General features: G+C 39.8%; 56 protein-coding genes and 1 tRNA gene (1 of these 57 running past the window's edge). 31 read left to right on the forward strand and 26 right to left on the reverse strand.

The genetic code is table 11. The features are described from left to right. From JWG41_RS07435 to JWG41_RS07450, 4 genes are all read right to left on the reverse strand, one after another. A partial coding sequence (locus JWG41_RS07435) for a serine hydrolase domain-containing protein (protein WP_205269300.1) occupies positions 1–497 on the reverse strand: 497 nt, incomplete at its 3' end. A gap of 15 nt (positions 498–512) precedes the next feature. Further along, positions 513–2,162: a 2,3-bisphosphoglycerate-independent phosphoglycerate mutase gene (gene gpmI / locus JWG41_RS07440; protein WP_205269301.1), complete on the reverse strand. Its 1,650-nt coding sequence runs from the start codon at positions 2,160–2,162 to the stop codon at positions 513–515. Positions 2,163–2,197: 35 nt separating this feature from the next. Beyond that, positions 2,198–3,490, reverse strand: coding sequence for a hypothetical protein (locus JWG41_RS07445; protein WP_232373851.1), 1,293 nt, complete (start codon positions 3,488–3,490; stop codon positions 2,198–2,200). Between the two features lie 119 nt (positions 3,491–3,609). Continuing rightward, complete coding sequence (locus JWG41_RS07450; protein ID WP_205269302.1) at positions 3,610–5,679, reverse strand: TonB-dependent receptor; 2,070 nt, start codon at positions 5,677–5,679, stop codon at positions 3,610–3,612. A gap of 83 nt (positions 5,680–5,762) precedes the next feature. On the opposite strand from JWG41_RS07450, the gene JWG41_RS07455 reads away from it, so the two are divergent. Beyond that, a complete protein-coding gene (locus tag JWG41_RS07455; protein WP_205269303.1) occupies positions 5,763–6,764 on the forward strand; it encodes an adenosine kinase in 1,002 nt (333 codons plus the stop codon). Between the two features lie 9 nt (positions 6,765–6,773). Here JWG41_RS07455 and JWG41_RS07460 read toward each other — a convergent pair whose 3' ends face one another. Next, positions 6,774–7,166 (reverse strand): response regulator, encoded by a 393-nt coding sequence (locus JWG41_RS07460; RefSeq protein WP_205269304.1) that lies wholly within the window; start codon positions 7,164–7,166, stop codon positions 6,774–6,776. Continuing rightward, a complete protein-coding gene (locus JWG41_RS07465; RefSeq protein ID WP_205269305.1) occupies positions 7,163–8,677 on the reverse strand; it encodes a PAS domain-containing sensor histidine kinase in 1,515 nt (504 codons plus the stop codon). The genes JWG41_RS07460 and JWG41_RS07465 overlap by 4 nt, the downstream gene beginning before the upstream one ends. A 32-nt stretch (positions 8,678–8,709) precedes the next feature. Here JWG41_RS07465 and JWG41_RS07470 point away from each other — a divergent pair, with 32 nt between their 5' ends. Genes JWG41_RS07470 through pheS form a run of 7 tightly spaced genes read left to right on the forward strand, consistent with a single transcriptional unit; the run spans position 8,710 to position 16,341 of the window. After that, complete coding sequence (locus tag JWG41_RS07470; RefSeq protein WP_205269306.1) at positions 8,710–9,639, forward strand: ABC transporter ATP-binding protein; 930 nt, start codon at positions 8,710–8,712, stop codon at positions 9,637–9,639. Further along, complete coding sequence (locus JWG41_RS07475; RefSeq protein WP_205269307.1) at positions 9,636–10,367, forward strand: ABC transporter permease; 732 nt, start codon at positions 9,636–9,638, stop codon at positions 10,365–10,367. The genes JWG41_RS07470 and JWG41_RS07475 overlap by 4 nt, the downstream gene beginning before the upstream one ends. 3 nt (positions 10,368–10,370) lie before the next feature. Beyond that, positions 10,371–12,242: a motility-associated ABC transporter substrate-binding family protein gene (locus tag JWG41_RS07480; RefSeq protein ID WP_205269308.1), complete on the forward strand. Its 1,872-nt coding sequence runs from the start codon at positions 10,371–10,373 to the stop codon at positions 12,240–12,242. Continuing rightward, positions 12,239–13,312 carry a hypothetical protein gene (locus JWG41_RS07485; protein WP_205269309.1) on the forward strand — a complete coding sequence of 358 codons (1,074 nt, stop codon included), beginning with the start codon at positions 12,239–12,241 and terminating at the stop codon, positions 13,310–13,312. The genes JWG41_RS07480 and JWG41_RS07485 overlap by 4 nt, the downstream gene beginning before the upstream one ends. Position 13,313: 1 nt before the next feature. Beyond that, positions 13,314–13,928 (forward strand): hypothetical protein, encoded by a 615-nt coding sequence (locus tag JWG41_RS07490; protein ID WP_205269310.1) that lies wholly within the window; start codon positions 13,314–13,316, stop codon positions 13,926–13,928. Then, complete coding sequence (locus tag JWG41_RS07495; protein WP_205269311.1) at positions 13,925–15,319, forward strand: UDP-N-acetylmuramate--L-alanine ligase; 1,395 nt, start codon at positions 13,925–13,927, stop codon at positions 15,317–15,319. The genes JWG41_RS07490 and JWG41_RS07495 overlap by 4 nt, the downstream gene beginning before the upstream one ends. Continuing rightward, a complete protein-coding gene (gene pheS / locus JWG41_RS07500; protein WP_205269312.1) occupies positions 15,316–16,341 on the forward strand; it encodes a phenylalanine--tRNA ligase subunit alpha in 1,026 nt (341 codons plus the stop codon). Before JWG41_RS07495 ends, pheS begins: the two co-directional genes overlap by 4 nt. Here the strand turns inward: pheS and JWG41_RS07505 are convergent. From JWG41_RS07505 to JWG41_RS07520, 4 genes are read right to left on the reverse strand one after another with little or no spacing between them, the layout of a single operon-like run. Further along, on the reverse strand, positions 16,338–17,867 hold the full coding sequence (locus JWG41_RS07505) for a thiolase C-terminal domain-containing protein (protein ID WP_205269313.1): 1,530 nt from the start codon (positions 17,865–17,867) through the stop codon (positions 16,338–16,340). The two genes, pheS and JWG41_RS07505, sit on opposite strands and share 4 nt — an antisense overlap. A 14-nt stretch (positions 17,868–17,881) precedes the next feature. Continuing rightward, the gene (locus tag JWG41_RS07510; protein ID WP_205269314.1) at positions 17,882–18,676 is read right to left on the reverse strand and encodes a hypothetical protein; all 795 of its coding nucleotides are present in this window, start codon (positions 18,674–18,676) and stop codon (positions 17,882–17,884) included. Continuing rightward, positions 18,673–19,833, reverse strand: a complete 1,161-nt coding sequence (locus JWG41_RS07515; protein WP_205269315.1) for an LIC_10450 family protein — start codon at positions 19,831–19,833, stop codon at positions 18,673–18,675. The genes JWG41_RS07510 and JWG41_RS07515 overlap by 4 nt, the downstream gene beginning before the upstream one ends. Next, positions 19,830–20,114 (reverse strand): hypothetical protein, encoded by a 285-nt coding sequence (locus JWG41_RS07520; protein WP_205269316.1) that lies wholly within the window; start codon positions 20,112–20,114, stop codon positions 19,830–19,832. The genes JWG41_RS07515 and JWG41_RS07520 overlap by 4 nt, the downstream gene beginning before the upstream one ends. A gap of 122 nt (positions 20,115–20,236) precedes the next feature. Between JWG41_RS07520 and rpsT the strand changes: the two genes are divergently transcribed. The 8 genes from rpsT (at position 20,237) to JWG41_RS07560 (ending at position 27,936) form a co-directional block, all read left to right on the forward strand. Further along, positions 20,237–20,512 (forward strand): 30S ribosomal protein S20, encoded by a 276-nt coding sequence (gene rpsT, locus JWG41_RS07525; protein WP_205269317.1) that lies wholly within the window; start codon positions 20,237–20,239, stop codon positions 20,510–20,512. Positions 20,513–20,615: 103 nt separating this feature from the next. Further along, positions 20,616–20,688 (forward strand) — tRNA-Val (locus JWG41_RS07530). A 105-nt stretch (positions 20,689–20,793) separates the two neighbouring features. Continuing rightward, positions 20,794–22,170, forward strand: a complete 1,377-nt coding sequence (gene glmM, locus JWG41_RS07535) for a phosphoglucosamine mutase (protein WP_408611746.1) — start codon at positions 20,794–20,796, stop codon at positions 22,168–22,170. Further along, positions 22,155–23,990, forward strand: a complete 1,836-nt coding sequence (gene glmS, locus JWG41_RS07540; protein WP_205269318.1) for a glutamine--fructose-6-phosphate transaminase (isomerizing) — start codon at positions 22,155–22,157, stop codon at positions 23,988–23,990. Before glmM ends, glmS begins: the two co-directional genes overlap by 16 nt. A 3-nt stretch (positions 23,991–23,993) precedes the next feature. Then, entirely contained in the window at positions 23,994–25,025 is a 1,032-nt protein-coding gene (locus tag JWG41_RS07545) for a GlmU family protein (RefSeq protein ID WP_205269319.1), read from the forward strand. Positions 25,026–25,027: 2 nt separating this feature from the next. Continuing rightward, entirely contained in the window at positions 25,028–25,933 is a 906-nt protein-coding gene (locus JWG41_RS07550) for an alpha/beta fold hydrolase (protein WP_205269320.1), read from the forward strand. Between the two features lies 1 nt (position 25,934). After that, positions 25,935–27,536: a carboxyl transferase domain-containing protein gene (locus tag JWG41_RS07555; protein ID WP_205269321.1), complete on the forward strand. Its 1,602-nt coding sequence runs from the start codon at positions 25,935–25,937 to the stop codon at positions 27,534–27,536. Positions 27,537–27,579: 43 nt separating this feature from the next. Beyond that, positions 27,580–27,936, forward strand: a complete 357-nt coding sequence (locus JWG41_RS07560) for an STAS domain-containing protein (RefSeq protein ID WP_205269322.1) — start codon at positions 27,580–27,582, stop codon at positions 27,934–27,936. A 78-nt stretch (positions 27,937–28,014) separates the two neighbouring features. On the opposite strand, the gene JWG41_RS07565 is transcribed toward JWG41_RS07560, so the two are convergent. After that, entirely contained in the window at positions 28,015–28,572 is a 558-nt protein-coding gene (locus JWG41_RS07565; protein ID WP_205269323.1) for a DJ-1 family glyoxalase III, read from the reverse strand. A 123-nt stretch (positions 28,573–28,695) separates the two neighbouring features. Here JWG41_RS07565 and JWG41_RS07570 point away from each other — a divergent pair, with 123 nt between their 5' ends. From JWG41_RS07570 to JWG41_RS07580, 3 genes are read left to right on the forward strand one after another with little or no spacing between them, the layout of a single operon-like run. Further along, complete coding sequence (locus tag JWG41_RS07570; RefSeq protein WP_205269324.1) at positions 28,696–29,844, forward strand: trypsin-like peptidase domain-containing protein; 1,149 nt, start codon at positions 28,696–28,698, stop codon at positions 29,842–29,844. A gap of 1 nt (position 29,845) precedes the next feature. After that, positions 29,846–30,871: a Holliday junction branch migration DNA helicase RuvB gene (ruvB, locus tag JWG41_RS07575; RefSeq protein ID WP_205269325.1), complete on the forward strand. Its 1,026-nt coding sequence runs from the start codon at positions 29,846–29,848 to the stop codon at positions 30,869–30,871. Then, positions 30,852–31,769: an energy transducer TonB gene (locus JWG41_RS07580; RefSeq protein WP_205269326.1), complete on the forward strand. Its 918-nt coding sequence runs from the start codon at positions 30,852–30,854 to the stop codon at positions 31,767–31,769. Before ruvB ends, JWG41_RS07580 begins: the two co-directional genes overlap by 20 nt. Before the next feature lie 3 nt (positions 31,770–31,772). Here JWG41_RS07580 and JWG41_RS07585 read toward each other — a convergent pair whose 3' ends face one another. From JWG41_RS07585 to JWG41_RS07605, 5 genes are all read right to left on the reverse strand, one after another. Then, complete coding sequence (locus JWG41_RS07585; RefSeq protein ID WP_205269327.1) at positions 31,773–32,084, reverse strand: hypothetical protein; 312 nt, start codon at positions 32,082–32,084, stop codon at positions 31,773–31,775. A gap of 4 nt (positions 32,085–32,088) precedes the next feature. Further along, a complete protein-coding gene (locus tag JWG41_RS07590) occupies positions 32,089–33,270 on the reverse strand; it encodes a serine hydrolase domain-containing protein (protein WP_205269328.1) in 1,182 nt (393 codons plus the stop codon). Between the two features lie 73 nt (positions 33,271–33,343). After that, positions 33,344–33,757, reverse strand: coding sequence for a SufE family protein (locus JWG41_RS07595; RefSeq protein ID WP_205269329.1), 414 nt, complete (start codon positions 33,755–33,757; stop codon positions 33,344–33,346). Continuing rightward, complete coding sequence (locus tag JWG41_RS07600) at positions 33,750–34,172, reverse strand: hypothetical protein (RefSeq protein WP_205269330.1); 423 nt, start codon at positions 34,170–34,172, stop codon at positions 33,750–33,752. Before JWG41_RS07600 ends, JWG41_RS07595 begins: the two co-directional genes overlap by 8 nt. Beyond that, positions 34,169–35,098 carry a hypothetical protein gene (locus JWG41_RS07605; protein WP_205269484.1) on the reverse strand — a complete coding sequence of 310 codons (930 nt, stop codon included), beginning with the start codon at positions 35,096–35,098 and terminating at the stop codon, positions 34,169–34,171. Before JWG41_RS07605 ends, JWG41_RS07600 begins: the two co-directional genes overlap by 4 nt. A gap of 157 nt (positions 35,099–35,255) precedes the next feature. Here JWG41_RS07605 and JWG41_RS07610 point away from each other — a divergent pair, with 157 nt between their 5' ends. The 7 genes from JWG41_RS07610 to JWG41_RS07640 are packed head-to-tail and all read left to right on the forward strand — an operon-like array spanning position 35,256 to position 41,516. Beyond that, entirely contained in the window at positions 35,256–35,435 is a 180-nt protein-coding gene (locus tag JWG41_RS07610) for a hypothetical protein (RefSeq protein ID WP_108959948.1), read from the forward strand. 1 nt (position 35,436) lies between these two features. After that, positions 35,437–35,964, forward strand: coding sequence for a tetratricopeptide repeat protein (locus JWG41_RS07615; protein ID WP_205269331.1), 528 nt, complete (start codon positions 35,437–35,439; stop codon positions 35,962–35,964). Continuing rightward, positions 35,965–36,579, forward strand: a complete 615-nt coding sequence (locus JWG41_RS07620; protein WP_205269332.1) for an RsmD family RNA methyltransferase — start codon at positions 35,965–35,967, stop codon at positions 36,577–36,579. After that, complete coding sequence (gene pbpC / locus JWG41_RS07625) at positions 36,557–38,671, forward strand: penicillin-binding protein 1C (protein WP_205269333.1); 2,115 nt, start codon at positions 36,557–36,559, stop codon at positions 38,669–38,671. Before JWG41_RS07620 ends, pbpC begins: the two co-directional genes overlap by 23 nt. Before the next feature lie 6 nt (positions 38,672–38,677). After that, complete coding sequence (locus tag JWG41_RS07630) at positions 38,678–39,103, forward strand: acyl-CoA thioesterase (protein WP_205269334.1); 426 nt, start codon at positions 38,678–38,680, stop codon at positions 39,101–39,103. Beyond that, on the forward strand, positions 39,100–40,383 hold the full coding sequence (locus JWG41_RS07635) for a PP2C family protein-serine/threonine phosphatase (protein WP_205269335.1): 1,284 nt from the start codon (positions 39,100–39,102) through the stop codon (positions 40,381–40,383). Before JWG41_RS07630 ends, JWG41_RS07635 begins: the two co-directional genes overlap by 4 nt. After that, a complete protein-coding gene (locus JWG41_RS07640; protein ID WP_205269336.1) occupies positions 40,380–41,516 on the forward strand; it encodes an LptF/LptG family permease in 1,137 nt (378 codons plus the stop codon). Before JWG41_RS07635 ends, JWG41_RS07640 begins: the two co-directional genes overlap by 4 nt. Before the next feature lie 149 nt (positions 41,517–41,665). Here the strand turns inward: JWG41_RS07640 and JWG41_RS07645 are convergent, their stop codons facing one another. Together JWG41_RS07645 and JWG41_RS07650 are read right to left on the reverse strand one after the other, a co-directional pair. Continuing rightward, the gene (locus JWG41_RS07645) at positions 41,666–43,111 is read right to left on the reverse strand and encodes an FAD-binding oxidoreductase (RefSeq protein ID WP_205269337.1); all 1,446 of its coding nucleotides are present in this window, start codon (positions 43,109–43,111) and stop codon (positions 41,666–41,668) included. Between the two features lies 1 nt (position 43,112). Then, a complete protein-coding gene (locus JWG41_RS07650; RefSeq protein ID WP_205269338.1) occupies positions 43,113–43,865 on the reverse strand; it encodes an SDR family NAD(P)-dependent oxidoreductase in 753 nt (250 codons plus the stop codon). Positions 43,866–43,916: 51 nt separating this feature from the next. On the opposite strand from JWG41_RS07650, the gene JWG41_RS07655 reads away from it, so the two are divergent. From JWG41_RS07655 to JWG41_RS07665, 3 genes are read left to right on the forward strand one after another with little or no spacing between them, the layout of a single operon-like run. Further along, positions 43,917–44,417: an NYN domain-containing protein gene (locus tag JWG41_RS07655; protein WP_332461286.1), complete on the forward strand. Its 501-nt coding sequence runs from the start codon at positions 43,917–43,919 to the stop codon at positions 44,415–44,417. A 1-nt stretch (position 44,418) separates the two neighbouring features. Next, complete coding sequence (locus JWG41_RS07660) at positions 44,419–45,897, forward strand: MBOAT family O-acyltransferase (RefSeq protein ID WP_205269340.1); 1,479 nt, start codon at positions 44,419–44,421, stop codon at positions 45,895–45,897. An 8-nt stretch (positions 45,898–45,905) separates the two neighbouring features. Further along, a complete protein-coding gene (locus tag JWG41_RS07665) occupies positions 45,906–47,003 on the forward strand; it encodes a DUF1574 domain-containing protein (RefSeq protein WP_205269341.1) in 1,098 nt (365 codons plus the stop codon). Here JWG41_RS07665 and JWG41_RS07670 read toward each other — a convergent pair. The 8 genes from JWG41_RS07670 to JWG41_RS07705 all read right to left on the reverse strand — a co-directional run bounded on the left by JWG41_RS07670 (position 46,976) and on the right by JWG41_RS07705 (position 56,094). Then, positions 46,976–47,572 (reverse strand): hypothetical protein, encoded by a 597-nt coding sequence (locus JWG41_RS07670; protein WP_232373855.1) that lies wholly within the window; start codon positions 47,570–47,572, stop codon positions 46,976–46,978. The two genes, JWG41_RS07665 and JWG41_RS07670, sit on opposite strands and share 28 nt — an antisense overlap. Before the next feature lie 52 nt (positions 47,573–47,624). Next, a complete protein-coding gene (locus JWG41_RS07675; RefSeq protein WP_205269342.1) occupies positions 47,625–48,692 on the reverse strand; it encodes a hypothetical protein in 1,068 nt (355 codons plus the stop codon). After that, the gene (locus JWG41_RS07680; protein WP_205269343.1) at positions 48,689–50,581 is read right to left on the reverse strand and encodes a FecR domain-containing protein; all 1,893 of its coding nucleotides are present in this window, start codon (positions 50,579–50,581) and stop codon (positions 48,689–48,691) included. The genes JWG41_RS07675 and JWG41_RS07680 overlap by 4 nt, the downstream gene beginning before the upstream one ends. Next, positions 50,578–52,428 carry an adenylate/guanylate cyclase domain-containing protein gene (locus JWG41_RS07685; RefSeq protein WP_205269344.1) on the reverse strand — a complete coding sequence of 617 codons (1,851 nt, stop codon included), beginning with the start codon at positions 52,426–52,428 and terminating at the stop codon, positions 50,578–50,580. Before JWG41_RS07685 ends, JWG41_RS07680 begins: the two co-directional genes overlap by 4 nt. A gap of 78 nt (positions 52,429–52,506) precedes the next feature. After that, on the reverse strand, positions 52,507–53,805 hold the full coding sequence (locus JWG41_RS07690; RefSeq protein ID WP_205269345.1) for an LIC11270 family surface protein: 1,299 nt from the start codon (positions 53,803–53,805) through the stop codon (positions 52,507–52,509). Between the two features lies 1 nt (position 53,806). Further along, the gene (locus JWG41_RS07695) at positions 53,807–54,445 is read right to left on the reverse strand and encodes a hypothetical protein (protein ID WP_205269346.1); all 639 of its coding nucleotides are present in this window, start codon (positions 54,443–54,445) and stop codon (positions 53,807–53,809) included. Further along, entirely contained in the window at positions 54,417–55,211 is a 795-nt protein-coding gene (gene truA / locus JWG41_RS07700) for a tRNA pseudouridine(38-40) synthase TruA (protein ID WP_205269347.1), read from the reverse strand. Before truA ends, JWG41_RS07695 begins: the two co-directional genes overlap by 29 nt. Before the next feature lie 4 nt (positions 55,212–55,215). Beyond that, entirely contained in the window at positions 55,216–56,094 is an 879-nt protein-coding gene (locus JWG41_RS07705) for a DUF2225 domain-containing protein (protein WP_205269348.1), read from the reverse strand. A gap of 136 nt (positions 56,095–56,230) precedes the next feature. Between JWG41_RS07705 and JWG41_RS07710 the strand changes: the two genes are divergently transcribed. Together JWG41_RS07710 and JWG41_RS07715 are read left to right on the forward strand one after the other, a co-directional pair. Continuing rightward, entirely contained in the window at positions 56,231–57,349 is a 1,119-nt protein-coding gene (locus JWG41_RS07710) for an LIC11274 family protein (protein WP_205269349.1), read from the forward strand. Positions 57,350–57,524: 175 nt separating this feature from the next. Further along, on the forward strand, positions 57,525–57,671 hold the 5' end (the start) of the coding sequence (locus tag JWG41_RS07715; protein WP_232373871.1) for a lysophospholipid acyltransferase family protein. The gene runs 579 nt beyond the window's last position; the window shows 147 of its 726 coding nt (coding positions 1–147); its start codon is at positions 57,525–57,527; its stop codon lies off the right edge, out of view.

Genomic DNA, 57,671 nt, shown 5'->3' on the forward strand with positions numbered 1-57,671 from the left:
AAGGCAGGTTTTAGTTTGGATTCTAAAAACAGTCGTTTGATATCATCACGTTTTAAATGAGATTTTTCAGTATCAAAGTTTGGTAGAAACTCAATGACTTTAGGTAGTCCTGATGTATGCCGTAGTAGGTGACCGATCGTAACTTTGGAATAGGGAAACCATTTTAAATGTTTTGATACTGGATCTATTAAAGATATTTTTTTTTCTTCTTCTAGTATATGAATCGCAAAGGAAGTAAAAGTTTTGGTAGATTCACCTAACGGAAAATTGTGTTTTTTGTAAAGTTGGGATCGTTTTCTTTTTTTACCAACATAGATGGTTTCTCGAAAAAGGATGTTGTCATCTTGTGAGATAAGGACAACACCTTGAAAACCTTCTTGTTTGATTTTTCTTCGGATCTTTTCTTTGGTTTCTTCTGAAAAAGAACCGATTCCGGGTTCCGTGCAGCTGGCGAAACAGAAACTGAAAAGAACCCCAATGAGTATCGGAAAACGCATAGTTTTTTTAAAGTCTTAGCCTCTTTGGATTAGACTTGGATGGTATCCAACAGGTGCCTCAAATCCTAAAAGATCCATCATCGTTGCTGCAACATTAGCAAGGCCTTTCTCTTCTATGTTTTGATTGAGTTTGATTTTTCCTTTCGGATCATAAAGAACAAATTGGACAGGGTTCAGTGTATGACTTGTTTTCGGAACAGGTTTTCCATCTTTGGATGTCTCTGCCGTTCCTTTTTTTGTAAGTTGGTACATCTCGTCTGCATTTCCGTGATCGGCGGTAATACATAAAACAGTTCCAGTTTCATCACAGATTTTTTTGACTCTCTCTAAACATACATCCAGATACTCCAATCCACGGACGGTAGCATCCATATTTCCCGTATGTCCCACCATATCTCCGTTAGCGTAATTGACTCGCAAGAAAGGAAACTTGTGAGAAGTTAATGCAAGCACTAGATTGTCTGTAATTTCTTTTGCTTTCATTTCTGGTTTTTGGTCAAAGGGAATGATATCTGATTTTACTTCTTCGTATGTTTCCAGAGTTTGATTGAAATATCCAGAGCGGTTCCCATTCCAAAAAAAAGTTACATGTCCGTATTTTTGGGTTTCCGAGAGAGCATACTGAGCGACACCTTCATTGGCAAAGTATTCACCCATGGTTCGATCGATAGTGGGTGGAGCAACTAAGTATTGTTTGGGGATGAATAGGTCTCCATCGTATTGCATCATTCCTGCAAATTCAACTTTGGGAAATCGTTTTCTGTTGAAGTTGGTTAAAGAATCTTCTGTAAAGGCTCTTGAGATTTCTATGGAGCGGTCCCCACGAAAATTAAAAAACACGACTGCATCATTGTCTTCTACTTTACCAACGGGTTTCCCATGATCACCGATCACAAATCCTGGTAGATACTGATCAATGACCGATGGGTTTTCTTTTCGGAAAGTTTCAATGGCTTCTTTTGCCGATGGAAAGATGCGACCTTCTCCTTCGACATGGTGGTTCCAACCTCTTTCCACCATAGACCAATCAGCATCATAACGATCCATAGTGAGTTCCATTCGGCCACCACCGGAGGCAATAAGAATGTCGATTCCTTGTTTTCGATAGGAATCCAAATACTCTTCAAAAGGATTTAAATAGTCTAACGCTGATTTTTCGGGAACATCCCTTCCATCTAGAAGGATATGGAGTCGTATCTTTTTAATGTCTTCTTTGATGGCATTGTCTATCATTGCCTTGAGATGATCGATATGGCTATGAACATTTCCATCAGAGAACAATCCAAGAAAATGAAATGTAGATTGGTGGGACTTACAATTGGAAATAAACTTCTTCCAAATGGGACCTGCAAACAAACTACCATTCTCAATCGATTGGGATACTAACTTGGCTCCTTGATCAAAAATCCTTCCGGAACCCAGAACATTATGACCTACTTCCGAATTTCCCATATCATCATCACTAGGCATTCCAACTGCAGTTCCATGTGCTTTTAATAAAACGGTGGGATGAGTTTTCCAAAGTCCCTTTAAGACAGGCATTTGGGCCTTGGCAACGGCGTTTCCGTTTTCATATCCTTTTTCTGTAAACCCAACTCCATCTAAGACGATGAGTAAAACTTGTTTGGTGAGTGAACCATTTGGATTTTTTTTAAGAGTTAACATAAATTAGATTCCCCTGTCTTTTTCCACTTTGAGATTTATTGAAGATTTTGCAACTGGAAGATATCGAAAGGTGTTAGTTCGACGGAACTGGGTATGGGATTGAGAAGGACGTTCCCCAAATTAGAATCATACACATAAATTCCTGGCCTTGTGAAATCCGTAGACCCAACCAAGAGTTTCCCTTCACTGGTTAAAAGTAAACCCGAGAGACTAATCCCAACATTACCTGGAATTTGTAAGAGAATTCCCAGTCGTTCGCCGGTTCGTGGACGAAAGGCTTGGACTGTTTTGGTAAATCCTGAATCAAGGACTGCTGCAAATCCCAATTCTTCATTTTTGATTTGAAAGGCGAGGATGTCCCCCCCTGCAGTTTCCTCTGCAAAGAGACGATTGGGATGGAATTGACGAGTGCTCAAACGAAAAGCAATGATTCCCGCATCGATTTGTGAAATGAAACCAACTCGCCCCACACATGAGAACACCAAATAAGGTTCCCCAAACAAATTTACTTTTTGGATTTTGGAACTTGGATTTCTGTAAGGAAGAGTATAAACAGTTCTAATTTGGTTTAGATCCATATCTATCTCTACAAGATAAGAATCAGAGTTAGGTGGTAAATATCCCGATACATCATTTCGATCCAATCGTTGTAACAATATAAATAAACTAGATCCATCCTGAACCATATAAGAAGATTCTACAGAACTATCCGGAATTCCAGAAGTTGAATACGTTTCTCTAAGCGAAGTAAAAGAAACTCCTCCCAATTTTGTTCCATTCGCTCTAGAATAAATGGCCAATTCATCGGAATTATAAAGACTCACAAAATATTTGTCATTCCAAACGGAAATGTCTTGAGGATTTTTTCCTTGTCCAACACTAAACTCTTGTTCGGTGAGAAATCCTAGTTGAGGGTTTAATACTTGAATGCTATCGCGATTCAATCGATTGACGATGAACACTCTATCGTTAGTATACCTTCCCACCGCATCGGAATGGATTGGAATTGAAGTAGGGAAAGTGGTAAACGAGTTTGGTTCAAAAGTTTTGAACCGTCCACCACTTGCAAAATCGGAAGTGACAACACCTACAGAAGTGGGAGATGCCGATAAAAATAAAAACTGAAACAGGCTCGGTTTCTCAATTTCCAATTGAGCACATTGCAAATGGAAACCAATAGAAAGTATGGTGAATGCATAAACGAAATAGGAATGGTTTGGTTTGTGGGAAGTTTGAGGGTAGTTCCTGGCGGGTAATAAACGTAACGCGTATATTGCCCGAAGGGGTTTGTAAGCGTAGGTCGTATATCTTACTGCGAATAACCGCATTGCGTATATTACCCGAAGGGGTTGATAAACGTAGGTCGTATATCTTACTGCGAATAACCGTATTGCGTATATAGTCCCCTGATCCCAGGAAGCGATGGATTCAATTTTTTTTCTGTTCATTAGAACCTATAACTCCCTGTAAAATAGTAACTGCGGCCGGGTAGTGGATATCCTACTAAATCTTCCACTCGTTTATCTGATAGATTACGAACTTCAAATCCTAAAATCAATTCGTTTCCTGTTTCTAAATTTTTATAAGGTATGTATTGGATATAAAGGTTCCAAAACTGTCTAGCGGGCAAATAACCTAAATATTCATTGGTTCGGTCTCTGAAATTGGCGCCAATGTATTGGTATTCCAATCCAATTTCTCCAAAATCTTTGAAGAAGGCAAGTAAGGCACTGCCCTGGCTTTTGGAGCGCAAGGGAAGGTATTTGCCATTTAACGCCGGTGATTCGGAGTAGTTTTTTGCATCTTGGTATGTATAGTTAAAATTAAATTTAACTCCTTTATTCCAAATCACATTGTGGCTTGTTTCTAAACCGCGAATGAGGGCTTGGTCAACGTTTTCAGGCCTCAGTGTGAATTGGGAATTTGGCAAAAACAAAATCATATCATAAATTCGTTTTTGAAAAATGGAAATATCTGATTGTATTTTCCAGTTGGTAAATGGTTTTGCGTGTAGATAAAATCCAAAATCGCCGTTTCTACTTTGTTCTGGTCTTAACTTGGTATTTCCGACAATACTTCCACGTTCACCAAATAACTCTAAAAAGGTGGGGATTCGAAAGTCTTTGCTAATATTCGCAAGGGATCCAAACTCCAAATTTTCTTTTTTGATCCAAACAATTTTAATCCCAAAACTGGGATTAGTGAATGCGTGTTTTACATAAAAAACATCACTGAGTGGATCCAGTAGTTGGTTGCGAACACTGGATTCATCTTTACCAAACCTGTCTGTATATCGTTCCCATCGAATCTGAGGGACTAGAAAAAGTCGGTTGGAAAAAAGTCTAATTTCATCTTGGAAGGTGGCAGTTAAAGTGTCCCGACGTTTTTTTGGTTCTTTCCTTTCGGTTTCATGGTTATAACGTTTTTCATATCTAGTAAAAAACTCTTGTTCCGTTTGAAAGGAAGTTCGAATCACTTGATTGTATTCTAGTAAATATAAAGTCGGTGTTAGTTGGAATCCATATTGGTTTGTTTTGGTAAATGAGTTAGGAGTTCCATAACTAAATTCAGATTTTGGATCGAAAAAATCATCTTTGGAAAAATTTCCGTAAGTTTTTGTTTCGAGTGTGAGGTTCTGCAATAGAAATTCATTTGTTTCTGTTGTGATGGCAGAAGAGAGTTTACTAAACACACGTTCGACGGCAACGGTCTGTCTGTTTCCTGGACCGGGTAACCCTTGTTTTCTATGAATGTAATCGTTTAGTAAATTGACTTTGGTTTTTCCGAATTCTAATGAGATGTTTCCAGTGAATCCTGTTTTTCTAAATTGAGCATTCCTTCGAGTATCAATCGTATCGTCGTAAGTATTAAATAAAACAGTTCCTTTGTTGTTGAGATAACTAAAGTTTTGATCCGAAGTTTCTTGGAGTGCCTGCACAAAATACGAACCACCAGCAAATTGGTCCATATGGGTAACACTAGCTTTGGCAGTTTTAAAACTTCCGCCCATCAAATTGATTCGAGTGACAGGTTTATCAATTTTTGATTTGGAAACTAAATTGATAGAACCTCCAATCGAAGATCCAGAAAATCCAGCAGGGGTCCCCGATTTATAAATTTCAATTTTTTCTAAATTATCAAAGGGTAGGTCGGCTAAATTGATTTCGCCACCCATAGAGTTATTGATGGGAACACCATTCCAATAGATTTTTGTTTGGTTGGGATTGGTTCCTCGCAAAGAAAGTGTGGAATAAGAACCAAGGCCTCCGTATTGCCTGACCCGAACACCCGCTTCTCGGTTCAATACATCAGGCAAACTCATGTAACGTGTGTTTGTTTGCGTTAGATCAATTTCTTTTTGGAATCCAGTTGGGTTTTTTGCAAAATTAGAATTTTTTGACTGGTTATTTACACCTGCTCGAATCTCTACTTCCTTTATTTCTTTGTTTTGTGCGAGTAAACTAAGAGGGCCAAAACTGAGACAAATGAGAATCGATAATTTAAAATTAGAAAGCATGGAGGCCGTATTTTCTCGGTACCTACCAAACTGAAACATGAAAATTGAGTGTCAATTCCCTAAAGGAAAAAAGCATTGTCCCCATGAAGCATTACGACGTATTCGGCGTAGGGAACGCCCTGGTAGATATTATTGCCTTTATTGATCCCAATTTTTTACAAAAACAAAATATCACCAAGGGTGTGATGACTCTTGTGGATGAATCCAGACAAGGTCAAATTCTTGCCGATTTACACGATGAAAAGAAAGAACTTCGCTCTGGTGGAAGTGCTGCGAACACTATGATCGCAATTGCAAACTCTGGTGGAACATGTTGTTATACGGGAAAAGTCACTCACGATACCTATGGTGAGTTTTATAAAAAGGACATGGAAGACGCAGGTGTTTTGTTTGAAACCACTCCTGATGCAAACGGTCACACTGGCACTTGTGTTGTGTTAACCACTCCCGATGCGGAAAGAACCATGCTTACCAACCTTGCTATTTCCACTTCCCTTGGCCCAAATGATATCGATGTCGAAAACTTAAAAAAAAGCAAATTTGTTTATGTGGAAGGTTATTTGTGGGATGGAGATTCTACAAAAAAAGCAAGCGAACTCACAATGAAAATTGCTAAGGAAAACAATGTAAAGGTTTCCTTTACTTATAGTGATCCTTTTTGTGTAAATCGTTCCCGAGATGAATTTATCCATCTAACAAAAGAATATGTAGATGTTGTTTTTTGTAACACAGAAGAAGGTTTAGCTCTCAGTGGAGCAAAAACTCCAGAAGACGCTGTAGAATTTATATCCAAACTTTGTCCTTTAGTGTTTATGACTGCAGGAAAAGAGGGTGCATACGTAGCTGAAAACGGAGTTGTTACTTTAGTTCCTGGTTTTCCTGTAAAACCAATTGATACAACAGGAGCGGGTGATGCCTTTGCTGCTGGAGTATTGTATGGACTGACCCAAGGTTACTCTGCACAAAAATCAGCACGTTGGGGTAACTATGTTGCTTCTCGTATTGTTTGTGAAGTAGGTCCTCGTTTGTCTGTTCGCCTAATGGGAAGACAAGACGAAATTTTAGACGGGTTCAAAGACAAATAACAACGACTGCTATTTTTTCGAATCTTCCCAAAGGGTTTGGATTTTATCAGCAATCTCCAGAGGGGCAAAGGGTTTTTCAATCACACCGATGCCTCCTCTTTTTTGGTATTCCAGAATTTCATTTTTTAAAACACGAGATGTCATAAAGGCAACAGGAATCGCTTTGGTTTCTGGAAAAATTTTTAATTCTTCGATCAGTTCCATTCCATTCATACCAGGCATCAGTACATCTAATAAGATCAAGTCGGGTTGTAAAATGATGGCTTTTTGTAATCCTTCCGGACCGGTTTTTGCAAAACTTACCTGGTAGGGTGAGTTGAATTCCAAAGCAATTCGTAGTATCTCCACTATATCTTCTTCGTCTTCAACGATTAACACATGTTTTAAGGTAGGTTCTGTCATTGGTTGTACCCAGAAGGAACGGCTCCAGGTTTGATTATGGGAAATTCAATGGTAAAAACAGTTCCTTTGTCATCAGAAGTAAAAAATATTTTACCTTTCATTGCTTCAACAAAACCTTTTGTGATCGATAATCCAAGTCCTGATCCACCGACTAGTTTATCTTTTGGTGGTGCCCCTTGCGCAAACCGATGAAACAATCTAGGCGCAAAATTGGGATCAATTCCTGGACCATTGTCTTTAATCAAAATTTGTGCATGATTGTCTTTCGGAACTACAGTAATATACACTTCTGAAAATTTAGGTGTGTATTTCACTGCATTGGAAATAAGATTGGTGATACAATGATTTAGTCGGTCTTCATCCACATAGACTGAGGTGGATGGAAAGTTTTGATCATAGTTTAATAAAACATGGTATTGTTCGGCAAAAGTTCTCATTCCATCTACAGAACTTTGTAAGATTTCTTCTAACCGATAGGTTCGAAATTTGAAATTAATATTCCCTGAATCTAAAGCTTCGATGTCGAGTAGGTCTGTGACAAACCGAACGAGTCTTTGTGTATTTTTTCTGCAGATATTGAGTAGAGATTTAGTTTGGTTGGAGAGCTCCCCTGCAACACCTGCAAGCAGTAAGTCAATTGATCCTTTAATGGAAGTGAGTGGAGTTCGTAATTCGTGACTCACCAAACTGATGAATTCATTTTTTAGGGCTTCAGCCTTTTTACGTTCGGTGATATTACGAACGATTGCGAGTATTTCTTCCTCGCCAGTTTTAGTGAACCGAGCTTCAAAGTATTTTTCGCCATCGTAATCTTCGATGGAATATTCGTAAGTTTTTGTTCCACCAATTTCTAATACTTGTTCTAAGAGGGATTCAATTTCAGAAAGTTTTTTTGTAGGAAATAGATTTTCGATTCTTGTGAGTCGAATCTCCCTTTCTTCCTGAAGGGAATCCCAACCTTTAAAATCGGGAAATTCCTTGTGGTCAATCACGGATCCATCTTTATGAATTCCGTACAGTTTGTCCGGTAGAGAACTTAAGATAGCTTTGTTTTTAATAAGGACTTGGCTGTAATTGTCCTTCGCATTTTTTTCGGATGTAACTTCGGTTGCAATGACAATAGTGAAATTTTCCTGAGGGAAAACCTGTGTATCAAACCATCCTTTGGATTCCAAAAAGAATTCACCATACCGGAATGTTTCCTTATTTTTGATGGCTTGTGTTAATTTTTTACCAAATTCGGTAACATCTAGGTTCGGGAACAAATTCCAAATGCTCCGCCCGACCATTTCGCTTGCTGATTTTTCTACCATCGCTTCCGCGGCAGAATTCACATAGGTGTAAATATCATCCTTGTCCAAGATAAAGACGGCATCCGAGCGGGTTTCCAATATTTTGTGCAGGTATTGTGGTACAAATTTGTGCCAATTCTGTTGCAGAAGTTGCTTTGCATCAAAAAAGCTGTCTTCATCCTTGAAAAAGCTTTTGATTTTTTCCAGAAATTCATTCATAGGTGCAGGTATACTAAAACTAAACCAGAGTTATGATTCAAGTCAGCAATTTATCAAAATTTTACGGCGAAAAACGAGCCATTTCAGGGCTCAATTTTAAATTAGAAAAAGGCGAAATAGTCGGTCTTTTGGGGCTTAACGGCGCCGGGAAAACCACTACCATTCGAATCCTCACTGGGTATTTGATTCCGAGTGCGGGGGATGCATCCATTGATGGAAAGTCCATCTTTGACTTTCCTTTGGAAGCCAAACAGAAAATAGGTTATCTTCCCGAAACTCCTCCTCTCTACGAGGACATGACAATCACAGAGTATCTTACTTTTGTGGGTCGGATCAAAAAAATTGAGGACAAAAAACTTGGTTCTGAGATCGAAAAGGTAATTTCTAAAACAAACCTTGCGGCTGTTAAAGATAAGTTGATTGGAACTTTATCTCTTGGGTTTCGCAAACGAGTGGGAATTGCACAGGCAATCCTTGGAGATCCGGAGATTGTCATTATGGATGAACCCATATCAGGCCTTGATCCCAAACAAATTGTCGAAATTCGAAATTTAATTCGTAGTTTGGCGGGGGATCATACCGTTCTCATTTCCAGTCATATCCTTACTGAGATCTATAAAACCTGTGATAAGTTTTTATTTTTACACAAAGGAAGTCTCAAACAGGAACTTTCTTTGTCTCGTTTAGAAGAAGAAATGAATCGACTTGCCGGATGGGAAGTAGGTCTTTCTGGAAAGGGTGTCGACGAACTTCATACCTTCGTGAAATCAGTGATTGGCGATGGCGATAGTGTGGCTGAACTCGGGGTCAATAAAGAAGAAATTCAATTTTTGGTGAAAACGATTCATCCTAAACAATTTAAAGAATCTTTATTTTCTAAAGCTTTGGCTTCTGGAATTCAAATTGAATCTTTAAAAAAACAAGAAGTGTCTTTAGAACAGATTTTTATGGAGAGAATATGAACTGGCAAACGGCTGTTTGGATCTATAAAAAAGAATTACGATTATTTTTTGGAACTTATATGGGTCCCTTGGTTCTTGGGGGAACAGCATTTCTCAATGCACTTTTCGTAATGATTTTAAATTTTAACGGGACTGCAAATTATGAAATTGCAACCTATATCACTTTCATTTCTTTTATGACAACAATTCTCATTGCAATGGTGATCATTTCTATGGGATCGATTGTGGAAGAAAGAAACAAAGGAACTTTGGAATTACTTTTTACTTCCCCCATTACCGATTTGGAGATTGTATTTGGTAAATTTCTATTTGGTGTCACCGTTTGTGGGATCATCACCATCTTTATCAATGGATTGTTTCCTTTACTTCTTTATTCTTTTTGGAAGGCTCCGTTTTATATGGTGGCTTCTGGAAGTGTAGGCGTATTTTTGTTAGGTGTATTTACTTTTACAATTGGGATGTTTGGATCCAGTCTTGGTAAAAACCAAATGATCTCTCTTTTGATATCGGTTCTTATCATTTTGACACTTTGGGTGGTTGGATATTTTTCCCACTTATTCCAGGCGACAACAAGAAAGGTTCTCTTTCACTTACATATATTTTCACACTTTGCTGCCTTTGCAAAGGGTGTGGTTCCATTGACTGGAATTGTGTTTTTCCTAAGCGGAACATTTTTGTTCTTATATCTTACCGTAAAGGTCTTGGAATCCAGGAGATGGAGGGGATAGACCATGTTTTTAACAGCAGATCGAGTTTTACCATTTATTAGTTTACTTTCACTTTTCGCCTATTTCCTGTTTGATGGAATGGTCGTAGATCCCAAAAAAAGAATTCTCTTTTTTGGAGTGATCTTTTTATTTTTAGCATCAGATACCATCGTTCGTGCCTTTTCCAAAGGATTGCGAAAGGAAGATCAGAACCGTTACATTGCCGCCGGTTTTGGAATTGGAGCCTTTTTATTATCGGTGTTACGTGATTTCTTAGATTTGAAACCGGTAGCTGGATTCAACGAAGAAGTCAGTGCGATCCCAAAAGTTCGAGAATTCCTATTACTTTGTGTGGTTTTATTATCCATCGTATTTTTACTCCAAATCATTTTACTGGAGATTGGAAAATCTTCTTTGGAAGCACAGAGTAACTTAGCAAAATCCAAAAGTTCTCTATTACAAAATGCTGTTTTAGGATTTTTGTTTGTTCTGCCGATTTTAGTGGCAGTTAATTATTTTGCGATCAAACGAAACTATAACTTTGATTTGAGTAGCCAGGGTAAATTTTCCCTTTCGCAAATTTCAAGAAACCTAATCAAACCAATTGCAAAAGATGTCACCATCACTGCGTTTTACCCGCGTCCTCTTGAAGCGGATGGACCAGCCAACGGTGATAAACTAGCAGCCTTTGCACTCACACGAGTTCGTCCCGATATTGAAATCCTTTTGGATCAAATCAAAGCAGAAAATTCACATATAACTGTCCAGTTCATCAATGCAGATGTGGAAGTGGATTTACTCAAAGAATTTGGACAGGTTTCGAATGGAACCATCTTTGTTCGTTCCCAAAAACAATCTTTATTGGCGTCCGGAACTCCTTTTGCGGAAGAAAGAGTCATTGCTAAAGAAACAAAAGATTTGGAAGATCTAGAACGTAAGTTAGTGGGTGCACTACTCAATGTTACGACCGAACAGAAAAAAGTTTATTTTACCGTTTCTAATGGTGAAAGATATGGAATGTCTTTTAAAGCCCTGCCAAACGAACAAGTGAACCGATTTGTTTCTTCTTTACAGTTTCTCAATTTTAAAGTAGCGGAGCTCGGATTTGGTCAAGGTTGGCCATCAAAATTGCCAGAAGATGCCGAAATGCTTGTGGTTCTTGGACCGACCGTTCCTTTCTCTAAAGAAGCCAAAGAAGAACTTCGCAAATTTGTTTTAGAGAAAAATGGAAAACTTCTCATCACTATGGAACCGAAGGGAAATGAAGACTTTTCTTGGTTACTTGCCTCCGCTGGCCTTAAATACAAAACTTCGCAGTTAATCGAAAGAGAAGAAAAACCAGGGTTTATTGTGGCAAAACGATTCCCTGATCATAGACTTACCGATTTACTGCAGAAAAAAGATATGGGGATTTTGTTTCCTTATAGTGGTTATTTAGAAACGGATGCCACCATTCCATCTCCTTATGCATTTAAATCGGAAACTTTACTGGAGTCTGGGTTTGAAGCCTATACCGATGAAAATGGGAATGGGAAATTGGATTCCAATGAAAAGAAAGAAAGTAAAATCCTCTCCATTGTGCTCACACCTACCTCTCTCACCAATGAAAAATCAGGAAAAATCATTTTACATTCAGGAACATCTTGGGTGACAGATCAGTTCATTCCGTACGCGATGAACTCTCAGTTCTCTACCGTGTCCATTACTGGTTTGTTCCAAGATGTAGCGGTTGCAGAAATTCCCTTAAAAAAAGAAGAACTTGATACCATTTCTCTCTCCGACAATCAAAAGTTAGTTGCTTGGGTGATTGGAGTGTTTTTGTTCCCGGGATTCATTCTGGCTGTTGGATCCTACTTTGTATATTCTAGAAGAAAGAGTTCCATGATTGAAGTATGAAACAGAGAATTAGTTTAGTTGTTTTAGCTTTTGTTGGTCTGTTTGCCCTTTTCTATTGGATGGAAGACCATCCTGAAAATATTTCAGAAACGAATTATTGGAAAGAAGATTGGAAGTCCATCCAATACATCCCACCCAAAGCCGATTGGTGTGGGACTTTGGAGCCAAAGTTTGCAGAAGAGACTATGGTTTTTCGCAAATTTTCTCGCGGTTGGAACCAAACACCATTGTACACGGTGACTTCTACAAAAAATGGAAAACTCGTTTCTTATGAAGCCAATTACAATGTAAAAAATAGTTTTTCGGAACTGAGTGTTCTCAAAACAAAATTGATCGAAAAGGCAACAGAAGACATCCAAACGACCTATTGTTTAGGGGAGAGTTCTCCTTCGTTAAGTTTGTCGGAAGAGAATGCTCCTACGATTGAATTTTCAAAAGACAAACAATTGTTTTTCGGTAAAAAAATTGGCTCGGATGAAGGTCGTGTCTCTGTTTTGGTTCATGACGAAGTCATTGCTCCGTATAACTATTTGATTGAAAAATTCCGCACTCCTGCCACCAGCTTTCGCGAGAAGATGTATGTAACCTTTAGCAATGGTTATCTGAAAGAACTTTCCTTTTCTGGCCAAGTGATTACGGTAAAGGCAGAAAACCGAGCCAAAAAGAACCAATACAATGTCTATGTGAATGATTGGAGTCGCACCACGGGAGAACGGATTGTTTTGCCACCGGATGTGGGAAACCAATGGGAATCCGTTACCAAAGGTTTGAAGGTAGAATTCTATTCTGATGAAGAGGGTGCGCCTAAGTTTCCGGAAGATTCTCTCACACAAAACCCGGAAGCCGTTTTGGATCTGGTCCAATCGGAAGGAATCAAATACCGCCTTTCTTTTTATTCGTTATGGGAATCTGATTCGGGAAAATGGAGGCCGGTGCGCCGCGAACTCCTTCCCTATTTTTCAGAGACTGTCACTTGGATCAAAGAAGAATCCTTCCAAAATCTGGTGAATGCTGTCATGAAAGTGAAAAATGCTTCCCGGTACGAGCGTCCCAACCAGAAAATCCAATAAGGTGCAAAAAGTTTCTACAGTCGCATCTCGGATGGAAATGATCCGAGATTTATTCTATTCTCCCATGTCCGCCTTCGAATCCTATTATCACAAAACGGATTTGGGAGGACGTGATTTATGGTTGGCTCATCTCCAACTCATCCTTCTCGCACCGATTGCCAAATTTTTTGGTAACCTTTTGCAAATCCTTTTGTTCAAAGTCTCCACAGTCGATGAAGAGACTAGACTTACCTACACACAAGGGATGGGGACTTTATTCTTTTTTTATATAGGATGTTATGTGCTTGTTCGGCTTGTGGATAGTTTTCGGATGTATCACCAGATGCGTGACCGAACCAAAGATTGGGAAGGTCCCGAACCTCATGTATTTATGATTTCTTTTTTGCCGTTTACAGCGACGGCAATCTTTTGGATTTTCCCAGCGCCAATCCCCTTGTTTGCGTTAGGTATTGGGTTTCTTTATTCCTTACATTTAGCGTATTATTATTTATCTCATAGAAGAGAATGGACCTCCTTTGATTTTTTGTTTTTCCTGATGAAGGTAGTTTTGTTTTTTTTAGTCCTTATTTCTGTTCCTTTATTTCTCTACAACCTGGTTAGGACGGTACTCTTTTGAAAATCTTTATGGTCGGCATTGGTGGGATTGCTATGGGCAATTTGGCTTATATGCTCAAACAACAAGGTCATGATGTATCTGGTTCGGATCAAAATCTTTATCCGCCGATGTCTGATAAATTGGTAGAGTGGGGCCTTTCACCTAAATCTGGTTATCGTAAAGAAAATGTAAAAGGATCTGATTTAGTTATCATTGGAAATGCGATCTCTCGCGGAAATCCTGAAGTAGAAGAAGTTCTGAATACCGGAATGGAATACATGAGTATGGCCCAAGCGATTGGAACCTTTTTTCTAAAAGGGAAAAAACCCATTGTGATCTCAGGTACTCACGGAAAAACCACTACCACTTTTTTGACCCATTGGATTTTGGAATCCATCGGATTGAAGCCGGGCCTCTTTGTGGGCGGGATTCGTAAAGATGGATATCCCGGATTTGCGATGGGAGAAGGGGATTATTTTGTCATCGAAGGGGATGAATATGATTCTGCTTTCTTTGATAAAAGTTCCAAGTTTTTACACTACAGACCCTACTACTTGGCGATGAATGCTCTCGACTTTGACCATGCTGATATTTTTGCAGACTTAAATGCAATTAAAACCATGTTCAAACGCCTGTTAAATTTAGTTCCAGGTCGCGGTAAGGTTTTTTATTGGAAGGGTTCCAAAAACCTCGTAGAGATTACCAAAGAATACAAACATGCACCTGTAGAATCTTTTGATTTAGGTGATAAAAACTCCATTTTTAAATACGAAAAAGGTGTTTTGTCTGAAATCAGAACTAAAGCCAAATTAAAACCATCTCTCATTGGTTCACATAACTATCGCAATGTGGAAGTCGCGGTGCGTATTTGTTTGGAGATTGCTCCTCAAAAAAGAAAAGAAATATTGGAAGCGGTTGTTTCCTTTCCTGGGGTCAAACGTAGACAAGAAAATCTTTTTGTTTCCAACATGAGTTTGCTTGTAGAGGACTTTGCTCACCATCCTGTGGCTATCCAAGAAACCATCAAAGCCCACAAGGAAGCTTATCCCGGATATAAAATCATTTCTCTCTTTGAACCAAGAAGTGCCACTTCTCATAGAAATGTATTCCAAGATGATTTTGCTAAATGTTTTAAAGGAAGTGATGTGAGTATTGTTACCGAAGTCTACCAAGTAGACAAGGTAAACAAATCCCTTCGCCTGAATGTCAAAAAGCTGGTGAAAGATATCGCAAACAATACAAAGAAAGAAGCTTTGTATGCACAAGATCCCAAAGAAATTCCTACTCTCTTAAAAAAGATTCTACCAAAATTCCAAAAAGATAAAGTCATCATCCTTGCCATGTCGAATGGTGCCTTTGGTGGAATTTATCCTGAATTAAAATCATTAATCCAATTGCGAGAAACTGTATGAGCCTATCCCAAGAAATCGAATCTTTAGTTAAAGAGGCCGAGTCTGTTTTAACTTCTGCAACTTCAGAACAAGAATTGGATTCTTTCAAAAATCAGTTCCTCGGTAAAAAAGGAAAACTCACTTCTGTTTTAAAAGGCCTGGCTTCCCTTTCTGTCGAAGAGAAAAAAACAGTCGGAAAACAAGCGAACGAAGCACAAAGTAAACTCGAGAGTTTTGTGGAAACAAAACGTTCTTCTTTAAAAGAAAGTTTTTATGAAAACGAACTTGGCCAAGAATTTTTTGATAGTTTGCGCCCGCTTGCTTCTAAAGAAAGAGGGAGCCTTCATCCCATTTCTCAAATTCAATACGAAATCGAAGATATCTTTACTTCCATGGGATTTTCAGTCATGGATGGACCGGAAGTAGAAACCGATGAAAACAATTTCGGTGCTCTAAACTTTACCGAAGACCATCCAGCCCGTGATATGCAAGATACCTTTTACACAGAAGACGGAAACTTACTCAGAACTCATACTTCCGCCATTCAGGTTCGTGCCCTTCGCAAACTAAAACCTCCGTTTCGTATCATTGCACCTGGTCGTGTGTTTCGTTATGAAGAAGTGGACGCCTCCCATGAAAATACTTTCTACCAAGTAGAAGGGATGGTGGTGGGTGAAAATATTTCTGTGGCTCATTTGATTTATACTATGGAAACACTTCTTTCTCGTGTGTTTCGTAAAGAAATCAAAACAAGATTACGTCCAGGTTACTTTCCTTTTGTGGAGCCTGGTTTTGAACTCGATATCAATTGTTTGGTTTGTAGTGGGGATGGTTGCAGTGTATGCAAACATTCTGGTTGGTTGGAACTTTTGCCATGCGGACTCGTACATCCGAACGTTCTCGAATCGGCAGGACTTGATTCTAAAAAATGGACTGGGTTTGCCTTTGGTCTAGGCCTTGACCGGCTTGTCATGATGCGCTACGGAATTCATGACATCCGTTATTTCCAATCGGGGAATCTTAGATTTTTAAAGCAGTTTTAACCTAGTAAAACTGCTTGGATCTTTCCGTCTTTCTCTTGGAACTCCACTTTTGATTTTCCAAGATCCAGTCCTTCTTTCGATACAATCTCTGATCCATCTTTTGCAAAAAGATTGGTAAGAACCATCTCTCCATTTTCCTTTCTCGAACAGACAATGAGATACGGAGGTTTTTTCTCACCCCCCGGATTGAAGTAGATGGTGCTTGCGGTAAGGATAGTGGCTTTTTCTCCCGCTTTGGGATTTGGAACATTCACTTCCAATGGTTTTAAAGCCAAGGGTTCTCGTGCACTTAATTCAGATTTGTCTTTGGCAAAAAGAACAACAGTGTTGATACTATCAATCCCACCGTTTCCTCCCAGTAAACTTACCTTAGGTGGACTTGCGAGTCTTTCAGGAATGGGATCCACAGCAAGACCATATTGGCTTGCGATATCAATGAGTCCTGTGGCACCAGAAAGGGCCATGGCTGCTTGGTAGTTCAAAATTCCTCCCCCTAAATTGATCGGAATCTCTTTGGTGCCATTGGAGATTTTACCTTTGCGAAGGGATGTGGCTGTATCTTTTGGGGAGACTCCAAAATACAATCCTGCTTCATGGATGATCATTCCTGTAAAACAATCATAAATCCAAGCGTATTCAATATCAGATCGTTTGAGGCCGGAGGAGGCCACGGCTCTTTCACAAGCAAGGGCTGCCGGGCTTTTTAAATCTTTCTTTTGGATGAAGTATTCTGCATGAGCACTGTGCCCTGAACCCACCAAATACACATGTGGAGATTCTTTTTTAATGATTTTATTATCGATTAACTTCTGTTTCATGAATTCAGAAGTGACGAGAGTGGCAAATCCATGATCGGTAACAATCGCAATCATCGGTGTGCTATACACACCAGACAATGGTTTCTTTAACTGTTTTTCATTGATTGGTTTTTGGTATTGAAAGGCACGGGGATTGGTTTCCGCCAAACTTCGAAAGTGTTTAGTGATTTCTTCTAAATCTTCACTGGTCACTTCTGTATCAAACATCATTCTTTCACATAACAAAGAATAAAGTCCAATCAGTGTGGCCCCATAAGGCATTTCCCATTCTTTATGGCATACTGTGGCTGTGAGTCTTTTTAAGTCTGATACTTGTTTGAATACTGATTTGGGAACATCGGCCGCCGCCACAAGAACCACAGCATAGGGGTTGGCTTTCACAATCGTATGTGCTTGCCCGATGGTACCACCCACACTCGCTCCACCTAAATCTACTGTATGACAAGCGAGGCCACCAAATCCTAAATCGTTTGCATCTTTGACAGTGAATCCATACCCTTCGCGACCGAGAGACTGGGCTTCAATGGAAACAAAATCGGTGAGATAAGGGGCGATCTTAGAACGATCCGTTCCGAGAAATCCAAAAAGTTTGTCTACGGAACGGAAAAGTAGGGAATGATATTTTTCTAAAGGAGAAAGGTTTTTATAAACTTCCGAATCAAATTCCGATTCGATGGTGTCACTGACACCGAGTAAAATTGGGTCCATTCACCAAAGTAGAATTAACCTTCCATATTCATCAACGCATTCATTCGAAAATCTTGTATGATTTGTTTGCAGCGTTCAGTAATTCGAGTGAGGCTTTCTCCAAATTTTTTACCGTTAAAGGCATTAAACGCATTCGGATAGTCCTTATCATTGACTTGGACAATCATATCAGGATTGATTCTGTTTTTACTGACCAAATCTTGGACAGCCACAGTAATATTTCGTAAGGCAATACATCCATCTTTCAAAAGGTTTTGGGAGGCTTTCTCAATCACAATATTGTTACCATTGGCATCGAGTAAGGTTTTGATAAACTCTTGCATCTTCATCGAAGGAAGACCACGTCTTGTCATTCCAATTCGTTCCACCTGCAAAACAGCATCTTGTAAAAAAGAATACTCAGGGGTTCCTTTGAAGATATAAATAAGTACAGGAAGTTCTATTTCCGTAAAATCCAACATAGCACCGTAGAAATACCTTGTTTCTACTTTTGCGAGTGGATGAAAATCCACCTTCTTATAATTGGCTAACTTCTCAATGGACTCATCCATAATCCGATTTAGCGTTTGTGCTTTGGCGGCTTCTTTTTTCGCAGCCAGTTCTTGGAATTTAGATTTTAATTGTTCGAGGAAGGTGACTTCTTCGGTTAGAAACTTTGTGATGTTTCCACGAAGTTTGAGAACTTGTAAATATCTTTGTTCGAATCCTGTTTGATCAAAGGCTTTGGGATTCAATTTTCCGTGTTCTTGGTATTCCGATCTGATTTTTTCTAATATTGCTTTTGTTTCTGCTTCCGACAGTTCTTTCATTTCGATTGTTTCCAGTTTTCTATATCAAGTATGGTTTTATCCAAATCTTGTGCAAAATAAAGGGATGCATTTTTGGCATCAACATACATTAACTGATTTGCATATTGTAATTGTTTGACCTGAATTTCATTTTTCAGATTCAAAATATTCAATAATTGCAAACTTTGTTTTTTGAGTTCTTTTACTATTGTATCGGAATGTCTTTGCATTTCAAACAGATGGAGTCTGTGCAATTTTTCCTTATCCGATTCAATAAATTTCATTTCTTCCCTTTTTTCTGCAGGTGCTTTCGAGATATAATAAGTAATTGGACGAGGATATGATGTCATTTCTTTATGAAGGTCGACCATTTTATCAATACCTTCAAACACGGTTGCTTCCATTTCTCTGGCAAAGTTTCCAACGATGTTTTTATTTTCCGAAGGATCCCCTGTCAGTTCAAAGATTCTGGAGGATTGTAAGTTGCGAATGATGGCAGTGATTCGTTCTTTATAAGTGGCTAATAATTTGAGAAAGTCCTCAATACTCTGGTATGCCGTTTTTTCTTCCGAGTCTGACCCTACTTGCAAGTTGGGTTCCGCCTTCTCTATTTCTTCGGCCTCTTTCGGACTCGGTAAATCCGGAGTGTTGAGAAGGCCTTCATGGGAAAGTGGTTGTTTGATTGGCTGAAGAGGTGGTGGTGTTTCTCCATCAAATATATCTAAATCCACATCTTCTCGCATTAGATTTTCTTCTGGCAGAGCGCTTTGTCTTTCTTTTTGAGTTTCCAGAGGTCTTTCCGTTGGATTCGGTTGTGTTGGGCTTTGCGTTCCCACTAACTTGCCTAAGATGGGATTTGATTTTAGACTTTCCGAGATTTGAGTTGTCGGTTGAGGGTTTGTCTGTGTGGAAGTAGGACTGATTGATGGGTTTGGATTTGCCGAAGGAATTGGAGTTTCCTTTGCTAACGCGGGAGACGGCGGAACCACTTCAAAATGGTTGCCAATTAGTTTTAAAATCTCAATTCTACGAGTTTCTTTATTAAAACGGAGAGCATAACGGTTGTTATCTTTATCAATATATCTTTGTTGGATTTGGGAAATTGATAATTTAATGGGATCAATTTCTGAAATGGAATCAATTTTTATATAGTGGTATTTTGATTTTTCAGGAGTCACAGTCGTAAAATTTCCAACAAAGCTTCTGTGAAAGCATACGAGAGTAATACGTTCGGGTCAACTTCCTTCTCCCGAGAAATCAAAGTTAAGGTAAAAAAATCGTACCGACTCAGTTCCATTCGTTGATAATGACCTGATTCTCGTTTTTCAAAGCTTCCTGGTTCCATTCCCTCTACTTTTAAGGACAATATAGCCATTTTCGTGACAAGACCTAGATCCAAATTTCTTTGTTTTAGGATTTCATAAAGTTCGGAATCGATCCAAATGAGAATGGGGAACATGGGTTTCTCCTAAGAAAATGGGTTTCCGGTCACTGGATTTGGTTCCTGTTTTTTTCTCTTTCGCCTTGACCGGCAGAGTGGTACTCAAAAGATAAGTAAAAATTCCTCGTAGGGGACATTCCTTGGCTAATTTAAAATCATCTAAAAAAGACATTCGCAGAACCGCTCGTAGAAAAGCACGAAATGGTGAGGACCGCACTGAATTGCGTACTTATGCTCGCCTTCTCATCAAAGCAATTAAATCTGGAGACAAAACAGAAGCACTCACTGTATTCTCAAAACTTGCTTCCAAATTGGACAGAGCTGCAAAAACAAAACTCATTCATAAGAAAAATGCGGATCGTAAAAAATCACGTATGGCACTTCGTATCAACTCCATCGGGGCAAAAGCCGCCTAACATTTGCTTTTAGCTAGAAGGAATGAGGCCACCAATGGTGGCCTTTTTTATTTCTAAATCTTATTTACAAAAATCTCCACTCCGGTTCACTGGTCATAACAACGGGCGATTAGCTCAGCTGGGAGAGCAGCTGCCTTACAAGCAGCGGGTCGGCAGTTCAATCCTGTCATCGCCCAAACCGTTTTTCTTTTTATCTTCACTTTTATTCCACTTCGCTGACACATTCTAAAAAGCAAAAAGATAGACTTGCAGTGGGAATCCGCGAGCCTTGATAGTATTGTATGCGATTTACGAAAGAGTATGATCTGTCCTCCCTAATGATTTCTATCTCCGGTGTTCGGGGTAAAATTGGACAAGGGTTTGGTTTAGAAGAAGCTTTGGCATTTTCAAAATCATTTGCTTTTATGATGAATGGGGGAACGGCCGTAATTGGTCGAGACTCAAGACCAAGTGGCCCGTATTTAGAATCACTTCTCACCTCTGCATTGTTAGCTTCCGGAAATTCTGTTTTAACATTAGGTCTTGTTCCTACACCGACCACTAAAGCGGTTGTGAATCTTTCCAAAGCCAATGGCGGAATTATGATCTCCGCTTCTCACAATCCTATGGATTGGAATGCATTTAAATTCATTTCGAAAAAAGGGTTTTTCTTTTCGGCAGAGGAAAACAGTAAACTTCTTTCTATCATTCAAAACGGCTCTTATCCCAAAGAACAAATTTCACCAAAAGGATATATTGATTCTGGTGAAGATTATATTGATCTCCATTTATCTTCTGTTTTGAAGCGAGTGAATGTCGCCAAAATCAAAAAGAAAAAATTCACCGTCTTTGTCGATGCCGTTGGCGGTGCTGGTTCTTATGTGGTTCCTAAGTTTTTACAGATGTTAGGTTGTAAAGTCGTTGCTCATAACTGCAATCCAGATGGAACTTTTCCAAGGCCTCCAGAACCTACGGCCGCTGCTTTGAAATCAGTAGAACCTTATTTTAAAAAATCCAAAGCTGAGATTGGTTTTGCTTTGGATCCCGATGCGGACAGACTCGTTTTATTTTCTCCGAAACGGGGTGCTGTTTCAGAAGAATACACTTTGCCATTGGCACTTACCAATGTTTTGTCTTCAGCAAAGAAAAAGTCCAAGGTTGTTGTGAATCTTTCTACATCTTTTTTAAATGAAGAGGTTGGATCTCGGTTTGGTGCAGAAGTCATTCGCAGCAAAGTGGGTGAGGCCAATGTCGTCGAAGAAATGATTAAAACCAAGGCAGTGTTTGGTGGGGAAGGAAACGGTGGTGTGATTGATCCCACCATTCCTTCTTTTGGTCGGGACACTTTGTCCGGTATCGCTCATATCCTAAACCTTATGGCAGAAACTGGTAAATCCATCGATACCCTTTTGGATGAATTGCCATCCCTTTATATGGACAAAAAGTCCTTTCCTTTGGCGAAGGGAATGTCTTTAGAAAGTCTTTATGAAAAATTTAAGTCAGAGTTTTCTCCGAAAGTGATTTCAGAGAAAGACGGACTATGGATGTATGTTTCGGATTCTTGGATCCATATACGTCCTTCCAATACAGAGCCAATCTTTCGTGTCATTACTGAAACTAAATCCAAATCTGATTTGGAAACTACCTTAAAGAGGGTACAACAATGTGTGGAATCGTAGGTTATTTAGGAAAAAGAGAGGCACTCCCTCTCATCATCAAAGGTCTCAAACGACTGGAATATCGTGGATATGACAGTGCCGGTGTAGCTTTGTTAAACGGTGGATTGGATATTGTTAAAAAGAAGGGAAAGGTCGCTGATTTAGAAAATGAAATCGGTGATCGTAAATTAGTGGCGACACTTGGGATTGGACACACTCGTTGGGCCACTCACGGGGAACCCAATGACCGCAATGCCCACCCACATACAAGTTCTGATGGAAAACTCGCAATCATCCATAATGGGATCATTGAAAACTATGGTTCTATTAAAAAAGAACTAGAGGCGAATGGTCATACATTCAAATCAGATACTGATTCAGAAGTTCTTATCCATTTAATCGAAGAAATCAAAAAACAAAATAATTGTTCTATTGAAGAAGCAGTTCGTCTCGCTTTGAATGAAGTGGTGGGTGCTTATGCCATCGTGATTCTTTCTAAAGAAAATGAAAGGATGATGATTGCAGCAAGAAAGGGTTCTCCTCTTGTGATTGGGATTGGTGAAGATGAATACTTTGTTGCTTCTGACGCAACACCTATCATTGAGTATACGAACAATGTAACTTACCTGAATGACCAAGAAATGGCCATCATCAAAGACGGAAGTCTTGTAGTCAAAAACTTGGAAAATGTAACTAAAACTCCTTTCATTCAAAAATTGGAATTGGATTTGGAAGACATCGAAAAGGGTGGTTACCCACACTTTATGTTAAAAGAAATCTTTGAACAACCAAAGTCCATTCGTGATTCTATGCGTGGTCGTTTGGTTTCCAGAGAACACCATCTATTCCTTAGTGGAATTGACCAATACCTCAATCGTTTTTTGAATGCGGATCGTTTGATCCTTGTGGGTTGCGGAACGTCTTGGCACGCAGGCCTTATTGGTGAATATCTATTTGAAGATCTCGCTCGAATTCCTACCGAAGTGGAATATGCATCCGAGTTTCGTTATCGCAATCCGATCGTCACAGAAAGAGATGTCATCATTGCTGTGTCTCAATCGGGAGAAACCGCGGACACTCTTGCTGCCATAGAACTCGCAAAGTCCAAAGGTGCTTTGATTTTTGGTGTTTGTAATGTTGTGGGTTCTTCGATTGCTCGTGCTTCTCATGCAGGAGCTTATCTCCATGCAGGTCCTGAGATTGGTGTGGCATCTACCAAAGCTTTCACATCACAAGTGAGTATCCTTACGATGATGGCTTTGTATTTAGGTCTTAAAAAAGGATCCATCTCTTTGTCGGACTACCAAACACTTCTTCTCGAATTGGATTCCATTCCCGATAAAGTGGCAAAAATTCTAACCAAAGATGATGCCATCTTAAAAATAGCAGAAAACTTCTATCGAGCATCTAACTTCCTTTATTTGGGTCGTGGGTTTAACTTCCCTGTTGCCTTGGAAGGGGCTTTGAAGTTAAAAGAAATTTCATACATCCATGCGGAAGGATATCCAGCGGCAGAAATGAAACATGGGCCAATTGCTCTGATTGATGAAGATATGCCTGTTGTGTTTATTGCCACAAAAGATGGATCTTATGAAAAAGTCATTTCTAACATCCAAGAAGTAAAAGCAAGGAAAGGAAAAGTGATCGCCATCGTCACAGAAGGGGATACAGATATAAAAGCTATGGCTGATTTTACATTTGAAATTCCAAAAACGGCAGATGCACTGGTTCCACTACTTGCCGTGATTCCTTTACAACTTTTATCCTACCATATAGCAATCCTTAGGGGATGTAATGTGGACCAACCGAGAAACTTAGCGAAATCTGTAACTGTGGAGTAAACAGTGAACCTTTTACTTGACGATTCGAATAGAAATCCGTCTCTCACGACCCTATCTAGGTTTCATTCTTTTTTTGAATGGAATCTAGGTGGGATCACATTACTCGAAAAACTAGAACGTAAATACCCAGGGGCTAAGATATTTTACAAAGGCCCGGATTCAACATTTGAAAAACTGATCTTTCATAGATACCCACATGTTTTACCGGCGACCTTGGAATCTTATGATTCTATTTTTAGTTCCGATTCGTACTTACCTTGGGAACTACTGGGAACTGTGACTTCTATCATTGAAGACACGCTCACTTTAGAAAAAGATTGGAAACGGTTTCGCCAAAAGTACAAAGCAAAACAATCGGGATTTCATATCATAGGAAAGGAAAAACACCTTTATATCCATCCACAAGCGACTGTGTATCCAGGTGTTGTTTTTGATACTACGGATGGTCCCATTCTCATTGAAGATGGTGCCAAAATTTCTTCCTTTAGTTTTTTAGAAGGCCCTCTCTTTGTCGGAAAAAATACCCAAATCGACAATGCTCGAATCACGGGAGGATGTCTCATTGGAAACCAGTGCCGGATTGGTGGGGAAGTTGAGAACTCCATCATTTTGGATTATACCAACAAACACCATGAAGGTTTCCTCGGGCATAGTTTTGTATCCACTTGGGTGAACTTAGGTGCTCTGTCGACAACCAGCGATTTAAAAAACAATTACGGAATCGTGAAACTAAAGATAGGTGATGCGACCGTGAATACAGGAACCATTAAGTTTGGATCCCTCATTGGTCCTTTTACAAAACTTGCCATTGGTGTGATGTCGAATACAGGAACCGTATTTGATATTGCCAGTAATATCGTTGAATCCAGAATCCAAGGCTATGTGCCTGCCTTCACTTGGATCAAACCAGGTGGTCGCTACCGCTTAGAAGAGTTTCTCTTTGATACAAAAAAAATCATGGCCCGTCGTGGAATGAACCTTTTTGATTTTGAAGATGAGTATTTAAGAAAATTATACGGAAGTCTTACGGAGTAAACATGACACCCAGTTTGTTAGAACATATCAACTCTGGTAAAACAGTAGAAATTGACGACTTACGTTTTTTCTATCTAGATGAAGGAAAAGGGGAAGAGATCATCCTTCTCCTTCCTGGTTTTTTAACGACATCGTATAACTATCGTAAATTGGTAAATTTACTATCCACACATTACAGAGTGATTGCCCTTGATTTTTTGGGGACTGGGTTTAGCACAAGACCCGATGGTCCCCTGTCTCACAGGCTCCAGGCCCATTACCTAGCTCCCTTTTTAGAGAAGGTAGTGGGAGATAAAAAAGTTCATGTGGTGGCATTTGATTATGCCCTTCCTATCCTTTGTTTTACTTTTAAAGAACATGCCACACAATATAAATCCTTATCCATTTTGGGTGGATTTATGAAGTTACCAAAATTTCGATTTTATTTCCCCTTACATTTCCTACGTTTGCCGCTGATTGGAGAAGTGTTTTCCTTTTTGTTTCGTCCACCACTCCTTCGTTTGTTTTTTAAATTGTTTTTAGTCAAAAAAACACACCACCTAACTTATGAATGGGAAAAGACCATGTATCATTTGTTATTTGAAGGTAAGGCTCGTAAAAACACTTTGGAGTTTGTTCGTAACGTGGATCGTTCCACTCACGCCCTTCGTGAAATCGAAGAAGGTGCCAAAAACTTTGTAGGCCTTCGTCAAATTTATTTAGGTGATGAAGACTTTCGTATTTCTCCAAACCAAACAGAATACATGAAGGAAACTCTTCGTACAAGTAGCCTTGTGATCCTTCCCTCCAAACACCTTCCTATGGAAGAATGCCCAGAAGTTGTTTATGAAAAACTCCACTACTTTGTAGATTCCTTCTCACATAAAAAAACAAAAACCTTTCATTTTAATAAACAGAACAAGGATTGATATGGAAAGAATCATCTCCAAGGCGAACCCGAATACATCCGAATTTGTTGCCAATCGTACGGCGTATTTAGAAACCATAGTCCCCATTCGTAAAACCATCGAACAAATGAAGTTAGGTGGTGGAAAGAAAGCCCTCGAAAAACATAAATCGCGAGGGAAACTTACGGCAAGGGAACGGATTGCTGAACTCATCGATGCGGGAACTGAATTTATGGAGATTTGTGGTCTGGCAGGAGAAGGTGTTTATCCTGATCCGGTTCCTTCTGCTGGAATCATCACAGGTATTGGAAAGGTGGAAGGTGTGGACTGTATGATTGTTGCCAATGATGCCACAGTCAAAGGCGGAACCTACTATCCACTCACTGTAAAAAAACATGTTCGTGCGCAAGAAGTTGCAGAAAACAATTCCCTTCCTTGTGTTTATTTAGTAGATTCCGGTGGCGCCTTTTTACCCATGCAGGACGAAGTGTTTCCTGATAAAGATCACTTCGGACGTATTTTTTTCAACCAAGCACGAATGAGTGCCAAAGGAATTTCCCAGATAGCGGTCGTTATGGGATCATGTACGGCCGGTGGTGCTTATATTCCTGCGATGTCTGATGAATCCGTCATAGTCAAAGGAAATGGAACCATCTTTCTGGGTGGGCCACCACTGGTAAAAGCAGCGACGGGTGAGATAGTCACCGGTGAAGAATTAGGTGGGGCTGATGTCCATTGCCGTGTTTCTGGAGTGACTGACCATTATGCAGAAGATGATTTTCATGCCCTTTCGATCACTCGTTCGATTGTGAAAAACCTAAATTCAAAAAAAGAAACCCTTCCCAAAGAAACAGAAGAACCCTTGTATCCTGTGGAAGAAATTTACGGAATCATTGAACGTGATTCCCGTAAATCTTATGATCCGAGAGAAATCATCGCAAGGATTGTAGATGGTTCTAGGTTTCATGAATTCAAAAGATTATATGCCACAACCATTGTGACTGGATTTGCGGAAGTGTATGGATATCCCGTGGGAATCATTGCAAACCACGGAGTTTTGTTTTCCGAGTCCGCACTGAAAGCTTCTCATTTTATCGAACTTTGTGACCAAAGAAGAATTCCACTTTTGTTCCTGCAAAACATAACAGGGTTTATGGTGGGAAAAAAATACGAAAACAATGGGATTGCTCGTGACGGAGCCAAGATGGTAAATGCGGTTTCAACAACCTCTGTTCCTAAGCTAACTATTGTTACTGGTGGTTCTTATGGTGCGGGAAATTATGGAATGTGTGGTCGTGCCTTTGCTCCAGAATTTTTATGGATGTGGCCCAATGCTCGGATCTCCGTTATGGGGGGAGAACAAGCGGCCAATGTTCTTTGGACTGTGAAAAAAGACCAAAAGGAAGCGGCGGGAGAGAAGGTCTCTGCAGACGAAGAAGCCGTTTTTAAAAAACCAATATTAGATGATTATGAAAAGAAGTCATCGGCAGTATATAGTTCGGCTCGGCTTTGGGATGATGGGATCATTGACCCTGCCGATACAAGGAAAGTTTTAGGAAGGGCCTTGTCGATTCTCAGTCAAAGGAAAGAAGAAAGAAAGCCATTCGGTGTCTTTCGAATGTAATTTTTGTCTTTTCATTTCCTTTTGGGATGCAAACTAACTACAAATGGTAATCCTCGAGAAGTCATCGAATCAAGTTGCAATCATATCCATTGAAGGCGAGGTTGATTTGTACAATGCAAAAGAATTGAAAGACATTCTGGATGACAAAATGCGCAAACACATCTATGAGATTGTTGTGAATCTAGAAAAAGTTCCTTTTATGGACAGTTCTGGGATTGGAACTTTGGTGACTGCCATGTACAAACTAAAAAAATACCATGGAAACCTAAAGGTCTGTAGTGTTCACGGATCTGTGGCAAAGGTATTCAAACTCACGGGAATGGAAAGCCACTTAGAAGTATTTGATACCGAAGAAAACGCTGTCCTCTCCCTAGTAAAAGAAAGAGAATCCGCCGAATAACTAAAGTTTTGTGTGGTATTGCCGCAGAGAATTCTTATGCCGAATTGGTCGGCCACCACCGTAAACAAATTACCGAACTTAAGTCAGTTGTAACCCAGCCTTCACCGTTTCCATCACTTCTTTTCCTTCCAATATCTCCAAAATATACAAAGCAAACTCAAAAGCAGATCCAGGACCCACACTCGTATGGACATGGTTATGCGCTACTATCCTTTGGGTTAAATACTTTCCCCCTTTTTCTTTGGCTAAATCTAAGGAAGTAGGAAATGCGGTAAAAGGATCTTCTCCTGTAATGATGTCTAAGTTTCGTAATACATTTGGGGCAGCACAGATGGCACCAATGAGTTTTTTCTCTGATTGAAAGGAGTTTAGAATTTTACTAATCTCTGGATCATTCATGAGTTGTTTACTCCCTTCGAGGCCTCCAGGAAGTAGGATGGCATCAAACTCAGTTGGTTTGATTTCAGAAAAAACTTTGTCGGCCAAGTGGAGGGTTTTTCTTGCAGCAAGGATGGGATCTTTGGTTTTTCCACCGGAGATCACTTCGACATTTCCTCTTCTCAAAACATCGATGAGGATGATGGCTTCCATTTCTTCGAAACCGGTGCAGAGTGGAATAAAAACTCGTTTTGCCATACTAAGACTAGTTTGGTTTGGAACAAAATGTTCAAGTTTTTTTGTAAAAAAACGATCTCAAGAAATGAGAACTTTCCCGGAACTTTTGGGGTCTTATACTGTAGGAGAGATGGTTAATTGTCTATGATTGATAAAAAAACGAATCCTTTACGTTACCTTGCGATTGCTTTTAGTTTTTTACTTTTGGGAACTTTTTTGTCTCCCATTCTAACTTGTGGAAATTCATCCGAAAATCCTCTGCAACTCAAAGCAGATGGTGGTGATAAATTATCCCCGGCCCAAACCCAAGCTGTGGCTTTGGAAGATGCCTTCCAAGAAGTGTTTGATAAAGTGTCTCCCAGTGTGGTTTCCATTGCCACGGAAGGGACAGTAAATGTGCCACTCCATCCATTTGAATATTTTTTTGGAAGACAAGACCCAAGAAAAAGTACACGCCAACAAAAACTTTCCGGATTAGGTTCTGGAATTTTGTTAAACGACGAAGGTTACATTATGACGAACCACCATGTGATTCAAAACATGGACAAGTTTACAGTTAAGTTGAAAGACAAAAAAGAATTCGAAGCCAAACTCATTGGTTCTGATTCCACTGCTGACATCGCCTTATTAAAAATCAGTGCACCCAAAGGAATTCTCATTCCGAGTTTGATTGGAGATTCGAGTAAGGTTCGAGTGGGAAACTGGGCCATTGCCATTGGAGCTCCTCTTGGATTAGAACAATCGTTTACTGTGGGTGTGGTTTCTGCCATCCAACGTGGTGGGCTTGATACTTCTGGTTTATCATACATTCAAACAGATGCGGCCATCAATCAAGGAAACAGTGGGGGACCTCTCCTTAACATTCGTGGAGAAGTGATTGGCATTAACCGTATGATTGTCAGTCAATCCGGAGGTTCCGAAGGAATTGGGTTTGCGATTCCTATCAATGAAGCAAGACGTGTTGCGGAAGAGATCAAAACTCACGGTAAAGTCTCAAGAGCATGGATTGGAGCTGGTGTGGATAACATCGTAGAAGAAGATATCAGACAATTCCAATTAAAAGACAATAAAGGTGCCATCGTTCGTCAAATTGTAAAAGGGTCTCCGGCCGATAAGGCAAGTTTGAAACTCAATGATATCATCATCGAAATTGATGGAAAACCGGTGCGCACTCCAGAGGAACTAGTTGGCAATGTGCTTAGTTCTCAAATTGGCAAACGGATTGAGTTAAAAATCATTCGAAATAAAAATGAAATCTTGACTTCCATCACTCCAGAGAAGAAACCCAATTGAGGTGAGTTTAAGAGAAGATTGGATCCAACCGGGCGAAGATGAACCTAGCCTTCGCCCCACAAAATTATCCGAATTCATCGGACAAAAAGAGGTTTTGGCCAATCTCTCGGTTTACGTGGAGGCGGCTCGCAAACGGAAAAGCCCCCTCGACCATGTTTTAATTTCAGGCCCTCCCGGCCTTGGCAAAACCACACTGGCCAATATCATCGCCAATGAATTGGCAGTGGCCTTCACCCCCACTTCCGCCCCGGCCATCTCTAAGGGCGCGGACTTGGTACGTTTTCTCACCCTTCTTAAAACTAACGAAGTCCTATTCATCGACGAGATCCACGGCTTTATCAAAAAACAAGAAGAGCTTTTGTATCCGGCAATGGAGAACTTCTTTGTGGACCTTGTGGTCGGCGAAGGAGTCACCGCCAATGCCCTCCAGATCCAACTTCAGCCCTTTACTCTTGTCGGTGCCACCACTCGGTCGGGGCTTGTCAGCGAACCCTTAAAGTCACGGTTTGGAATCCATCTGAAACTTGATTTTTATACAGATGGGGAAATGCAAATCATTGTGGATCGTTCAGCAAAACTTCTCGGAGTCAATCTTGGGGAAGGGGTTGCTTTTGAGATTGGAAAACGAAGCCGCAAAACTCCAAGGATTGCCAACCATCTTTTAAAACGAGTTCGTGATTTTGCTGAAGTTCGAAATGAAACATCTGTTAGTTTAGATACTTGTCGTTTTGCTTTTGACCGGATGGGTGTGGACCATTTGGGCCTCGATGTTGTGGACCGCCAAATTTTGGACATCCTCATCAATCGTTATGGTGGTGGGCCTGTCGGAATCAAACCCATTGCTGTGGTCCTCGGAGAAGAGGAACGCACCATTGAAGACACTTATGAACCTTTTTTGGTGCGAGTGGGGCTTGTGGACCGCACACCACAAGGTCGGGTGGCTACGAAAAAGGCTTACGAACATTTGGGAATTGTGTATACTGGAAATATCGGGGAAAATCGCGAAAATGGCCCAACTCTCTTTTGATTTCCGATTGCCTGAAAAGGAAGAAGGGGAACGCAGATTTTTCTTTGCCTTCACCTTCGTCATCCTCATATCCTCATTAGTTCTCGCTCATCTCATCACTCGCAATATGCTCTGGAAGATGTTGGCAGAAGAACAAGCTGCCGAGATGATGGGGCCCAAAGAACAAGAAAAAATTTACGAAGTCCTCGTCGAACAACAGTTCATCAATCCAGACAAAAAAGATGAATACAAAGCCCTCTCTAACAAAGATTCATCGGGTGGCGGTGGTCTTACAGAAAAACAAGGATTTCATACCCTCACACAGTTTCGTGAATTCATCATGGGAAGTTCTGCATCCACTCCCAGTAAAGCCCAACCTAAATCGGAACAATCCAAAGAAGAAGAAATCTTTGAAGTAGGAATTTTTAAAGCAGATCCCAAAAGTAATTCGAATTCAGAAGAAAGCTCAAACCAATCCGCAAGTGCGGGGCAGATGACAAAAATTCCTTTTAACTATAGATTCCAACAGGATTTTTTGTTTCGATGGGACGGGGCCAAGGCTTTGACAATTCCCACCAAACAACTCGCAGGTTATTATTATTTTAAGAATATGTTGAAACGAATTGAAGAATCTTTTGCTCCCCCTGGTGGTGGAAACTACGCTTATCGTGATATGGCAGGTGTTGTGGCAAGAGAAGGAATCAAAGAAGGGGAAACCAAGGTTCTGTTTATGTTAAGCGAACAAGGTCAAGTTTTGGATGTTCGTTTGGTCTCTTCCCAAGGACAAGTGGTGGTAGACCAAGCTTGTATGGATTCCATTCGAGGCCAAAACTTTGGTCCGGTTCCAGAAGAAGTGAAATCCAAAGGATTAATCTTTGGAATCAACTTCATCTTTCCCGGAATCCGTTATTATCGTTAGTTGTTAATCGGTCACTAAAGTACAACCATACTCTTTTGAGAGATATTTTGCCGTATTGGACTTCCCAAGTCCTTTCACGGTGACCGACTTGTTTTCCTTATCGAGTTTGAATTCACTGATCGGAACCCATTGGCGAGCAAAGTTATGGCATTGTTCTTCCGAAAGTTCCATCACAAAGTAACAACTACAATATTCTTTCGAATAAAAACTAGAGATAATGGATGGAAAACTAGATAGATGTTTCCAGTTCCATTGTGCCCAAAACAAAATAAATAAAAACAATAAAGAAAGGAGAACAGAGATTTTTCTTTTCATAAGGTTACCGAATTACCGACTCTTTCACTAATTTTAAAAAATCATTTTTGATGAATGCCTTTTCGCGATCATCTCCAAACCGAACAATGATGAGGTCTAGGCTTGGAATCACATACAACATTTGTCCCCAGTGTCCAAGGCCAGCAAAGGTATCTTTGGGTGCATCGGGCCAGGGTTCGTGGATTCCTCTTTCGGGAACTCCTGTATTGGCATACCAGTGGGCCGTATAATTGTCTTCCGCTAAATCTTCTGAGTAAGGAGTGGATTTGTACCCAGGAGCAGGTGTTCTTGTAAATTGCACCCAACCTTCAGGTAACAGACGTTCGCCGTTCCAAACTCCATCGTTTAAATACAAATATCCGATTTTTGCTAAGTCTTGGGCTGTCATATACAAATACGAAGATCCAATATAAGTGCCAGAACCATCTCTTTCAAAGGTTACATTGGTGATTCCCAGTGGTTTAAAAATCTTCTCGAAAGGAAGTTTGTCGTATTCTTCGGCTCCATATACTTTTTTCAAAATGGCAGAAAGAATATTGGTATCACAACTAGAATAATAGACTTGGGTTCCAGGTTCCGAACGGATAGGAAGGCCTGCACAAAAGTTTCCCATATCTTTACGACCTCTTGTGTACAACATAGCAATCACGGAAGATTTGAGTGGTCCACTTTCATATCCTTCTTCTGCCGCAAGACCTGAAGACATATTGAGAAGGTGCCTGATGGTAATTTTTTTATGGGCTTCGTCGCGACTCAGTGGTTCATAATGATAATAACCAGGATCATCTAATTTAACAAGCCCCCCTTTGACAGCGATTCCATACATGGTTTGCAAAATGCTTTTGGACACTGACCAGGTTAAATGGACTTTGTCTTCTGCGAAGTTTCTTGCATACTTTTCATAAATGAGTTTTCCATTTCTCAAGATGACGAGGGCATCGGTTCGTCTTCCTTTTCTATCTGTTTCATCACCTGTTCGGGTAAAAGCATACTCTTCTACTAACTTAAGTTTTGCGGAAGAGACACCCACTGATTCAGGAGATACAACTTTCCAGTCCGGACTAGGCCATTCCGGTTTCAACCGAGGCTTTAGTGTATCGACTTCTGGTTCTCCACCAAAGGGAGAGAGGTCTTTGCCACATTGGATACAAAAGAGTAAAAGGATGAAGATAAGGCTTTGTTTCATAGAATTCCTGATTCAGATTCGTTTCAGAATTCTATGCGAGTCTTAATCGTTTGCAAAGGAAAAAAGAAAGGGATTAAGCTTTTTCTGCGTATCCTTTTAGTTTTTGTACCATGGAGAATAATCCGTTTCTTCTTGAGATCGAAAGAAATTTTGCAAGGCCTACTTCTTCTATGAAACCAAGCGAGGCATCCGCTATATCTTTCGGAGATTGTCCCGAAAACACGCGTATGAGGATGGCGATTAGACCTTTGGTGAGGGCAGTGTCACTATCGGCATCAAACTCTAATCGTCCACCTTCTAGTTTCGGTGCGACCCAAACTCTTGATTGGCAACCGGGGACTATATATTCTTCTGTTCGTTTTTCATCGGGATAGGGGGGAAGTTCTTCACCTAACTCAATCAAATATTGAAACTTCTCTTCCCAATCAGTAAGATCGGAGAATTCTGCTATGATTTCTTTTTGGATTTCCGCAATGGACTTACTCATGTTTGGCATCCGGAGTTGGAATCTCGGCAAACTTATCTTTTTTTCTCATATAAAACTTGTTAAAGTTTGCTGTGGTAAGATTTTTTAATTCCACTCGATTTACAGTTGATACTGTGAGTTCATACAACTCGTCATTGGATTTAAAAAAATAATCCATTCGAAGTTTTTCTTCCAAAGTATATTCGACATCATTCCAAATTAATTTTTTGGATTCAAAGTCTACATACAAACATTCCGGAGGTTTGGTGAGCACATAACAAAATTCACCAGCCTTAGGAACTCCCTTGTAAAACAATCCGCAGTGGAAAAAGGAAATAGAAAAGAGAAGGAAAAGAAAACTTTTATTTACGATCGCAAAACTTGTTTTCAACTGTTTTGATGGAAATCTAGAAAGTAGGAACTTGAAACCAATCATTCTTTTTTTTCCGGTGTTAGATCTAGTTTGGTTTTGGCTCCTGGTTTTTCTACAATCATCTTCGCAATGAGGATAGGAATCTCCGGATTCTTTTTGCCAGAAGAAAGGTAAAATTCTTCCAATAGGTCAATTCCTTTCTGAGAAAGATTTTGTAAGTGAAAGATTGTGGCTTCCGTAATAATAGAAGTTTCCGTAATCCGATCGGGATTGTTGGACTTGGCTTGTCTAAGGAGAGACAAAGCTCCTACATAATCTTTTTTATAATACTTTCCAAGACCTCGTAAAAAATTCTCTTCTCTTGGTGTGAATTGAATTCCGGCATTATAATTTGGGTCTTTTGTGATTGTGATGAGTTTGTCAAGGCCTGATGCATCACCGGCTAACATGGTATTGAAGGTGAGTAACCAAATATAAACCGTTTGGAACTCTGGTGAAAGTTTAGAACGATCCAAATTTCCATATTCGCTTATGAGAACTTGAGGTCTTTTGACATGACGGTGTGTTTCCCCGAGGAATAATAAAACTTTGTTATTCTCCCAATCAGAAAATGGGGAAGAGGAGAAAGACTCGGCAGTCCTCGCATTCCAAAATATGGAATCCAAAGTAGAATCGGCAAGAACTGAGGTTCCAATGAAGTCTTGGAATTCTGAACCGAGATGTAAAATCAAACTGTCGTGATCAAAATAAATTCCAATTCTATATAAATTCCAAAATAAACTGCGCGCAATCAAATGGAAGGCAACGGGATCTGTAGGATCCTTTTCGGAATAGGTGGTGGCGATCGATTGGAAGTCTTCGATATCTTTTTCTTTCAGGTTTCCCGATTTCCAGAGTTCGATCGTTTTTTCTTTGGTTTTTTCTGCCCTGACACTTTGGTCTTTTGCAAAAAGAAAATAAATTTCTTTTCTATAGGTAAACCCTAACACGGACAGACCAAGCGCTAAAACCAATAGAAATAGCGGGGTCTTTGATTTCTTCTTTCTGTGCGGTTCGTACCGGGAGTAAATCGCCATCGTTGGTTCCCATTTTTTTTTGCCCTCCCCACTTGACACGGCTTTTTCTTTGTGATTTAGTGAGAAGGGTATGGAAGATGACTTTTTAGATGATGACGAATTCGATGCAGATAGCCTCAACGAAGACGTCGTAACGTATGCTTGTGAGGATTGTGACCACCGTTGGGAAGCCGAAGGGGAGGATGAATACCTCGATTCTTGGGAACTGATCTGCCCTATGTGCGGATCGGCGAATATCACCGAACTGTAATTTGACTTATTTTCAGTATATTTTTGGTTTTTTGATTCTACCATCGCTCCTTTGGAGCGAGACCTCCGGTTTTTCGACCCTCTACACAGAATTCAAAAAAGGAAATTACGCAACCGTATCCAAAGGCTCCCTTCAATATTTGAACACAGCCGATGGAGAAAAAGACCCTAGGATATTTTTCCTCTATGTTTCGACTGAGGAAAATTGGTCTCAACTGAAAACTAAGGTGGTTCGAGATGCTCCACCTAACTTTAGATCATCGGTTCACTACTGGAATGCTATTTATCTATTTATGGAACGATCCCTTGTCTTTGGGGAGTCCGATTTGCTCATCGAATGGGGTAAAGAATTCCAAAAGTCGGGGAAACAAAGTCCCAAATACAACGATGCCTTACTTTTGTATGGTCTTGGCCTTATGGACTTAAAAAATGAATCGGAAGCCAAAAGAATTTTTGCAGAAATAGAATCTAATTCTCCCTCCAAACACGTGTTATCCCAATTGGAAGAGATTAAATCTTCAGGTAAATAAATGAAAGGACTACGTGTATCACAAGGAAAGTGGAAAGGGAAAGAAATCCCATCCCCACCAGATGTATCGGGACATTTAAATTTTACGAATAGCCTGATGAAAAAAGCCATCTTCTCTCTTATGGATTCTCGCCTTCTTTCTTGGGGTCTCGGTTTTGATTCTGTTTTGTTTTGTGATTATTTTTCCGGCAGTGGACAGATTTCTGCCGAAGCCTATAGCCTATCTGTCAAACGACTTTTGACTTATGAGTTAGACCAAACTAGATTTAGGCAAGTCCATTCCCTTTTTCGAGGGCTTAGTAATGTTCAATTGTTTCGAAAAGATGCAACCAAACACGCATTAAAGTGGGAGATCGGCGAAGAAGAAGCTTATATCTTTTATTTGGACCCACCTTACACGTATTGGTCGGAAACTCCCACTCGAATGAAAGAAATGTTGGAACATTTGTATGACTTTTGTATCTCTACAAAAAAACCTTTCCTAATTTTATGTCAAATCCCAGAACACCAACCCATTGATAAAATTTGGGCTTCAGTTCCTCATAAACAAAGAGAGTATGGGAGCCATTCCATCATCGAAACAGGTTATGAAAATGCCGAGACCACTCTTCGGTAAACAAAACCGTTTTGATTTTAGAATCATTCGCCTTTTTATTTCTACTATTGTTATTTATTCCTTCGCTTTAGGATCCTCTCTTTGGGCTTTGCCCACCTATGAAGAAGTAAAATCAACTTACAAACCCTCCGACATTCAAGTATTGGATCGCAGTGGCGAACTTGTCCAAAGGTATAGAATCCAAAATACATACCGATCGGAAGAATGGACGGACTATCACAAACTTCCTAAATTTTTAATTGAGTCGGTGGTTCATGCAGAAGACAAACGGTTCTTTTCGCATGGGGGAGTGGATTCGAATGCTCTTGTTTCCTCCTTCCTAGGAAATCTCACGGGGTCGACCTTACGTGGTGGTTCTACCATTACCATGCAACTGGTTTCACTCTTAGATTTGGAATTACAACCGAGAGAATCCAAACGTAAAACAGTATTTCAAAAACTAAAACAAATCCAAAGAGCTGTGGAGTTGGAAGATACTTGGACGAAGGAAGAAATTTTTACCGCCTATATCAACTTGATTTATTTTAGAGGAGAGTTGAAAGGAATCAGTTCCGCAAGTAAGGGATTATTTCGAAAATCACCTGAGGCATTGACACCTAACGAAACCTATGTGCTTGCTGCTCTCATTCGTTCCCCACAAAGTTCGATTGAAAAAGTGGAAAGACGTGTTTGTTTACTAAAAATGGAAAGGGATGGGGTAGAGGACTGTACCGCCATTTCTCGTTTGGTGAGAGAATCTTTGTTTCGAAATTTAGATTATCCGCAGTATCCATCCTTTGTTCCGTTATTTACAAAAGCACTTCTGGATTTTTCAAAAGAAGATGGAAAATTAAACTCTTCGTTTCCCTCTTCCTTATCTTTAAACTTCCAGAGAAAGGTAGAAGAGATTCTCAAACGAAATGTAAAATCTCTGGCAGAAAAAAATGTCAAGGATGGAGCTGTCATTGTCATAGACAACCGCACAGGTCAGGTTCTTGTCTATGTTGCTAATATCGGGGAAGAAAGTTCTGTTGGAAAACTAGACCTCATTCGAAGCAAAAGACAAGTGGGATCCACTCTCAAACCATTTGTGTATGCACAAAACTTCCAAGAAAACAAACTAGACCCCGACTCCATTCTTTCTGATTCTCCGGTAGGGATTCCTGTTTACCAAGGCATCTATCGACCGTTAAACTATGATAAATCTTATAAAGGGAATGTGACAGTAAGACAAAGTTTGGCCTCTTCACTCAACATTCCGGCCATCCGTGCTTTGTCATTTTTAGACATCAATGAATTTGTTTCTGTACTCGAGAGGTTGGGAATCACCGGCCTTCGGTATCCTGAGTTTTACGGACCTTCCTTGGCACTAGGGACTGCAGATATGAGTTTACTAGAACTCACCAATGCCTACCGAACCCTTGCCAATGGGGGTGAGTATTCTGAACTAAGATTTCAAAATACAACAAAGGAAATCGCATCAAGAAAAGTATTCTCACCTAAAGTAAGTTATCTGGTTTCGGAAATCCTTGCGGATCGGGAAGCTCGGTCTCTTGGGTTTGGATGGGATAATTTTTTATCAACATCTTATTATACCTCGGTCAAAACAGGAACAAGCCAAGACATGAGAGACAATTGGTGTATTGGTTATTCGGAGTTTTATACAGTTGGTGTTTGGGTGGGAAATCCTACAGGGGCTCCGATGTTAGATGTTTCCGGGATTACGGGTGCGGCTCCTGTTTGGCGTGAGACAATGGATGTTTTACATGAGTCCCTAGGTTCTAAATTAAAAAAACCTGAGTTTGAAAATTCCACAGATACAGGTTATCATCTGTCTAAAGACGGTGGGGTAGAGAAAACAAAGTCGAAGAGAATTCTCACTCCTGTGAGCGGAAGTATTTTTGCATTGGATCCTGATATTCCCTTGGGACGTCAAAAAATCCTCTTTACTTTCAGTTCCTACGAGGTTTCGTATTCTTATTATTTAAACGATGAAAACATTGGTTCCGCGGGAGGGCCTTACCTCTGGGAACCGAAGAAGGGAGAATATCGTTTGCAAGTAAAAGATAGAGATGGTAAAGTTTTATCTCTTTCTTTATTTGAAGTTCGGTAACATACAATGCCAAAACCAATCAAATACAAACATAAATTCACCCAACAAGTTGTTTGGGGTGAGATGGATGCTTTCGGGCATGTAAACAATGTAACATACGTTAGATACTTCGAATCGGCGAGAGCTGATTATTTTACCAAAGAAGGATTATGGGATTCACCGGTAAAACCAGTCAAGGCTGGGCCTGTGCTCACTCATTTGGATATGGACTATCGCAAACAAGTGGTTTTCCCTGCTACTTTAGAAATTTCACTGGAAGTGGATTCTATTTCTTCTCGAGCATTTACTGTGATTTGTTCTATGTGGAATGAAAACGAGGAATGTGTTCTGACTGGGAATGCTGCTTTCGTTTGGTTCGATTTTGAATTACAAAAACCATCGGCCCTTCCAGATCATTTTAAAACAAAATTTGGACCCAACCATTTGGTATGATAAAACAATCCTTTCAAGAACGATTTAAACTTGATGATGAGGTGATGAAGATTTCCAGAATCTGCCTCGTTGTATTTTTTAGTTTTATCGGTTTTGGAATCTTTGCTCCTATTGATGAGTTAGGATTGTACGATCCCAAGTGGATTCGTATTTTACATGCATCAGTTACCTTGGGATTTTTCTTTGCCACTTATTTCTCCGATTGGGTTCGCAAACAAATCCAAAACATCATGTTGTTTTTCTTCTACACCATGAGTGCCCATTCTCTTATCCTTCTGTATTGGAACTCCCTTTACATTGGTTATCTTGTGGGAATGATTTTAGTGCTTTCTTGTATAGGTGTGAGTTTTGTGGACAGAAGGTCTCTTGTTTCTTATTTGGGAACTGTATCTTCCGCCGGAATTTTTATTGGCCTTTATACAAAAGAACCACAAGTGGATTTACCACTTTACCTTTCGGCCATCATCACACCCGCTCTTGTTTCCTATCTAACACTCAATATACGACTCAGCTCTGTGGAAAAACTTCGCATTTCAGAATCGAAACTCAAAGGGTTTCAAGATCGTATGTTAAATGAATTGGATCTGGCCAATGAAACCCAGTCCAATTTGGTAACGACGCAGTGGCCCAAAACAAAAGGTGTGCGGCTCCATTCTTTTTTTCAATCCTTTGGACAGGTGGGTGGTGATGCCATTAGTTATTTGGAACGCGAGGATGGAAAGTTAGCGCTGTTTTTTGCAGATGTTTCTGGTCATGGAATTGCATCGGCTATGGTTTCTGCCATGGCAGTTCTTGCTTTTAAAATTCATGGAAATCAAACCGAACCTTCTAATTGTTTAAAATCAATTCATACCGACTTGCAAGAGTTAGTTCCCAATAATCATATCAGTGCTTGTGTATTGTTTGTGGATACATCCACAAAAGAAATTCGATATTCCGTGGCAGGCCATCCCCCTCTTATCCGAATCGAAAAAGGTTCAGATCCTAAATTTATAGAAGGGATGGGAACTCTCATTGTGTCCTATTTAAAACCCAATCTCAAAGATTATACTCTCATTCCCAACTCAGGGGATCGAATTTTACTCTATTCGGATGGAATTTTGGAAGTTTTTGATGAGGCGGGAGAGATTTATGGAGACGAACATTTACTAACATCCATAAAAAATCATTCTGACAAAAAAGGTGAAGAATTTTTGAATGCTCTATATGAGGACTCTATGTCATTTTCGGCAAAACGAATTTCCGACGATATGAGTATGTTATTACTGGAAATTTTATGAATTTGTTGTTAACACCCTTTCTTTGGTTCAAAAAAGAGTTCATCCCCTTTCGTACTTTAGATCGTTATTTATTTTTAGATTTTTTTAAAACCTTTCTTGGTACTCTCATCATGCTTACATCCATGATTGTGATTTATAAATTCACAGACGTGATGAAGTATTTAGTTTCTTCGAAAGTAAACCAAGTGCATGTCTATTTACATGTATTGTATTCTTTGCCATCGATGGTGGATCAGGTTGTAGCTCCGGCACTTATGTTTTCCGTTTGTTTTGTCATCGGTCAATTTAGTGTGAACAAAGAACTTGTGGCCATGATGGTTGCCGGAGTTTCTTTTATCCGAATCATCACACCCATTTTATTTTTTGGAATCGCTATCTGGCTTGTTATGACTCTCTTTGGGCAAACAGTTGTGATTCCGGCCAACAAACAGGCACAGATCGAATTTAGTATTATGGCAAAGGGATCCAACCGACTGATAGATTTTGTCTATCAATTGCATATCAAAGGAAAAAAAGGTTTCTATTATGTCTATTGGATCGATGAAAAAGATAACACTGTAAAAGGTGGATTCAACTACATCGAAATCACACCAGACGGCCATCCCACTTATACTGTATCTTCACAAAAAGCAAAATTCATTCCGTCCCCTCACAGTTGGGTTTTGTATGATGCAGAAGAAGTCAGGTTCAATGAAAATCTAGAACTCGTATCTCGAATTAAATATCCAGAAAAAACCTATGATTTCCCGGAAGACTTAGCCTATTTTTCCAAACCTATTCGTAATCCAGAAGAAATGAATTTTTTTGAATTAGCAGATGAGATTCAGTCCAGGATCACCAAAGGAATTCCTTTTCGAAACGTGATCATCCAACAACATATGGCTTTTGCTATGCCACTGATGTCTTTTGTTGTGGTGACTCTGGGTGCCCTTGCTGGTGCCATCACCAAACGTTCTGCAGGTGTGGCAAGTCTTGGTCTTACGATTGCCGTTGTATTGTTATATTATATTTTGAATTCGACTGCTAAAACTTTGGCCGAAAACGGCGCCTTGCCAATTTGGATTGGTATGTGGATGACACCTGTGATTTTCACCTCAGCGGCGTATCTTTTGTACAGACGAATGAATATTTAAATTCATTCCGTATTCTGTATGATGGGTTAGAACTTTACTTTAGAAACCATACTATCAAAACTTTAGTTGGATAAAATACGAGGAGTGATCCTTCTCCTCGTTTAAAGATTGTGAAAGTTTTAATCCTTTCTTTTGAAATTGCCCGTGACTTAATTTTCGGTTAAAAACACTCGTTTGTAAAGATCGGTTTGTAAAATCCCCTTGGGATCATACTTCTTCTTCAAGGAGTAGAATCTTTTTAGATTGTCTTTAGGGAAATAGGATTCCATCACACGTTTGCGAAGAGTGGAATCTTTGGCAAAGTAGAATCTACCTTTGTGTTTTAAAACAATTTCATCCATCTCTTTACAAAGTGCCCATAGTTTATCTCTATTTCCTTTGGTAACAGGGAAGTCCATTGCCATAGAAAATCCATCCACTGCATGAGTTAATAGGAATGGATCTGGTTTGTGTTTTTTGAATACAGACAGATAATTCACGATTCCTCGTTCTTGGCAAATGGTGAAAATTTCACGGAATGCTTGTTTGGCGTTTTCTTTTGGAATGAAAACTTGGTATTGGATCATTCCACCTGGTTTGTAAACAAACTTCCAATTGGGTACATAATCCAAAAGAAAAGCATACTCCGCATGGCCTTGGTAATAGGCTTTGTTATTTACGAGAATACTTGCAATACACTTAGCAAAATTGACAAGGCGCATTCCTAAATTAAAACTAAAGGGACGCATAAGAATCCACATCCATTTTTTAGGAATCACATAAAACAAACGAGAAGGAAGGTGTTGTCTTTCGAGTAAACAGTTACCAGGAAAATCAGGATCTTCTCCTTCTTTTAAGTTTGTGGCTTTATGGATTTGGCCTCTACCCATGGATTCACCTGAGGCAAAGGCATCAATCCAACCCACTAAATAATCGGATGATTTATAATGTTCTTCGAAATAAGTAAATAGTTCATCAAAGTTTCTCACATACACTGGATCAATTTTCATTTTTCCAGAATAAATGGGTTTCATCTTGATTTGTACTGTTAGAAAACAACCTAACATTCCAAAGCCGGAAATTGCAGAATAAAATAGATCTGTATTTTTTTTAGGAGAACAAACTAAAATATCCCCTTTGGCAGTTAGGAATGTAAATTCTTTGATATGTTCGCCAATGGTTCCCACTTTGAAATTGTTTTTTCCATGAATGTTCATAGAAAGAGCACCACCAAGGGTTGGCATCATGGTTCCAGAAACTACAGGAGGCCAAAATCCATTTTCAATACCTGTTTCCCAAAGGTCTTTGATTCGCGCTCCGGATTGGACTGTCATCACTCCTGTTTTTAGATTAAAATCCAAAACCTTATTGAAGTGAGTTAAATCCAAAACAATCCCGTCTGTATTTGTGGAAGCATCTCCATAACTACATCCACCACCACGTAACGCAACTTTGGTGCCTGTTTGGTTTGCCCAAACAAAGAGTTCTTTAATCTCTTCTTCTGTTTCTGGACGAAATATAGAAGAAAGAGAAAACGAACTCATTCCCCATGCTTCGACTTTTTCCTTTTTAGGAACTTTCACATCTTGAATGGATTTAGTTTTTTTTGCGACCATGTTATATACTCAGTTTTTTAAAAATGAAATTGGGAATGTTACGAATGATAAGGCCAACGAGTGCCCAAATCCCAGGAACAAATGCTTCGTCTTTTCCACTGGCAACAATCTTAAGAATTTTATTAGCTGCTTCTTCAGCAGTGATTGCTTTTAGTAAACCTTTTTCAGGGAGTTTTAAACCTTTCGTCATTTCAGTGATGACGAATCCCGGTTTAATGGTTGTTACTTGGACATTGGATTCTGATAATCGATTGCGAAGGGCTTCAAGGTAAGTATTGAGTCCGGCTTTAGAAGTATTGTAAACGGGATTCCCTTTACGACCTCGTTCTCCTGCGATCGAAGAGATTCCTACAATTTTACCAGACTTTTGTTTTGTAAAATATGTAGCCACAGGATTTAGAAAAGCAACTGCACCCAAAAGGTTTACGTTTAACATTTCTAAGTCTTTTGTCGTATTGTACTCATTAGGAGAGATCTCAGGCATAACTCCAGAGGCAAAGTACACTTCATCCAATCCGCCGAGTAAACTCACTGCTTTCCCGAAGGTTTTCTCTGCTGTGGAAAACTTTGTCACATCAAAGACTAAAGGGAAGGCTCTTTTCTCTTTGGTTTGATTGGCTTTTTTGGCTATGGACTCTAGGGACTTTTCCCTTCTTGCCAAAAGAACCACGGAATTCCCTGCGTTCAATTCAGCTTCTGCTATGGCTTTTCCGATCCCACTCGAGGCACCGACGATGATTATTTTTTTCCCCATGTTTACGTTTTTTTGGTTTAATCGAATCTGGCAAGTGGTTTCATTAGAGTTGTGCCCGTAAATGAGAGAATCCTGATCGACGGGATGAATCTAATGTATAAATTTCCCGATTTGGCTTTTTGTTTGGGGGAATACCGCCTGCAAGATGCCCGGGACGGGTTATTGGCCCATCTAAAACGATTCTATGTTACGAATCAACATTCTAAGATTTTAGTATTTTTTGACGGGAAAAAGGATCTTACCTCGGATTGTTATTCGGAAGATTGGGATAAATTCTCGATTCATTACAGCCATGAAAAAAAAGCCGACGAACTCATCATTGGATATCTCAACTTATGTCCAGTACCTTCACAGTGTTTGGTGATCACTTCCGACAAAGAGATTGTTAGTTTTGCACGTAGGCTTCGGGCCAAAAGAATGACCTCCGAGGAGTTTTATGCAGAATGGCTCAAACGGGAATCCGAAGAGGATGAAACGGAATTTAACTACCTGAAAGAAGGATTGACACCAAGTTCGGAAACCGATTACTGGGAGAGACAATTCCTCCCTTGATATGTTGTTCAACTCAATCCCATTTTTAATCTTCTTTTCCATTGTCTACACACTCTATTGGGCCATTCCTAAAGAGGTTCGAAAGTATTTTCTGCTTATGGCAGGGATTGGTTTTTATGCCTACTTTTCTTTGGTCCTGACGGCCCACTTTCTTGTTGCCATTGGGATCAATTACCTTCTCTATCGCAAAATCAAATCCCAACCATCGAAGTTTTGGATTGGACTTACGGTAGCTCTCAACCTAATCAATTTAGGGTTTTTTAAATATATTTATTTTTTCAGTAAGGTCCTTGCTGATCTAACGGACTATCCGTTCTTTAAACAAGTTCCTGATCTCATCCACATTGCCTTACCACTGGCGATTAGTTTTTATACCTTTCAAGTGATTGCCGCCGCCGTTGATACTTATCGCGATCCATCAAAACCCGTAGTCAAAGTGGATGATTACTTTTTGTTCGTTGCTTTTTTTCCTGTGCTCATTGCGGGGCCTATCATGCGGATGTCAGACTTTTTTCCGAACTTGGACAAACTTGTTCCAAACAAAGAAAAGATGTACCGCGCATCGTATTTACTCATGTCGGGGCTTGTGAAAAAAGTTCTCGTGGCTGATCCCATGTCACTAACCATCTCACCGGTGTTTGGTTCTCCTGCGGAATACGATTCTTTTTCTTTATTCATCGCAGGGATTTGTTATTCGATTCAAGTGTATAGTGACTTTTCTGGACTAACCGATATGGCGCGTTCCATTGCTTTGTTTTTAGGTTTTGAAACACCAGAAAACTTCAAAGCTCCTTTTTTCTCCACGTCTGGACGAGAACTTTGGAAACGTTGGCATATCACACTTTCTTTTTGGCTTAGAGATTATATTTATTTTCCACTCGGTGGTTCTCGGAAAGGAGAACTCCGCACTTACTTAAACCTAATCATCATTATGACACTCGGTGGATTTTGGCATGGAGCCGATTATACTTTTATCTGTTGGGGTTTTTATTGGGGATTGATTTTGGCCGGGGAACGGTATTTTGAAGACAACTTGGGTTGGAAGTTAACTCCACAAAAAAACAAATTCTTAATCGTAATCAAAGCTCTCATCGTTTTTGTTTTATTTTCGATTTCGGGACTGATGTTTCGATCGAATAACGCAACCAATATGGTAGATCATTTTTATGGTATCTTTACTCACTTTTCCCATAGTTTAGAAGTTATGTTTGTAGGTGATTCCAATGAATGGTTGGTTTCAGCCACATCACTTTTGGGAAATGGTTCTTCTTTTCGGTTCCAACATATCGAAAACCTGGAACGTATTTTTTATACTTCGATTGCTCTATTGTTTTTTCACCATATCCAATATGTTCCTGAGTTTTGGGAACGGGTTCGTAAACACGATGTATGGCTTGTGCCAATACTTGGTGTTGTTACGATTTTCCTTCTCGCCACTCTTTCACAAGATGGTGGAGAATTTATCTACTATAAGTTTTAGGAGACATTGTGGATTTAATTCGTAACCGATATTTACTCGTCCCTTTCCTAGTTGTATTTTTAACGTTTTGTCTAGATAAACTATTACTTCTAGAGAATGTACATACTTATTTTTCAAAGTCACTTTCGGACATAAACTATATCCAAAAAGACCAATTATACGATGATTTAAAACTGTATTTATCTAATCAAGATAGAGATAAAGTCCTCGTTTACTTTGGAAACTCTCGGGCACTTTTGTTTGATAACGAATACATTCACAAAAAATACCCAGGTTGGGTGATGTTTAATTTCTCCGTACCAGGAGGAAAACCAGATTATGTATTACAATGGATGGAAAAGTTTCACAAAGACAATGTAAAACCTGATTTCTTTTTGTTTGATCACTCTGTGGAGATGTACAACTCTACTGCCACTCTAAAAGTGGATGAAACTTTGACCAATGGACTCAACGTCTCTTTTGTATTAAAACATTTTTCCTTATTTTCAACGGATGATATTTCTACACTCATCGCAAAACGAATGTTTCGTGCTTATCAATATCGTCCCAAGTTGGAAGTCATTCTCACCAGAGCCAAAAACAAAGAATCCTTTTTGTTTCCTTACCGTGAATTGCGTAATAGTCTTATGGCAAATTTAAATAGAGGAAAGGGTTCTGCCATGACACCGGGAACTCACCAATCAGTGCTCCCTCCGGAGTTATTAAAAAAATCAGCGATTGGTGATTTTCATTCCTATTTAGTTCCCTTTCAGTTTTCCGATCAGGTTTTGAGTTTTACAAACCAATCTTTGGAATTAGCAAAAGAACTTGGTGTTCCGTCTGCTGTGATTTGGGTTCGACTCTCCTTACCTTATATGGATCATATTAGAAATTTAAAAGTTTCTGTAGGTGGTGGGAAGACGGACACAGTGTATCATGATTGGTATCCAAGAATTTTAGATTACCACAAACAAAATGGTGTGCCGTTTTGGAATATGAACGATGATCCAAACTATGCCTGCAACAATTTCAGTGACGCAGGCCACATGTCACCGACATGTTATGATGAGTATACCGATTTTATTTTTAAAAACTTACTTCAGTCTTTTGTAAAAGGTGTCCGGTAGAATTCCGTTCGATTCTGAACATCATTAGGGGAAAGTTTTTCAGGATCTGTTGGATTTGGTTTGGTAGGATTTTGTGGTTGGGGTTTGGTATTGTTTTCTTTATCCACAGAGTATCCATAATAATAACCATGAACAATTTCTACCACAGTGACAGGAGTGTCTGAGTTTAGATTTTGAATTTCCACTGTGAGTTCTTCTGGTGGTGCTAATAATTCAAAGACCCACTGTGCTTCGCCTTCAATCTTTTCCTTTCTTAAGATGGTTGGATTTTCGTTTTGACCATTTCCAGAATACACAGTGAGAACCCACTCTTTCAATTTTCCATCAGTTGCCACACCGATACCAATGGATTGTGGGGAAGCCTCTCCTGCTTTTAAATCAAATCGAATGGCACCACCTTTGGAAACGGCACCATAAAGTCTTTTTTTAGAAAGAGTAGGATAGAGAGCCAAATCTTGGATTCTAGTTGTGACTTCTTTCACATTTTGGCTCAGAACGGATGGTTCGGAATGGATGGCCTGCATTGTGACAAGTACGATTCCAACCGATGCAATCAAAGAGTATCTCATTCTCTTAATAGGACAAAAAAAAGCGATTCCTTACAAGCAAAAGAAAAAGAAATTATCTCGAACAATTTCGAAATTTAGTCAATTCTTGGAGTAGTGATTGGCGTTCATCTGGGTCGAGATTACTTCGATTTTTCGATTGGAGTTCCATTCGTTCGAAGGCAGGTCGAAACCGGGGAGAACAATTCGCACTAAAGTAGTAGTAGGCACTCACTCTGTCGGATTCATTATCGCTAATCAACTTATAGAACTCAAATACAGAATGATTGTCTTCACTCGAAAAATTTAAGATAACGTATGTTTTGTGACACTCACTTAAAGTAAGGGCTGGCACCTTAGTATTTTTACAATTCGCAGCTACATCGGTTTCTAAAAATGCCAACATCTCTTCATATGTATAGTCCCGAAATGATTTCCCTTTGGGTACGGTCACTTTCGTTTTTTGGGTCAAAGGGTTATCTTTCGTTGTTGTGTTTTGGGTGACAACAGCTTGGGATTCTTGTTTGGAATCTGTGGTATGATGTTTTGGTTCTTCTACTTGAACAAAATTGGTAACCACTTTTGGTTTCTGATAAGGATTGGTGACGGTTAAATCATAAGGCCCAGATTTTGCTTCCGTTGTATCTACTTTTAAATCAATCCGTTCTGGTGATTTGACTTCCTTGCTGAGAATAGGAAGTGAATCTTCTTTTTTGGTAAGATCCACTTTGGTTGCTTCCAAAAAATGTTCCCCTTCAATGGTTACATTCGAAATTGTTTTTTCTGATTTGGATTCCGATTTGGGAAGGATGATTGGTTTTTCTTCTTCTGTCACAACCTTCGGTGGTTCGGAGATGATGACTTCTAAGTCTTTCCATGCAGACCAGACGGCTGGTTTTTTGAATAAGTTTAATGGTGCGGTTCTTACTAGATAAACACCTGACGGAAGTTCTTCGATGGAATGATAAGCCGTATCAATCTTTTTATCGATAACGATTTTACCAGATTTTTCTTTGATTTGGATTTGATACCCGCTGGCTTCGGGAATGGGTTTCCAAGCGATGAGTTTGGTTCCGTCCTGTGCGAAGAGGGAAACAGAGACCAAACAAAAAAATAAAAAGAATCGTTTTGTATTTAGTTTCATCGTTTCTCTTTATACAACCGTTTTGGTGAAATGAATTCAATATCAGAAGGTTTTAAGGATTTGAATTGGTCCAAAGCCAAAATAAAACTTCCCTTTCTGGATAATAATAAATTGGAATCTTTATACACACTCAGATCCCAAGAGAAGGAACCTTCATCTAAGATACTTAAATCCTTTAAGTTGTGTTTTGAATCCTTTGTTGTGATTTTATAGATGGCTACTTTTTTATCATTTGTGTGTTGGTATAAAACCAAATCATATCTGTCGGCCACTACACCCACCACCTTCCATTGGAAATCCAAACTGGTTTTCCCTTTCATTTGAACAATGGTCCCATTGGGTGACATCATTTCTAGTTTGGGTTCTTGTTTGGAATCGTTTGGTTCTTCTACTGGTTCCTGTTTTTTCTTTTTGTCGACTACAGTGAAACTCAGTAAACTGGAGGATTCTGTTTCTTTTCCTTCTTTGGATTTTCCAGTGATACTAACATAGAAAGTTCCTTTTCCCAACTGATTCCAGTTAGGTACAAGAAAGTTTGATCCTGTCTCTTCCGATAAAACAATCGGTGTCATTTTTGAATCTTTTGCAAATTTTAATTGGTAAGACTTTAGTTCCGCATTCCCATCCCAGATTAAAATGGCTTGGTTTTGTTTGATTTCATCCATTGAAATTTCTGCCCCATTGGCCGGTCGTAACCATTTTGGTGCGGGAACTGTATTTTGTTTTTTGATGATGAAGGATAAAACTTGGCTTTCTCTATCTTTTGTATCAGGAAATGAAGACTTGGCAACTACCTTCCAATAATAAGTTCCTTCTTTCAGATCGTCATAAGAAATTTGATTTGCTGTTGTTTCTAGTTGTTTGATCGGGTTCGTTAATTTTGGCGAATGGGATACAATCAACTGATAAGAATTAGCGGTTGTGAGTTTGGTCCAAGTGAGTGTGACGAGAGGGTAGGTTTGGACAAAAGGAAAAGTAGTTCCTTGTTCTGGAGATTCTCCTTGGAAGGATTCTCGTTTGGTGACAAAGAACTTATTAATTTCACTGAATTCAGGATCGGTTCCCGTTTTGTTTTTAACTTTTAATCTCCAATAGAAGGTTCCTTCTTTTAATCGAAAGTCAGCTTGGTTTCCTTCTACTTTTTCATTGATCAGCGTCAATTGAAAGTTAGGTGATCTTGATATTTCTAATACAGGGTTTTCATATCCCGATTCTACTTTCCATTGGAAATGGACCGATACATCTTCCGGTTCGGTATAGAATAATTTTTGAGAAGAGGGCGAGACTAAGACAACGGGAATTTTTTTGATTTCGATTCCTGTTTTTTTGAACTCTGCTTTTTTTCCCTCTTCCACTGCAACGGACTTACCATCCTTTTGTTTGACAGTGGTTTTTCCTTTTTCTACAAATATACTCAGTTCCCTTTCTTTGGAACGTTCAATTTTGACATTTCCTGAATCTACATTGATTTCACTTCCGGAACTTGTGATTTTGATATTGTTTGGTTGGGAATCGTTCTTTTTGACTTCTAGAGATCCTTGGGTGAATTCCAGGTTTGGTTCCTCGCCCGTCAAATCTAAGTTAAACATTGAATTTTCATCAATGTTAATTTCTGTTCCGTCTTTCAATCGAATGAGTGCATCCGAAAAAGCTTCGGATCGGATGGTGTCTTTATTGGTGAGAGGGCTATTGTTTTCTAACTTTTCCCAAATGACTTCATCTTCAAATTTTCTTTGAACAATATTGTTTTTAAAAAAAATAGTTCCTACAACTTCTCTGTCACCAATCCCAATTTTGCGATTGATATCCAAATAAAACAAAATGGAAAATAAAAAAGCAACACTGAGTAGGGTAAATAAGACGAGACGATCTCGTTTGTCTAAATTCATTTTTTCCCCTTCTTCACTGCAGTGATTCCCACTAACTTCTGTAGTTCGCTCAAACTTTTGGGGTAATTGGGATCTGTTTTTCTACCGAGTACAGCATAGACTTTTTGAGCTTTCGATTTTCCTTTTAACTCGATTTCTCCCATGCTGAGTACATGGTAATCGGATTTGATTTCTTGGTAAGTGGTTTCTGTAATGAGGATGTCGGTTTGGGTTTCTTTATTCAATGACTCCACACGAGACGCAAGGTTGACCGAATCTCCAATGACAGTATATTCCATTTTATTGGCACTACCGATTTGTCCTGCAATCACATAGCCGGTGTTAATTCCGCATCCAATCTGGATGATTGGCTTTTTAACAGACCCACGTCCTTCATTGAATTCGATGAGTTTTTCTCGCATACGGAGTGCAGCTTCTACAGAGGACTTAGCATGTTGTTTGGAATCACGAAGGGCACCCCAAGTGGCCATGATGGCATCTCCAATAAACTTATCTACTGTTCCGCCTGTGTCTTGGACACATTTCACCATCTCTGTCATGTATTGGTTTAAAAATTCCACAACCTCTTCCGGTTGTAACTTTTCTGAAATGGCAGTAAAACTTCGGATATCCGAGAAAAAGATGGTACAATACTTTCTTTGTCCCCCGATGGATAGTTTCCCTTTGGCAGCAAGTTCTGCGATGTCTTGGTTGACAAACCTTCCAAAGGAATCTTTTAATTTTTCACGTTCTTCTAAACCCCGTCCCATACTTACGAATGATTTGGTGAGTGTTCCAATTTCATCATGGGTTGTAGCATGAAGTTCAATGTGATAGTTTCCACGTCGAATTTCTTCGGAGGCATCCACCAATTTTAAGATGGGTGTTGATAGAGATTTTGCAAAAATATAAACAACGATAAAAGAAAGAGCGAGTGATACAATGAGTATGTAAACATTTCGTTTCTGAATGTTATTGACTTCTTCAAAAATTTTAGCTTCTCGCACTTGAGAGATCACGCCAACTCCACCGAGTCCTAGTTTTTTGAATGATCCAAGGTAAGACACGCCGTCTTTGGCTTCATAACGAAACTGTCCATTGTCGACTGTGGATTTTTTCATACGTTCCACAATAGGTAGGTCGTTTAGATTGATACCCGATAATACCACCTTAGCATCGGGATGTGCGAGTACACTTCCATCCTCACTAACAAGAAAGGTTTCTACTGGTCCTGATGTTTGGAAGGCATCTAAGAGGCTGTCCAGTTTGACTAGTGTGACAAGAATGGTATGTGTATCTTTGGATTCTGAAAGGGGAAAACTAAGACAAAGGATGGGGTGACGAAAATGAGGACTTGCATTCCAAATAACAGTAGTTCCACTAAATGCTTTTTTTAATTTAGGTTGGATGGTTCGGAGTAATCCTTTCACTTCTGCTTTTTGGTAATCATATTTTTGTAAGAACTCATCATTCAATGCTTCAAATTTTGGATTCAAACTGACATCATAAGCACCAATCAAAAGAAAATTTTGATCTTCATCAAACAATTCTTTGGCGATAGCATTGGCTGAGTTGGGATTTCTTAAGATGGCAGATGCCGTGATGTGGACATCTTGTTTCATCGAATGTAAGTCCGACTTTACTTTTAAGGAAAGGATTTCATTGATTTTGATGTTGTTTTCTTTTACTCGAACCTCACTATCTTTTCTGAAAAAATAAGAAGCAAGAAAGATGATCCCCGACATGGAGACAAGTAAAACAATCGATGTAATGAGAAGTAGTTTGTATCGAATCGGAAACTGCAATTCTCCAGGAGATAAGGAATTCTTGGAAAAGAGGGAACGGAGTTTTAGCAATATCGTTTTCATATCATTGGTACTTTTACCAATTTCCGCGAAAACGGGACTAAAAAAAAAGTAAAATTGAAAAGTGAAACTATTTTTTTACTAAGGGCAGGCCAAATCAACGTTATACGTTTGTCGGAATGGTTGCTCCGGGATACCAACTGTAGTCTCACGTACTACAGTGTCGGGATATCCGTCCTGCTTAATCAGGTCTCCTAAACAAACTACCTTATACAAACCTGGATTTAAGTATTTTATTTTAGCACCTTGTTTTGCGGGTGTTGCCGCAAGAGGCAAAACGTTTATAAATTCAGTTTCTGTGTATCGAAAGATGCCATAGTAATGTAACAAAGAGTTGCCCCCGCCAGAAATCGTAAGGCTCGATGCAGTTTCAGGATAAATCACCCGAGCTCTTGTCAATATATTTCCGCCGGCATCTCCTTCCCCTTTATGGTCATAAAAAATATCACTGATACCAACATAGGTAACCGTTGTCGCCCGACTGGTTTGGTAAGAATGTAACATTAGGTTTTCTTTTAAGTTAATTCTTACTTCTAGAATATAAGGATCGAATCCATCCCGAATTTGCATATCCGATTGGGTGGGAAGTTGCGAATAAAGAGTGGGGAACATTTTAGGTACAATGGTACTTTTGGCCGAGGAAGTTGTTCCCGCAACATAGTTGTTACGTGGGACAATATTGAGTCCGTTAACGATTGGTCTATTGTCAAAACGACCAGTCACAGGAATTCCTGCGTCTAGTGCGTATCCAGTCACAAGAGAACGAAAGTAAATCGCTGCATAATAATACTGACGTCCAATCCAAGGTTGTCCTGTGGCGAGTGCGGATTGCCAACTTTCTGTTTGGGAAGAGGGGTCATTGGAAGGAAACTGAGCTCCGATCCCATTAAAGAAATCAGATGCTTTGAGAATTCCATTACTTTCCGTACAGGTATTGTTATCAAAGGAATACGTAACCGTACAAAATACTTGCCTGTTAGGTGCAATGTAGTCCCAGAATTTATTGGAATCCACTGTATCACGAATCTGTGTCAGTTCATTTAATCCCTTCACGTATTTACTGGAGATTCTCACCTCTCCAATATCGAGAAAGATAGGAATGTTTCCCACTTTGGGTTGGTTGACAAGAGTCATGGTTGGGTCCACACCTTCCCCTTGCGCATCCACATACAAATCCCCGGTTCCATTATTGAGTTCACCCCAATCGAGAGGATTGTCTGTTGCATATGTTCCTTTTAGGAGTAACAACATACGATTGTTGAAGAGAGTGGAAACAACGGGGAGTTTCGATTCTTCCCCTAAGTCCAGTTTGGTTTTACAATCGATAAAAAGGAAAACATTGAGAAATAGAATGAAGACAGGTAGTAAGTGGGATTTCATATCAAAACAACACTCCAACAGTTAGACCGAAATAGAAAAAGTCCACGTTTTGCAAAGTGTAATTGGCCGGATTTTGCAAACGAGGGTCATCATAAGGACTTGCCAATGGATATCGGTATTCGCTCGGAACATCCATATTCGTCTCAAAAATCTTATGATAGTCCAATCTGACTCCAATCCGAATCCTACGGCCAGCAATAAAACTCGCCTCTAACCCGGCAAAGGCGGAAGGATTCCAACGAGCCGTATCGGAGGGACGAGCCACCACATAAGCGGAACCACCACCCCCTTTCAAAAAAAACTGAATGGGAAGTTCAATGGGGATTTTGTAAGCTAAGGCAGCATAAAGTGGCATGGCTGTGAGAGCGCGTTCCGACCGAGATAAAAACACAGCGTAAGATCCACCAATTTCCGTATAAAAAATCCAAGGCCAAGGCATACGGGCATAAAACCCTCCCCCGAGAGTGGTGTCCAAAATACGAACTGTGGGAGTTCCAGGCATGGGATTGGCCGCTCCGACCCATCCACCAATTTCATACCTTCGTTTGTTGTATTCCTCTAAGGTTTGTGCGGAAAGAAGACCGGAAAATAGAGTGAGTGCCAGAAAAAGGCTAAGGAAGAGTGATTTTATACAATTCATGAATTTCTGGATAATCTTCGTAATATGCGCGGACAAAATAGAGTCCGTCCGGCGGGAGGGTGATCCCTGCTATCGTACGGTTCTTCTCTTCCAAAATGGAGCCGATGGATCTAGATTTCCAACGTCCCTTCCCAATGTCCAGTAAAGTTCCTACAGTAATACGAACCATATTGTGCATAAACCCATTGGCACGAATTCGGATTTGGATCCAATCTGATGTCAATCGTTCCAAACGAATGTCATAGATATTTCGGATCGCCCGTTTGCCCGCCATTGATTTTGCTTTGGTAAGAGAACGAAAGTCCTTCTCGCCAATGAGATTCTCTAATTGGTTTTCTACAAAATCCCAATCTACAGGGTGTTTCTCCCAAAAGGCTCGGCCTTCTACAAAACTACTTTCGTATTTGCTGTAATAGATTTTGTAGATGTATTCTCTTCCCGTACAACTGAATCTCGAATGAAACTCTTTGGGAACTTCGACAATGTTTTTAACGGATACTCCTCTTTTGGTGAGGGCATTCACAGAGACGAGGAATTTGTGGAAGTTAGGAATGGGAAACTCTGTTTTGAAATTACACACCATGCCCAATGCATGCACACCCGTATCGGTTCTTCCAGCAACTGACAAAGGTGATGCGGGGTTTTTGTTTAAAATAATGGTTAGAGCAGATTCAATGGAGGACTGAACCGTAGGAATGTCTTTTTGTTTCTGCCAACCGTAAAAATGATTACCGTCGTATTCGACGAGAAGAGCGTAGTTGGGCAAACCCTTACTTCTCGCCTCCCATTGCCTCAAGGATCGCATTGTATTCGTCATACAACTCACGAGTCATTTCTACGATAGGACCTGGTTTTCCTTTGGAAGCTTTTCCCGAACCATAAAGTCTTGCGAGTGTTCGTTTGGCGCGAGACAAAAGTAGAACTTGATCATCTGGTTTGGGAGCCATTTGGTCTTTGAACTTTTTGGTTAAAAATGCATTTAGATAAATAACACCGTCAAATCCCCAGTTGTTATCGGTATCGGGTCCGAGCATTCCTGCCGCTTGGTCAACAGGTTCGTTTCCATTTTGCATTAATTCCAATGTAAAACCGTAGATAACAGCTGCTTTTTGGTAGAGTAAGTCTCTGATTTTGTCATAACCGATATGAGGAAACTCTTCATGTAAGTCGGAAAAATACCAAGCAGCACGAATGGCACAAACTGCTTTTTTCGGAGTAGGGGCAACACTCGCACCCCGGAGTTGGTAACAGTCCATTCCGAGCAGGTAGGATGCAGCACCTAACACAATTTGGCGGTCTGCAGTAAAATCAAGAGGTCCGAGGATTTTTTCAATATAAGCTCTGCGACTATCAGTGGCCATGCGGATGGCTTCGTTGTCGGCAGGGTTTAAAGAATTCCAATCTTTCGGAAAAGAGGAATAAAGGCAACGCGGGCAAACGGACATGACATAATCCAGAGGACTGACACGACCAAATTTTCGATTTTTTTCGTACAATCGACGTAAATCCTGAGCCAACTTCCCGGCGATGAGTCGTCCACCCCCTTGGAACATTTGTTCCTTTTGGTGATTTTCATCACAAATCGGGCAAACTGTGGACTCTTTGGCGCGAAAAGATACTTTTTTGGACTGGGCTGCAGCTAGGGACATAGGAAAAATCTAGGAAAAGGCTCAATTTTAAAATACAATCTGTCAATCCAATATCAGAAATCTCCGATAATACTCACAGGGGCCACCCCGAAATTACTTGTAAGATTCTTCGAAGGAAGGAAAGTACGGAAACGGAATGAACGGCAGAGCAATGAAACAATCCCTTCTTATTCTCATGACGAGTCTCGTTGTGCAGGCACCTATGTTTGCAGAATCGGTCTCTAGTAAATCATACCACAAACGAATTGAACTTCTAACCTACTTACGTGAGTTAGAACCAGTCGTTAAAAATTTCCGTGGAGAAGATCCGGAAGGAAAACCAACGGAATTAAACGCACCGGAAGGGAAAGAAGGCTTTCGTATGAAGAAATACAACGAAGCCAAACGAATTTACCAAGAAGGTTTACAATACCATTTCGAAGGTAACTATTCTTCCGCATACCAACGTTTTCTTGAATGCCAATTGGGAATCGAAAAGATGACCGAGGAACTTTCACAACTCTATATCTTACGTGCAGAAGAGATGATGAAAACGGCAATGGAAAGAAAAAATCCAAACAATCATATGGATAAAGCTCTCCTTGATATTTCGATTGAATACGGAAAAGGTTCTTACTTCCGCCAAGATGTAATGGACATTCCAAGAGAAGCACCATTCTCACGCCGTATGTATGATTCAAAAGAAGCTCACTACAGTTATAACAAATACGATATTGAGAAAAACTTAGAGTTGGGTTATAAACATTTGGGTCTTGCCAAAGAAGCTAGAGCCAATGCTTTAAAAGTAGAAAAGAATTTGGAGAAACACCAAAAACTACAACCAAACCATAGAAAGTATCGAATTGATTTATATTTTGGTGCGATCAACTTAGCTCGTGATTCCAAAGCAAATGCGATTAACATCTATAAGTTGAAATATCCATACGACAACTATTACCTGAACAATTCCCAAGCAAAATCAGAAACGCTGAAAGATGAAAACGGTGGTCCTGTGGAAGGACAACCAGTGAAGGTTGATGGTGTTACTTACGATTTTACAAAAAATCCTTACATCAAGTATGACAACCGTATGCAAGCTATGTTTGATGTTCGTGTTCCTGAAGACTACCGCGTGGACCATGCTGATGTGAGAGGTCGAGTGTATGATTTGGATTCCAACAATATGGTGTTCATGAAATACGACCAGGAACGTAAAAAAGCCTTAAATGTGCCTGCAAAACCTGCTGGGGGATCTACTTCCACTCCGCAACAATAAGAAACGTTAACTAACACCGTTTCCAATTGAATGAGCCCAAGAAATTTCTTGGGCTTTTTTATTTCCACAAAATGACCTCTTTTGTCTAATTGTTGCTATGGCGAAAATTCCGGTCGTTGACGATCTCATCAAAAAAAATTTACACGGACTAAGTGTCCATTACGGACGTTTGGTGATGAAGGTTTACTTAAGAATCACCCTTCTTGTTTTTGGAAAAGCAAGTCCCTATCTTGTTAGAGGGTTGTATCGTTCTCTCACGGGGAACAAAGAAGCTCGGATCCGTGAGTTCTTAGAAGGAACCAAAATTTGGGCCGAAGACGTT

The organism is Leptospira chreensis (assembly GCF_016919165.1).
GTDB lineage: Bacteria > Spirochaetota > Leptospiria > Leptospirales > Leptospiraceae > Leptospira_A > Leptospira_A chreensis.

Bases quoted from the DNA above. Each gene is read 5' to 3' on its own strand.
- gpmI (WP_205269301.1), bottom strand. From the start codon at position 2,162: ATGTTAACTCTTAAAAAAAATCCAAATGGTTCACTCACCAAACAAGTT.
- JWG41_RS07445 (WP_232373851.1), bottom strand. From the start codon at position 3,490: ATGCGGTTATTCGCAGTAAGATATACGACCTACGCTTACAAACCCCTT.
- JWG41_RS07450 (WP_205269302.1), bottom strand. From the start codon at position 5,679: ATGCTTTCTAATTTTAAATTATCGATTCTCATTTGTCTCAGTTTTGGC.
- JWG41_RS07455 (WP_205269303.1), top strand. From the start codon at position 5,763: ATGAAGCATTACGACGTATTCGGCGTAGGGAACGCCCTGGTAGATATT.
- JWG41_RS07460 (WP_205269304.1), bottom strand. From the start codon at position 7,166: ATGACAGAACCTACCTTAAAACATGTGTTAATCGTTGAAGACGAAGAA.
- JWG41_RS07465 (WP_205269305.1), bottom strand. From the start codon at position 8,677: ATGAATGAATTTCTGGAAAAAATCAAAAGCTTTTTCAAGGATGAAGAC.
- JWG41_RS07470 (WP_205269306.1), top strand. From the start codon at position 8,710: ATGATTCAAGTCAGCAATTTATCAAAATTTTACGGCGAAAAACGAGCC.
- JWG41_RS07475 (WP_205269307.1), top strand. From the start codon at position 9,636: ATGAACTGGCAAACGGCTGTTTGGATCTATAAAAAAGAATTACGATTA.
- JWG41_RS07480 (WP_205269308.1), top strand. From the start codon at position 10,371: ATGTTTTTAACAGCAGATCGAGTTTTACCATTTATTAGTTTACTTTCA.
- JWG41_RS07485 (WP_205269309.1), top strand. From the start codon at position 12,239: ATGAAACAGAGAATTAGTTTAGTTGTTTTAGCTTTTGTTGGTCTGTTT.
- pheS (WP_205269312.1), top strand. From the start codon at position 15,316: ATGAGCCTATCCCAAGAAATCGAATCTTTAGTTAAAGAGGCCGAGTCT.
- JWG41_RS07505 (WP_205269313.1), bottom strand. From the start codon at position 17,867: ATGGACCCAATTTTACTCGGTGTCAGTGACACCATCGAATCGGAATTT.
- JWG41_RS07510 (WP_205269314.1), bottom strand. From the start codon at position 18,676: ATGAAAGAACTGTCGGAAGCAGAAACAAAAGCAATATTAGAAAAAATC.
- JWG41_RS07520 (WP_205269316.1), bottom strand. From the start codon at position 20,114: ATGTTCCCCATTCTCATTTGGATCGATTCCGAACTTTATGAAATCCTA.
- glmM (WP_408611746.1), top strand. From the start codon at position 20,794: ATGCGATTTACGAAAGAGTATGATCTGTCCTCCCTAATGATTTCTATC.
- glmS (WP_205269318.1), top strand. From the start codon at position 22,155: ATGTGTGGAATCGTAGGTTATTTAGGAAAAAGAGAGGCACTCCCTCTC.
- JWG41_RS07550 (WP_205269320.1), top strand. From the start codon at position 25,028: ATGACACCCAGTTTGTTAGAACATATCAACTCTGGTAAAACAGTAGAA.
- JWG41_RS07555 (WP_205269321.1), top strand. From the start codon at position 25,935: ATGGAAAGAATCATCTCCAAGGCGAACCCGAATACATCCGAATTTGTT.
- JWG41_RS07560 (WP_205269322.1), top strand. From the start codon at position 27,580: ATGGTAATCCTCGAGAAGTCATCGAATCAAGTTGCAATCATATCCATT.
- JWG41_RS07565 (WP_205269323.1), bottom strand. From the start codon at position 28,572: ATGGCAAAACGAGTTTTTATTCCACTCTGCACCGGTTTCGAAGAAATG.
- JWG41_RS07570 (WP_205269324.1), top strand. From the start codon at position 28,696: ATGATTGATAAAAAAACGAATCCTTTACGTTACCTTGCGATTGCTTTT.
- JWG41_RS07580 (WP_205269326.1), top strand. From the start codon at position 30,852: ATGGCCCAACTCTCTTTTGATTTCCGATTGCCTGAAAAGGAAGAAGGG.
- JWG41_RS07585 (WP_205269327.1), bottom strand. From the start codon at position 32,084: ATGAAAAGAAAAATCTCTGTTCTCCTTTCTTTATTGTTTTTATTTATT.
- JWG41_RS07590 (WP_205269328.1), bottom strand. From the start codon at position 33,270: ATGAAACAAAGCCTTATCTTCATCCTTTTACTCTTTTGTATCCAATGT.
- JWG41_RS07595 (WP_205269329.1), bottom strand. From the start codon at position 33,757: ATGAGTAAGTCCATTGCGGAAATCCAAAAAGAAATCATAGCAGAATTC.
- JWG41_RS07600 (WP_205269330.1), bottom strand. From the start codon at position 34,172: ATGATTGGTTTCAAGTTCCTACTTTCTAGATTTCCATCAAAACAGTTG.
- JWG41_RS07610 (WP_108959948.1), top strand. From the start codon at position 35,256: ATGGAAGATGACTTTTTAGATGATGACGAATTCGATGCAGATAGCCTC.
- JWG41_RS07620 (WP_205269332.1), top strand. From the start codon at position 35,965: ATGAAAGGACTACGTGTATCACAAGGAAAGTGGAAAGGGAAAGAAATC.
- pbpC (WP_205269333.1), top strand. From the start codon at position 36,557: ATGCCGAGACCACTCTTCGGTAAACAAAACCGTTTTGATTTTAGAATC.
- JWG41_RS07630 (WP_205269334.1), top strand. From the start codon at position 38,678: ATGCCAAAACCAATCAAATACAAACATAAATTCACCCAACAAGTTGTT.
- JWG41_RS07635 (WP_205269335.1), top strand. From the start codon at position 39,100: ATGATAAAACAATCCTTTCAAGAACGATTTAAACTTGATGATGAGGTG.
- JWG41_RS07640 (WP_205269336.1), top strand. From the start codon at position 40,380: ATGAATTTGTTGTTAACACCCTTTCTTTGGTTCAAAAAAGAGTTCATC.
- JWG41_RS07645 (WP_205269337.1), bottom strand. From the start codon at position 43,111: ATGGTCGCAAAAAAAACTAAATCCATTCAAGATGTGAAAGTTCCTAAA.
- JWG41_RS07650 (WP_205269338.1), bottom strand. From the start codon at position 43,865: ATGGGGAAAAAAATAATCATCGTCGGTGCCTCGAGTGGGATCGGAAAA.
- JWG41_RS07660 (WP_205269340.1), top strand. From the start codon at position 44,419: ATGTTGTTCAACTCAATCCCATTTTTAATCTTCTTTTCCATTGTCTAC.
- JWG41_RS07670 (WP_232373855.1), bottom strand. From the start codon at position 47,572: ATGAGATACTCTTTGATTGCATCGGTTGGAATCGTACTTGTCACAATG.
- JWG41_RS07675 (WP_205269342.1), bottom strand. From the start codon at position 48,692: ATGAAACTAAATACAAAACGATTCTTTTTATTTTTTTGTTTGGTCTCT.
- JWG41_RS07680 (WP_205269343.1), bottom strand. From the start codon at position 50,581: ATGAATTTAGACAAACGAGATCGTCTCGTCTTATTTACCCTACTCAGT.
- JWG41_RS07685 (WP_205269344.1), bottom strand. From the start codon at position 52,428: ATGAAAACGATATTGCTAAAACTCCGTTCCCTCTTTTCCAAGAATTCC.
- JWG41_RS07690 (WP_205269345.1), bottom strand. From the start codon at position 53,805: ATGAAATCCCACTTACTACCTGTCTTCATTCTATTTCTCAATGTTTTC.
- JWG41_RS07695 (WP_205269346.1), bottom strand. From the start codon at position 54,445: ATGAATTGTATAAAATCACTCTTCCTTAGCCTTTTTCTGGCACTCACT.
- JWG41_RS07705 (WP_205269348.1), bottom strand. From the start codon at position 56,094: ATGTCCCTAGCTGCAGCCCAGTCCAAAAAAGTATCTTTTCGCGCCAAA.
- JWG41_RS07710 (WP_205269349.1), top strand. From the start codon at position 56,231: ATGAACGGCAGAGCAATGAAACAATCCCTTCTTATTCTCATGACGAGT.